Below are 57,671 nucleotides of genomic sequence, written 5' to 3'. Positions count from 1 at the left end.
GAAAATGGTCGCGGCCCGTATTCTGGTTGATCTTGGGCGTACGGCCAAATTCTCCCATCCAGATAACGAGCGTCGAATCTAACAGTCCCCGCTGTTCGAGGTCAGTCATCAACGTTCCCCAGGCAGGATCGAGGACTTCACTCAAACTCTGGACCGCTTCGAAGTTTTGTTGATGGGTATCCCAGCCAAACGAGTTCGAACCTTGAACGCCGTTCAAAGAGACTTCCACGAAGGGCACGCCCTGCTCGATCAAACGTCGTGCGAGTAAACAACCTTGCCCGAATCGATTGCGGCCGTAAGCATCGCGCAGAGTGTCCGGCTCCTGATCGAGTTGAAAGGCTTCAATGGCTTTCGAACGCATCATCCGCACTGCGGCTTCGTAGGCTGTGCGATGACTGTTGGTGGGAACGCCCGGATGCGTGGCGGAAAAGTCGTTCTCAAGATCTTTCAAGATCGACAGCCGGTTATCTGCCTGCTTGCGGGTGATGCCTTGCGGCAGTTCCAGGTTTTTGACCTTCAAGGCGGCGTCGACATTTTGATCGTCCATCTGGACAAAGCCGGCTCCTTCACCCACCACCAGGGGTGCAAATTGCGGCCCCAGAAAACCGGGACCGTAGGCGTTCGGGCTAAGCGTGCGGTTCGGCGAGATACTGACAAAATTGGGAAGTTCCGAATCTGTGTTTCCCAGTTCTTTGCTGAATAACGACCCCATCGTGGGATAGGTCAGCGGCCCGGTTGGCAGATATCCGGTGCGGAGTAAATACGTGGCCCGTGTATGGTCGCCTTCTTTCGTACTCATCGAACGAATGGGAGCCAGATGCTTCATCACGCTGGCCAGCTTGGGCAGATGCTCTGAAATCTGAATGCCGGCGACATCGGTATCGATCGGTTTGAAGGGGCCGCCGTTTTCGTGCTCGGGTTTCAAGTCGAACGTATCACACTGACTGGGACCGCCCGACATCCAGAGCAGAATGCAGGTGCGTTTGCGCTCTGGATTATTCGCGGTCTCGGCAGCCAGACGACGTAACCAGCCGGACATTCCCGTACCCAGTACTCCCATCGCGGAGAGCCGCATAAAATCGCGGCGGGAAAGTCCCCGGTTTCGAATCTGGTTTGCGTTCCTCATGACGAACATCCTCTGGAAAATGTGGTTTTCACTCTATTTTAGACGGATTTTTGAAACAATTGCGAGCCTTTTCTGGTAAGAATCTCTGGTCAGAGTCCGTTCCGCTGCGTGTCTTTCGCCACTTTTTGTTTCGATTGAGAAGGCTCTTTTGTTAAGATACGGGCAACGAGACTGTTTTATTTAACGAATTCTCAATTCGATTGATTTCATTCATTATTTCACTGCATTCAGGTCTGATTTTATGTTGATGGCTGCTCTTTCCCGATGTACCCCACTGTCTTGCTGCTTTTGTTTACTCCTGTTCCTGCAACCGGTTACAGCCGCAGAAAAACCGACGCTCCCCTATCATCAGCAAAAAAACGTGGTCTATGCGGAAGTGCATGGCGTCGGGCTCTTGCTGGATATTTTCACGCCTGCGGGTCAGCCGAACGGACTCGGCATCGTTGATGTCGCTTCAGGTGCCTACCACTCGGATCGGGGAAAAATCCGGGATCACAAGCGGGCCCAAATGTTCGATATCTTCTGCAGTCGCGGCTATACCGTATTCGCGATTCGTCCGGGTTCAATTGCCAAATTTAACGGCCCCGAAATGCTGGAAAATGTAAATCGGGGTATCCTCTGGGTTAAGCAGCACGCGAAAGAATACCAGATCGACCCCGATCGGCTGGCGCTGTTGGGCGCGTCTGCGGGCGGGCACCTGGCCTGTATGGCGGCGGTGTCTGCAGCCGACCCGCAATCGAAAACGCGCATGAAAGCAGTGGCCGTCTTTTTTCCGCCCACCGATCTGATGAATTACGGTGGTTTCAAAATCGACATCAGCGGCGAAGATCGACTGGCCCAGTCGATTCGCAGGCTGATCACCCCCCAAGGTGCCGAAACAATCGACGCAGAAAAACTGGATGAATTACGAACCGCCTTCTCCCCCGCACGACTGGTGAAGCCGGGCCTGCCCCCGTTTCTAATCATCCATGGAACGGCCGATTTCATGGTGCCGATTCAACAGTCGCGCACGATGGTCGCTGCCCTGCAGAAAGCTGACGTCCCCGTGAAGTTCATCATCAAAGAAGGGGGCGGACATCCCTGGCCGACCATTCATGAAGAAGTCGAAAAGATGGCGGACTGGATTGACGGGCAGTTGAAAACAGGAAGCGAATCTCAACAGGAATGAACACATGCGACTACAATCGCTAAACATGGGAAAAATAATTATGTTGGTTGCCGTGACTACATTTGTGGGCTGTGACCAACCGTATGAAATTCAACCCACACTTGCCACACGTGACTCTTATAAGGATCAGATCGACGTCGATGCCCTGCCGGCAAAAACGCGCCAATTATACGATCACCTTCTGGACGGCTCGCTGACGGGTTCCAAAGCCACTGACTATCAAGGGTTGCTCGATGCAGCACAGCAAATCATCTATCGTCCCAAATCCATTACATACCTGTTTCAGCTATGTGGCTTTCCACGACCGTATAAGGAAGTGGAAGAAGAAGGTGTTCCAATTATGTTTGTAAAAGTACAGAAGTCAGATAAAATCATTTATTGGGCTGATGTTGCCGCACCGCAATATTGAACAGGTAGACCCGAATTGCACTCGGGGTTGTTGGAAACAACAGGAAACAGACAGTTCATTCATCCAAATCAGCATGAGATGACCTGGCAGATCGAAACGAGATGTGTATCTACGGTTTTTCTTGTTCGATTGGTGACACCGTCAGTTTCCTGCTCGCTGCGCTCGGCCCGAATTACATTCGGGCTTACCCATTCTCTTCTCTGGTCAGAGGTGTTACTCATGTGTCCGAATGCTGGGTTCGGGTTGCTTCTGTGTTAGTCGTGCGAATAATTTTACGTGTTCCGTTTGCACGGTATTAACAAATGGTCTCTCTCCAGGCGGGTCGGCACATAGACCGACCCCTACAACACACATTGGGTTCCCGTGTGATACTCTGAATACATAAAAAACAGGACGGTTATCGGATAACCGTCCTGTAAAATTGAGACATTTATCTCGTCGCAATTTAGTATCGAATTGTGGTTTGCACATAGAACTGTGTCGCTGTGTTGCGAGGCGGAATATTCGTGCCGACGAATGAACCATACCAGAACCAGGAATAGCCGGCCTGAATATTGAAGTTCGGGTTGAAGGTGTAAGTGCCGATCAGGTCGAGTTCCTGACCAATGTCCCGGCTGCCGCCCGTGGTGCCGATCGGAGCACCGGCGACGTTATACAGATAGTCGTTGGCGGTGGCTTTTTCGAACCAGTGGAACGCACCCACCAGACCGACTTTTTTCGATGGTTTCGCGTTCAACTGCAGGCTGTAATCGTATAGGTTCTGCCCCGTCAGGTTATCGATAATCCCCCAGTAAGCGTGCCCCAAAGGATAGAGTGTGTTGAACGTATTGTTGGTGCTGCCGTTCGGATCATGGTTACCCGAACCGTAATAAAACAGACCGCTTAAACGAGGACTCCAGGGCAGCTTGGTCCAGGTATGTCCTAAGACAGAAGTAAAGAAGCCGGCAGAAACCCGCTGTCCGTTATCGTTACCAAACTGATAGGCGCCTTCGGTTTCGAAGTCCCAGATTCCCGTGACTTCACAGCAGGCATCCTGTACTTCCGACGTGGTTTTGAAGCGGCTACCGATCGTATGGCGTGAACCATCGGGACGATTTGGCGTGACGGTTTCATCCCGCAACCAGAGGTAATACAGGTCCAGGACATGCGGCTCGTCTGACAGAAACGTCATATAGATCCCGCTGAACGTCACAGAGGTATCCGGTTTATCGGCTCCATTATCATAATAACTGAGCGGTGTATTCCCCGCGGCTGCATTCACCGGGTTCGTAATGAAGGCATCAATGTGGACCGAATCGGAATGATGGAAATATTTGAAGCCTTCAAAGTTCCGTCGGGTATTCGACCAGTCTAAAGGTGATACCAGACGCTGTGCCCCGTAGAGCATTTCCTGTCGACCATATCGGAACCAGCCGGGAGCACCGTCCCACTCGTGCAGTTTGACATCCACAAATGCGTTTTGAACATTCCAGCGGTTGATATCGATTGCCAGGGGTGCCAGTTCATTATCAAAAATCGAGCCATCCAGCATTTCGAAATAGACGCGTGCCACATCGCTGATCTGCAAATCAAAGTACTGACGCCAGCGCCACAAATTATAATCGGTATTGATCGGACCACCAGGGCGGAGCCGGTTTTGTTCGTGCATATAACGATGACGCAACTCACCACCGGCGGACAATGTATAAGGAGAGCATTCATCTCCCAGAGGCATCATCTTGAAACGCTCGCCCAGCAACCAGGGGCTGTTGGGATTACTCAGATAAGCGCCGAAGGTATTATCAAAAAAGAGCCCTTTGTATGGGTTAGGAGCTGGTTTTGCCGGTGTGGGATCATCAAAGATAATCTCGTCTTCTGTTTCTTCTCCGTCAATTCCGGGAACCTGATCCGTCATCGGCTGATCGGCAGACTGCTCTGTCGACTGCTCAGGGGCTGGCTGGAAGACCTCGTTGACTTCCGTGAGTTCGGAACCGGTTCCGTCGTAGTCAGCTTGAGCGGCAGGTGCTGGAGGAATGGCTGTCAGTTCTGTTTCCGCACTGACATGCGCCGCTGTCATTGACGAAGTAACAAGCCCTAGAGAAAAGAGAACGAGCAGACGCATTTGACATTCCTTGCTGATACGTACCTGGATGAGGAACTTCGAACCTCTCGCATCGTTCGCTTGAACAATCTGAGAAATCATGAGACAAGCGCGCCTCACTCCTCTATATGATGATCACAATCGATCTCCTTTAAGCTGGATCGGATCGTAACGCTCAAGCCAATCATAGCGTTCAGCCGGATTTGCAGTAATAAACAGAACTTAGAAATGATCCGGGGCTAATTCAGTCAAAACCCAAACCAGCACTACAACCAGACAGCCCTCGCCAGGTCGCATAACCAGCAAAGCTTAACATATGTAAGATCGTTGATCCGGGAATATGTTAACTAGGGTATGAAAGAGAACTGAAAGAAACTATTCCGGGTACGCCAACAAATTTGTGTCAGCCAACGCCGATGTGTGGCACCATTACCATTGGACACCCAGCATGAGAGAATTGAGACCGCTGCCGATCCCCAATAATGCCACGCGATCGTCTGCTTTGAGTGCCTGATTCTGAATGCCCAGTGCCCAGGCCATCGGCAAGGCGGCGGCTCCGGTATTACCGAGCGTTTCTACCGTCGGATAATCCAGGCCCGGATCGAGTCCCAGTTTTTCGAGCAGTAACTTGCGGTGTGCTTTTCCTACCTGATGCGTGAAGACACGAGTGACGTCTGCATTCTGCCAGCTGAGTGTGCGTTTTGTCTGTTCCCAAGTGGGGATTGCCAGATTGACGCCTGCCACCAGCAACGATTCGGAATCCGTCTGCATTCGGGGACGGTGATCGCCGTGTTTTTGTGCCTCGACCCCTCCGGCACAGAGTTCATGGCTGGAAGTATCGGTTTGAAAACTCCCCCCCAGTAATCGGTGTCCGGTTCGACTAAGACGACGATCACACAACAGAATTGCAGCCGAGCCGCTACCAATCGTAAGTGAAGCAAAATCGTTTTTAATGGATTTGCGGGTCAGGGTATCATCATTCAGCAGGTCTTCGATCGTGCCTTCAACCAGATCGCGGCCGACTTCCGTTCCTACAACCACGCCTGCACGAATCTGGCCCATTTCAATCATGTTCGCCAGAAAGACCATCCCGTTCAGCAAACCGAGACAGGCATTACTGATATCGAGCACCAGGGCATTTTGTGATAAACCTGCCGCATGATGTACGCCGCTGGCGGTCGCCGGTTCCAGTTGATCGCGGCAGACAGAACCATGAATCAACGCACCGACATACTTGCGATCAAAGCCCGCCTGATCAATCAGCTGATTGACGGTTTGCGCGCTAATCGTACCTGGCAGAGTCCCTCGCTCGAAAAATCGACGCTCCTGGATCCCCGTCATCAGCTCCAGCCTGCCTGCAGGCAGGCCTAACCGTTCATAAACGGGCGCCAGTTGTGCTTCGATTTCATCGGAAGTCACAACGTGGGGAGGTAGAGTACAACTAACGGCTTCGACGCAAACATGCTCATAACGCATAAGCGGTTTAGAATTCCCATTTCAACAGGCAGATCAAATAGACAACATCACTGCGCAAAGACATCAGGTGGCCTGCGCGCAAGAAGGACGTCCTATTGAATTGAATCTGGGAAGTAAACTCAACCTAAGCGCTGATAAATCTCAAATCTGAGCAGCACTTTGATTGCGGGGTGAAGAGTTCAGAGTGTTCTCCAGAGTTTTAATCTCTTCCAGCTTCTCTGAACGAGACCGAACGTATTCGGGAGTCGGCTCTTCCACACGCAGCTTTTCCGCACTTTTTACGTAGCGTAAACCTGACAACAGGAGGTCCAGTTGTTTTTCCGTAATATTTATTGTTGCTAAATCAGTCATAGGTAAACGAAGTCTCTCGAGGTGATCCGGAGAATTCAGTCCACAACAACCTCCTGCTGCTGTTACTGACATAATATTAGTCAATCACCAAACAAAATTTCAACCAGTTTTTCCAAAAACACATCCTGTCTGGCCTTTTTTATCTATCGACTCATCAGTGAAGTTTGCTTTGAAACCATTTCCCGTGCTGTTGAATCCCTCACAGACGGACTGATTGAATCGATCGACATTTTTTCCAACAAGCATCTATATGTACACTGTTTAAACTGCTCTCAGGTTACCTTCCGAGAAGGCTTCTGCCATCGCCAGAGGAATCTCGGCTTCCGCCAGAACCACTTTGGCCTGGTTTTCCTGAGTCCGCGCTAACATTTCCTGTTCGGAAGCGACCGCTTCGGCACGACGCTCTTCTGCGCGGGCCTGGGCCACGCGCACGTCGGCGTCTGCCTGATCTGCTCTCAAACGAGCACCGATGTTGTCACCAACATCAATATCAGCGATATCGATTGAGACTATCGAAAACGCCGTCTGGGAGTCCAATCCACGAGCCAATACGTTTCGGGCAATCACTGATGGATTGGCCAGCACTTCCTTATGACTTTCACACGAACCGATGGCTGACACAATTCCTTCACCCACGCGGGCAATGACAGTGTCCTCAGTTGCTCCCCCGACCAACTGTTTCAAGTTGGTACGCACGGTGACGCGAGCACGGGCTTTCAATTGAATGCCATCTTTGGCCACGCCATCCAGAGTCGGTCGGCCGCTTTTCTTGGGATCAGGACAATCAATGACTTTCGGGTCTACACTGGTTTCTACAGCGGAAATGATGTTTCGGCCAGCCAGATCAATCGCTGCGGCCGTATCCCAGTCCAGATCAATTCGAGCACGATGGGCCACAATCAAGGCATGCACCACTCGATGCACGTTGCCGCCTGCCAGATAATGTGCGACATAGGCATAGGTTGGAATATCGGTTAATCCCGCCTGTACGGCCATGATCTTGGTATCAACAATTACCGAGGGCTTTACTTTTTGGAGAGACATAATGACCAGAGCAAGTGGGCCGATTTTCGCTCGGGAACTAAACGCCTGAATCCACAATTTGAAGTAACGGGCAAATAATGCCACGAAGACGATACCAATGAGGACACCAATGCCGACAACCACAACTACCAAAATAGGCCATAGATCGTCCATAGTCTGCTTAACTCCCTGATAAGTAATTGGTTTTGAGACCAGCGTCTCTCAAACATCATAACTGTCTCAGAGTAAAAACAAAAAGTATTTTTTACCCCGTTTTTGTAAATTTCATTGTAGATCATTCAGTAAAACGCAAATTTCATCGTTTTGGATCATTCTGTTTTTCAAAAGAGTGCCCTTCCTACGATTGGAAATCTGTTTTCGGGTATTTATTCTGGGAAGTAACAAACTTAAGAAATAGGCCAGACCAAGACCATCCCACATTGAGGGGGGCATGAATCACTAAGAATGGGGCTTTTTTCGGCGAGGACATCGCGCAAGGTCACCTCCCAGGCGATTGACATCAACCACGAATCAAAACAGGAACCCACCATGAGTATTGAAGCAAAAATTCAGGAACTGAAACTGGAGCTCCCCGAAGCTCCGAAACCGGGCGGAATTTATAATCCTGTGGTTCAGGTGGATGATCTGCTGTATGTCTCCGGTCATGGCCCCGTCAAGCTGGATGGCAGCATGCACACCGGTCGCGTTGGTGACGATTTAACCGAAGAACAAGGGGTTGAAGCCGCTCGCGCCGTTGGCCTGACCATGCTGGCAACGCTCAAACAATATCTGGGCGATCTCGATCGGATCGAACGTTTCGTGAAAGTGCTGGGCATGGTGAATGCGGCCCCCGATTTTAAACGTCACCCCCAGGTCATTAATGGCTTCAGCGAACTGCTCGTGCAAATCTTTGGAGAAAATGGACGGGCCGCCCGCAGTGCCGTTGGCATGGGCTCTCTCCCCGGCAATATCACCGTCGAAGTCGAAGCCATTGTGCAAATCAAAGAATGATCGCTCTGAACGTAATTTCTTACGCAACAGACTGGATTGGCAGACTTCCGCTGCTTTTTCCATAAAACTGACTGTTTGGTCAGTGCATTCACGCTGATTTGTCTTTTCGAATCCAGGCAGACCTGTAAAAATAGAGGCGGTTTGAAACCGCCTCTATTGTGTTAATAGAAGGCCACTCTGGTATTAAACGGAGAAAGGATTCTCGGTGTGCCAAGCGCTGATTTGATCATTTTTGGAGGAGGCATCGCTGGTCTCTGGACACTCAGCGAAGCCAGCCGGCTGGGATATCGCGCTGTCCTGCTCGAAGCATTCACGCTGGGCAGCGGTCAGACGATCGCTTCACAAGGCATTATCCACGGCGGTTTGAAGTACACACTGCAGGGTATGATGACCGGCTCCGCACGCCGCATCCGCGAAATGCCGCTGATCTGGAGAAAGTCGCTGGCCGGCGAACAACGTCCCGATCTGTCACAGACCGAAATCCGTTCTCACCACTGTTATCTCTGGCGCACAGAATCGCTGTCCTCACGGCTGGGTATGTTCGGCGCCAAAATGGGTCTGCAAGTCGTGCCCCAGAACCTCGCGCCGGAAGACGCACCCGAAGTACTGGCAAATTGCCCCGGCTCGATCGGCGTGATGGAAGAACAGGTGATCTCTCCATATAGCCTGATCTCCAATTTTGCCGATTCAATTCGGAACCAGATTTTCAAATACGATCCGGAGCAGTTGAAATTTCAACTCGATTCCAACGGAAACATCACAGCGGTCCAGATACAAAATGCATCCGGAGAACCACTCAGCATCGAAACCGAGGCGGTCCTGCTGACCGCAGGACGCGGCAACGAAAGGCTACGAATACAGGCGCGACGACAAGCGGATTCTAACAGCAGTCCCTGCATGCAAACCCGGCCGTTGCACATGGCACTGGTTCGAGGCGACCTACCTGCGTTCAGCGGGCATTGTGTGGATGGCGCCAAAACCAGAGTCACGATCACATCAGACACCGATTCAACAGGGCGCACCGTCTGGCAGCTGGGAGGCCAGGTTGCGGAAGTCGGCGTGAATTTAACGCGACGCGAATTGATCACGCATGCCGCTAGTGAACTCGCCGCCTGTGTTCCCGGCATTGATCTGACGGGACTCGAATGGAATACGTACGCCGTCGATCGCGCTGAAGGCGTCACCAAATCGGGACTCCGACCGGAAACTCCCCAGATCCTCAAAGAAGGCAACCTGCTGACCGCGTGGCCGGCGAAACTGGCATTGGCACCCCGACTGGCCGAAGAGGTCTGCCAGAATTTGTCTCTGATGAACGTCGTGCCGACCGCCGTCGATACATCCTGGTTGGATGTGTTTTCTTCACTTCCCACACCCGAGGTGGCACAGCCGCCGTGGGAAACCGCAGAGAACTGGGTCACGCTCAATGAGATTCAATCGAATGAAGAAGCAGCCTGAACGGCTTTTTGGAAACGGAACTATGCAATACCGCCCTTTAGGAAACACCGGTGCTTCGATTAGCGCGCTGGGATTTGGCGCGTTTAAAATCGGCCGCAACCAGCAGATCAAATACAGCAAGACATATGATCTTCCCGACGATGCGACGACCGAACGTCTGCTGAATGCAGTTGTCGATCTGGGCATCAATCATATTGATACTGCGCCCGCTTATGGCATCAGTGAAGAGCGAATCGGCCAGTTCATTGCGCACCGCCGCTCTGAGTTTCTGCTCTCTACCAAAATCGGCGAGACTTTTGAAAATGGAACATCCACGTACGACTTTTCTCGCGACAGTTTGCAGGCCAGCATCGAGCGCAGTCTACAACGATTGAAAACCGATGTACTCGATATCGTGCTGATTCATTCGAACGGCAACGATGAAGCGATCCTGAACCAGACCGACGCCGTCGAAATTCTGCAGTCCTGTCAACAGGCGGGCCAGATTCGCTGGATCGGACTTTCCGGTAAGACGCCCGCCGGTGCCACGGCGGCACTTGACTGGGCTGATATCCTGATGCTCGAATATCATCTGGAAGATTGTTCGCACGCAGCCGTCATTCAGACTGCCGCGGAACAGGGCATTGGTGTGATCGTGAAAAAAGGGCTCGCCTCGGGTCATCTTCCCGCCGCAGATGCGATTTCATTCGTGCTGCGCAATCCCGGCGTCAGTAATCTCGTGGTCGGCGGATTAAATCTGGATCACATCCGGACCAACTGGGAAACCGCCGCCGCGGTTGCGATCTCACCAGCCGCTTAGTGCGTTGAACGGACTCAAAAACCGCACCGATTCCGCAAGAACGTTACGTAATCTGTGGAATCCCTGCAGCACAGTCTGAACTTTCTTCCCCCTTCGTCGGCTTGGCAATCGGCATGAAGGGGACTATAAAGGAGATGAAGATCAAGATTGTTTTTACCGTTTATTCTCTGGCATCCTGTTTGAGTCCTGCACTATGGCGCCCAAAGTCGGCTTGTTTATTCCCTGTTATATTGATCAGTTGTACCCACAGGTGGGAATTGCGACGCTGAAAACACTGGAACATTTCGGGTGCGACGTCGAATATCCCGAAAGCCAGACCTGTTGCGGCCAGCCCATGGCGAACACCGGCTGCACAAACGACGTTGGCCCACTGGCCAAACGCTTTCTGGATATCTTCAAATCGTACGATGCCGTCGTCTGTCCCTCCGGCAGTTGTGTCTCGATGGTCAAACATCATTACGATGAATATTTCACCGATAACCCGGAATACGAGGCCCTCAAAGCGAAAACCTTTGAGTTCTGCGAGTATCTGACCAACGTACTGGGCATCGATAAACTGGCGGGACGATTTCCCCACAAAGTCGGCCTGCATCAGAGTTGTCACGGCTTACGCGAACTCAGGCTGGCCAGCGCCAGCGAACTCCGAATCGAACCGTTCGGCCCCGCGCGGGCGCTGCTCGAAAGCATCGACGGCGTCGAAGTCACCACGCTCAAACGGCCCGATGAATGCTGCGGTTTTGGGGGCACGTTTGCCGTCGCCGAAGAAGCCGTCTCCTGTATGATGGGCGAAGACCGCGTGAGTGATCATGAGCAAGCGGGCACCGAAGTCCTGACGGCCCTCGACATGTCCTGCCTGATGCACATGAGCGGCATCATTCGCCGCCAGCAGAAGCCGATCCGTGTGATGCATATCTCAGAAATTTTTGCCGAGTCTTTATAACATGCCAGCACATCCAAAATTAGCAACCGAATTCGTCAAGAATAAAGAGCGTGCGCACTGGCACGATCAGTCGCTCTGGTTTGTGCGTTCCAAACGCGACGCCGCGAGCCAACAGATTCCCGAATGGGAACTACTCCGCGAGCAGGCTTCGAAAATCAAATCGTATACCGTCTCGCATCTGCCCGACCTGCTCGAAGATTTCGAAAAGAACGCGACCGCCAAAGGGGTCCACGTTCACTGGGCCCGCGACGCGAAAGAGCACAATGAAATTGTGCATGGCATTCTGAAACAGCACGAAGTCACAAAGGTGGTGAAGAGCAAATCGATGCTCACCGAAGAGTGTCATCTCAATCCCTACCTCGAACGGCACGGTATTGAAGTCATCGACACTGACCTCGGCGAACGCATCGTGCAGCTGCAGAACAAACCGCCGAGCCATCTGGTGATGCCCGCCATTCATATCAAGAAAGAAGAAATCGGCGAACTCTTCCACGAAAAACTGGGCACCGAAAAAGGGGCCACCGATCCGCAATACTTAACGGAAGCCGCCCGACAACACTTACGACAGAAATTCATCGGCGCCGAAGCCGGCATCACGGGCGTGAACTTCGCAATCGCCGAAACGGGTGGCTTTGTCGTCTGCACCAATGAAGGCAACGCTGACCTCGGAACCTCGTTGAACAAACTGCACATCGCCTGCATGGGTATCGAGAAACTGATTCCCCGCGCCAACGACTTGAGCGTCTTCCTGCGACTGTTGGCACGTTCGGCAACCGGGCAACCGATTACCACTTATTCCTCTCACTTTCATGGCCCGGCTCCCAGAGCCGAGATGCACGTGGTGCTGCTGGATAACGGCCGTAGCGAGATTTCGGGCAGCGATGAATTTCGTCGCTCGCTGAACTGCATCCGTTGTGCCGCCTGCATGAATACTTGCCCCGTCTATCGGCGCAGCGGCGGTTACAGTTACGAAGCAACCGTGCCCGGCCCCATCGGGTCAACATTAAGTCCTTCAAAGGATGCGAAAAAGTATTCCAGCCTGCCGTTCGCCTGCAGCCTGTGTGGTTCCTGCACCGATGTCTGTCCAGTCAAGATCGACCTGCATCATCAGTTACTCACCTGGCGGAAAGAGATTCGCGTGCGCGGGCTGTTGCCGTTTTCCAAACGGATCTCGATGAAAATGATGGGCTGGATGATGCAGGCCCCGCGGCTGTATCGCTTCGTCGGCAAGTGCGCCCGGGCCATTGTGCCACGGCTGCCCCGCTTTTTACTTTACAATCGCTTCAATGCCTGGGGCAAACAACGGGAGCTGCCTGACTTCCCCAAACAGAGTTTTCGCGAGTGGATGAAAAAAAATCATGACAACAAGTAGAGATGAGATTTTGAATCGGCTCCGCAGCCAGTCTGTTCCCAAAACAGAGCGCCCCGATCTCTCTGCGCCCGAGTTGACACAGCAGTGGATCAGCTACGATGATCCCGCGGAGCAGTTTGCCACCATGCTGGCATCAGTCGGCGGAGTCTGCGCCCGCGTCAAAAACGTAGACGAGGTCAATCAGAAGTTAAGCGAAATCCCCGCGTATCAGGAAGCGAAAAAAATCTGTTCGCAGGTTACAAACTGTGGTACGCCGAACGTCGAGATCAGCAACATCACCGACCCGCATGATTTCGAAGACATCGACTTCGCAATTCTTCCCGGCGAATTCGCGGTTGCCGAAAACGGCGCCGTCTGGATCACCAACGACGGCGGCCCCGCCCGCACCCTCTATTTCCTCTCACAACACGTGTCACTTTTGGTTCCCGCTAGCGAAATCGTGACACACATGCATGCCGCCTACGAACGTCTCTCGTTCGAAACCCCCAGCTTCGGCACCTTCATGTCCGGCCCCTCCAAAACCGCCGACATCGAACAATCCCTGGTCATCGGCGCCCACGGCGCCCGCTCACTGACGGTCTTTCTGGTTGACGAACCATTTTGAGGCTCGCGTGTCGAAGCCGATTGAACCTGATTTATTTTGATTCGGACTTCAATCGTTTAGTATCATGGCCTTATGTCTGACCAGCAACTTCTCCAGCAATTTGTAGCATCATTTCAGCGGCTCGATGATCTGATCGCGCCTGACGGAGCACCTCCGGAACTCCTCGTCGAACAGGATGTGGATGAGTGGGATCATTGGCAGGCTGATCTGAAACCATGGCGGCCCCAACAGTTTGAGACAAGCCTCGAAACATTGACACCCCTCTATTCGCGAATGGGAGGTGTCTTTCCGCTTTTGTATGAGCGGCTTGTCCTCTCATTTCGCTGGCTGGAAGTGGACTTAAAACTCATCCGATTATTCGCCAATCCCCCTGGCCCTGATTTCACTGGCCTGACTATGGAAATCTTTCCGGATCAAATCATGGCAGACACTCTGATTCCGGCCGGCTTTATTCCCTTTGCCCGTTCGTCAATCAACTATGATCCGATCTGCTTTGATTTGAACGCCATGACGGCACAACGCGACTGCCCGATTCTTCAGTTTGAACATGAAGCCATATTGTGTCAGTCCAAAATCGGAGAGCACTGGCAACGCTGGAACTCAGTTCGAGACCTGATGAGCGAAATCATCTTTCTGGATTGCGAATAAATCTTGCTTACGGGCAATTTCATCCGGATTACTCACCACGAACCTCACGAATTCCACGAAATACCTTGTTCGCAACCTGCTTTACAAGGTAGCATGATGAGTGCAGGCCTGCCGAACTTCTTGCCCAATTTGGTTTCGAGATCCTGGGAGCCGTTACAAGCGAACCTGGCTTTAAAAGTACTGACTGTGGATCGTGGTCTGACCTCTAAGACGCTCATCAAGAAAGTGAAATTTATGCGTATGCGAAACTGGGTTCAAACCCTGACGGCACTGGTCTGCTGCGTGTTCTCGGTTCAGGCGGAAGCGAAACAGCCTAACTTTGTGTTTATCATGGCAGACGACTGTACCTTCCGCGACATCGGCTGTTACGGCGGACAGGCACATACGCCGCATATCGATCGACTGGCGACAGAGGGAATGCGTTTTACGCGTTGCTTTCAGGCGGCGCCGATGTGCTCACCCACGCGGCATAATATTTATACCGGCCAATATCCGGTCAAAATCGGGGCGTATCCCAATCACACCAGTGCCAACCCCGGCGTCAAAAGTATCGTGCACTATCTGAAGCCGCTCGGCTATCGGGTGGCGCTCAGCGGAAAGAAACATATCGGCCCCCGGTCGGTCTTTCCTTTCGAAAATCCAAAGGGTGCGGACCTTGTGGAAGCAGCCGGAAACTTTTTTTCAGACTGCGAACAGGGCAACGATTCGTTCTGTATCTTCTTTTGTTCCAAAGAACCGCACACGCCCTGGGACAAAGGCGATCCGTCGCGCTACGAGGCCAGCAAACTGAAGCTACCGCCCTACTTCGTCGATACTCCCGAAACGCGCGAAGCCATGACGCGCTATCTGGCGGAAATTACCTATTTCGACGGTGAGGTAGGAGGCATCCTCGGGGAACTCGACAAACACGGGCTTCGCGACAACACGCTGGTGATCGTCGTCAGCGAACAGGGCAGCAGCATGCCGTTTGCCAAATGGACCTGTTACGATTCCGGCCTGCAATCCGCGTTGATTGCCCGTTGGCCCGGCAAGATCCAACCCGGAAGCATCAACCACGCGATGGTCGAATATGTTGATCTGGTTCCCACGTATGTCACAGCCGCGGGAGGTACACCCGACCCGGCACTGGACGGCAAGAGCCTGCTGCCCGTTTTTGCCGGGAAACAGGAGCATAAGAAATATGTGTTCGGTGAAATGACGACACGGGGCATTCTCAACGGCTCCGAGACGTTCGGCATCCGTTCCGTGCGGTCGGACAAATTCAAATACATCTGGAATTTCACGCCGGAAATCGAATTTCGCAACATCTGTATGAAATCGCCTGAATTCGAGAGCTGGGAAAGGAAAGCCGCCGCCGGTGATGCGGACGCCGCCGAAAAAGTCCGTCGCTATAAAAATCGTCCCGCGATTGAACTCTACGATATCACCAAAGATCCAACCGAGTGGCATAATCTGGCCGGCAAACCGGAATACGCGTCGGTGCAGGCCACGCTGAAAGCAGAACTGGACGCCTGGATGAAACACTGCGGCGATAAAGGCCAACAGACCGAACTCGAAGCCGACCAACACACCAGAGGTGGCGGTAAGAAAAACAAAAGAAAGCAGAAATGAAACTGAATCCCAAGTATCTGTTATTATTATTCCCAGTCGCTCTCATACTCTGTCCAGTCATCATTTACCAGAGTTACATGAAAAACTGGCGTTATAGTACTTTAGGAGTCGCTATCTCTCCTGTAGGGACTCACTTACTTATGACGCATCAGAAGGGTATCAACTTTGGGGCCCGTTTCTGCAACAAAGTATCGTTATATGATCTCAGGCAACAGCGAACACTCTGGACTTCCAGTGACTTGGCTAAACCAGGCAAACTACCTTTGTTTTTTTCGGAAGATTCACCTGGCATTGTTCTCGTTGAAGGAACTTATATTGGATTCGATTTGAAGGGAAATGTGTCTCGAAAAATAGATACCATTGCTGATGGTGTCATTGCCGATGCCAAAATGGTCAATGGTGAAGTCTTTGCTGTAGACACAAAAGGGGAATGGAGTCATGGAAAAGCGACGGGGGCTCTGGAAGCGACTCCTGAAGTTCATCTGCCAGGGTCCCGTTATTCCATTGCCCCTGACGGTAAAATCATCGCTGTTGCGAACATGTATGCGATTGAAGATGATTTCTTTCGTATTTATAGTATGGCAGACAATAGTAGTCAGGCTGTTTCCGTTCAAAAGGGGGTTGCCTGCCTCTGTGCTCTGAAAAATGAACAAGTGCTCGTAGTGGATCAGGCAGGTTCCTGTTTTCTCGTGATGTTCTCGGCTGACAAGGCAGAACCAGTACGAAAACATCTGATTGATCTTCCCAACATCCAACCGTTCAGCATGGTAGAAATGGCCAGAATTCACAGCACAGACGATGGCTCATTCTTTGTGGTTTACATGACAGACCAGCAGACTCTGAATCTCGTCGAAAAAGCAGACGCCGGATTCCAAGTATCCTTAGTCGACTGCAGCTCCTTTTTAAATCGAGGTTCAAAGGCTAACATGACTCAGGTGCGTTGTTCAGAAACGAACGATTTTTGTATCTGGGTCACTTATGATGGTATCTCAGGAATCGTTCGAAAAGAACAAGGAACATGGATTGCTGACACTGATTTCTGATTCAGACCGCTCTTCATAAGTGGCAGAAAAAAACCAAGGGGAAAATAATGAAGCAGCTCGCATTCATCCTGATATTCGTTTTCTCGGCAGGTCTGCTTGAAGCGGACGCCGCATCAAAGGAAATGCGCAAACCCAATATCATTCTGATCATGGCCGATGATGTGAGTTGGGAGTGTTTCGGCTCGTACGGCGCGGAGGATTACAAAACGCCGCACATCGATGCGCTGGCGAAACAGGGCATTCGATTTTCCAACTGTTATTCCACGCCCCTCTGCACGCCGTCGCGGGTCAAGCTGATGACGGGGAAATATAATTTCCGTAACTACACGCATTTTGGTTATCTCAATCCCAAAGAAAAGACGTTCGGACAGATGCTGCAGGCCGCCGGTTATAAAACCGCCATCGCCGGCAAGTGGCAGCTCAACGGACTCTATCACGGTGCGGAAGGCCACGCCGACAACACGCGGCCCTTCAAAGCGGGCTTTGATGAATATTGTCTGTGGCAGGTGACCCGGACGGTACACGATCGCAAATCAGGAGGCGGCGAGCGTTTCTGGAGCCCGCCGCTGGAACAGAACGGCAAGTATCTGTCGGTCAAAGACAATCAGGGGAAATACGGCCCCGACATCATGTCGGACTTTCTGTGTGACTTTATCCAGCGCAATAAAGATGAACCGTTCTTTGTCTATTATCCCTCGGTGCTGGTTCACAATCCGTTTGTGCCGACGCCCGATACGATTGGCGACGCACCGCGCACACAAGCCGCGAACAAACAGCCCAAAGGCAAAAAGGCCCGCAAAGCGAACTTCGTGGCGATGGTCAACTACCTCGATAAAATCGTGGGCAAGCTGGTCGACAAAGTGGAAGAGGTCGGACAACTGGAGAACACGCTCATTCTCTTCACGGCTGACAACGGGACGAACGTGCAAATTACCTCCCAGTGGAACGGCCAGACCATCCACGGCGGCAAAGGTTCCACCACCGACATGGGCACACATGTGCCTCTGGTCGCCTACTGGAAAGGGCACACGCCGAAGGGCAAGGTGCTGGATGACCTGATCGACTTCACCGATTTCTATACCACATTCGCCGCCATGGCGGGCGTGCAACTTGGGAAGAACGACCCCATCGACGGTCGCAGTTTCCTACCGCAATTGAACGGGCAACCGGGCCAGCCCCGCGACTGGGTGCTGTGTCACTATCAACCCTACTGGGGCCGCTTCCAGGGGAGCCAATATGTTCGTGACGGGCAATTCAAACTCTATCGCGATGGCCGCTTCTTCAACGTGCCTCAGGATCTCAAAGAGAGTCAGAATCTGACCACCGGTCAGGCGAGCGACCAGGGAGAACAGATTCGGCGGATGTTGCAGCAGACACTTTCTACCGTTCCCCCTGCTCCGCCGATACAAGGGGGGAAAGATTCCAATACGCGCCCCGTTTATCCCAACTGGAAAAATATCGTGAATCCCAATGACTAAGCTGTGCTTCGCACACACAATCCGAAAGTAGCCACCGTGAAACTGAAGTCGCTCAAACTCTCAATACTCCTGCTGGTCCTGACACTGAATCTGTCCGCTCGAAGCGCAGCAGCAGAGACACCCGCAAACGCAGAGCGACCGAACATTGTCTGGATTCTGGTCGACGATATGTCGTGTCACTTCGGCTATCAGGGAGAGCCCCTGGTCAAAACGCCTCACGTCGATCAACTTGCACGGGAAGGCACCGTATTCAATCACGCGTACGCGACGGCGCCGGTCTGCTCCACGTTTCGCTCGGCTCTGATCACGGGCATGTATCAGACCACCATCGGCGCCCACCATCATCGCAGCGGGCGCGGTGCGTTGAAGATTCACTTGCCCAAAGGAGTACAGACCGTTCCCGAACTCTTTCGGAACGCCGGCTATTATACGACGAACGCAAACCCCGAAGAGACACGGCCCGGTAAAGAAGATTACAACTTCGTCTATCAAAAGTCCGATCTCTATGACGGCGTGGACTGGACAAAGCGCGCGAAAGGCCAACCCTTCTTTGCGCAATATCAACTGCAGGGCGGAAAACTGCGCAACGTCGGTCGCTGGTATGATGAAGTGAAAACCGGTTTGGAGACTTTGATCACCGCGGAGGAAGTAACGCTGCCCCCGTATTACCCGGATCATCCGGTCATACGCGAAGACTGGGCCGCCTATTTGAATTCCGTCTCTTATACCGATCTGCAGGTCGGTCGTATCCTCGACAAACTGAAAAAAGAAAACGTGCTAGACAATACCATCGTTTTTTTTCTGACCGATCACGGCATCAGTCACGCACGCGGTAAACAGTTTCTCTATGAAGAGGGGTTGAAGATTCCGTTCGTCGTCTGGGGACCCAGGTTCATCGGATCAAAATCGGTACGCGATGAACTGATTGCCCACATCGACCTCGCCGCAACCAGCCTGGCTCTCGCAGGCATTGAGATTCCGAAGACGATGCAGGGACGTCCCCTGTTCGGGCCTGCAGCCAAGCCGCGCACCTATGTGGTGTCGGCCCGCGATCGCTGTGATGAAACCGTCGATCATATTCGCAGCGTCCGCAAGGGTAATTTCAAATACATTCGCAATTACCTGCCCCAGCGCCCCTATCTGCAGCCCTGCAAGTACAAGGATGGTAAACCGTTCATGCCTGTATTGCGCGAATTATACGCCGCCGGTAAATTGAACGCCGCCCAGTCACTGCATCTCGCCGAGACGCGGCCTGAAGAGGAACTGTATGACTTAACCAGCGATCCCTGGGAGATTCACAACCTGGCTGACGACCCTGCCCGCCAGAAGCAACTCAGAGAATTTCGAGGATTGCTTACCAACTGGGAGCTCGAAACAGACGACCGCGGCCGCTTCCCCGAATCGGAGGCGATGTACGACAGCGATATGAAACCGTACCTGGACAAGTCCCGTAAGCGAGATCCCACAGCCGCCGCGATTCTGGAAGCGAATATTAAGCAGATGAAACGCTGGCACGCTGCAGGGAAGTAAATAGAAGGGAGCCTGCCTGAATGGTACCGCCAGAGAAAATGAACGAGGGAGAAATCGATTGGACGGAGATTGCCCGAACTCTTGGAGCACTGGATGACGACGGACGCGAACACGGTAGTAGTATTGATGCACGTGAAGCCGTTGCGATGATTATAGGACCAACGCATTTGCGTGCTGCCGTTGACCATTACGTTACTCAAAAGAAAGGGGCCGAACTGGTTCGCCATGTTCTCTGGCTGCTCCGTCCGTGGTCTGCGATGGAGCGGTGCTATGAGATCTACCAGAACGAAGAAGATCCTGACGTGCGACGCGAGGCAATCGAACTTCTGCGAGTTGTAGCTGACAGAAGGGTCTTGCCATGGATCAGAGGTTTCTTAGAAGATCCTGATGAAGGAGTACAAAGCTGGGCTGCGGGTATTGTAGATCAACTCTTATGGTCAAGTCTGGTTGATCCGGAAGATTGCGATGAACTTCTTCATCTCATGGCGAATCATTCAAATAGACTGGTCCTCGACAGGTATTCGTTTATTATGGAATTTTTAAATGAGCGAAATACTTCAGCATAACAAACCGAGTAAACAATAACAGACCTGATACCACTCTCAACAACTCCACAGGAGTAGACCATGTCCGACCACTGGCTGCATCGACGCGATTTTTTATATCAGACCATGTTCACGGGAGCCTGCGCTCTGGGAGCCGGTCAACTGATGGCGAGTGAAGAGAAGCTGCCTGTTTTAGGTCAGGGGAAGTTTCGGTATCGGCCCGTTGCCGGCTGGGGTGTGCTCGATGAAAAAACGCCGGTGAAGAACTGCAGTGCGATGGTCGTTGATTCGAAAGGGCGCATCTTTCTGCTGACGGATGAGACGACGAACAATGTCATCATCTACAACAAAGAGGGGCAACTGCTGAAGAAGTGGGGCACGCGTTTTCCCGGCGCGCATGGTCTGGAGATTGTGAACGAAGGCCATCGGGAGGTGTTGTTTATTACCGATCTCAATTTGAATCGGGTCTTCAAAACGACGCTGGACGGCGAAATTCTGATGGAGTTGACTTATCCCGAATCGACGGGCAAGTACGCCAGCGAGAAAGAGTATCGTCCCGCCTGGACACTGCACCTGCCCAACGGCGATTTCTTTGTGCTGGACGGCTACGGCAAAGATTACATCATGCGCTATAACAGGGAAGGCAAGCTGCTGCACTACTTCGGCGGCCCGGAAGGGGGCATCGCACACTGGGGGCCGCATGGAGGAATCATTGATACACGCGGTCCCGGCGAACCCGAACTGGTCATCGCGATGAGCGACCAGCAGACGATCAAACGCCTGACTTTGGACGGCAAACTGATTCAGGAAATTTCGCTGCCTGGCTCAAATCCACGCATGATTCAGATTGTCGGCGAGTATATGTTCGTGCCGCATCTGGCGGATAACTGGCCCAAAGACCGACAGAGTAAAGGCTATATCTCGGTCCTCGATCGCGATTACCGAATCGTCTCGAACATTGGCGGCACCGCGCCTCAATATGTCGACGGAAAGCTGCAACCGATGCACCAGCAGGGGGGCTTCTTCCGCCATCCGCACGATCTGGTCGTGGCTGCCGACGGCGCGATTTATGTGCCGCAGTTTGCTTCGGGAAATACGTACCCGGTCAAGCTGGTTCCCGTGTCTTCCACCTGAGATTTCTGTTTCAACCTGATTCACAGACAACGAAAAATAGAAAGCGCACCATGAAATTTCACAACTCCCTCTGGATCACCTTACTGGCCTGCGTCCTGCTGCAAGGGGGCACGGTCGCCGGCGCAGAGACACCAAACCAAACAGCCGGGCATCGCCTGTTGATCGGCTATGGTGAAGGAGTGATGGAGCTGGATGAAAAGAACGACATCGTCTGGCACTATCAGCAGCCGGACATTGAAACGGTTTATGATGCCTGGAAATTGGAGAACGGGAACGTGCTGTTTTGTCACCGGTTTGGCGTGCGGGAAGTGAACCCGGCGAAAGAAACCGTCTGGGATTTCAACGTGCCTCACGAAAAGGGAAAGCAGGAAATCAACTCCTGCCAACCACTGGCGGACGGCAAGGTGCTGATTCTGGATTGCGGCAACCAAAAGCTGCTGGAGGTCAACCGCGACAAGCAGGTGACACTGTCGATTGATCTGCCCGATGGCGGCAAGAACCCGCACAACCGCTATATGCAGGCCCGCAAAACGCCGCAGGGGACGTATCTGATTTCGTATCGCGATAACAAAGTCATTCTCGAACTGAATGCCGACGGCAAGGAAGTCTGGCGGTTTAAACTGAACGAAAACGACCGCCCCTTCACCGCGATTCGCCTGGCGAACGGCCGCACGCTGATCCCCTGCATCACATCGTACCGCATCATTGAAGTCGACCCGGACGGCAAGATTACCTGGGAACTCGACAAGAGCGACGACCTGGGTTTCGAACTCCTCTACCCCGTTGGCGTGCAGGTCCGCAAAAACGGAAATCTGGTCGTGATCAATTCCGACTATCACCATCGGAAAGGCATGAACAACGACGTACAGGCGTTCGAAATCACCCGCGACAAAAAAATACTCTGGACGTTAACCAAAGCCGACCTTGAGAAAAACGGCAAAACCTCCGTCGTCGAACGCGGCACCAAAATGCCCTCGCATCACCTGCTGAGTATTCAAGTCCTGGGCGAGCCGGAGGGGTTGAAGTAGCGACACAATTATTTCAAAAAAGGTTTTATCACCATGCAACTTCCACGTCGCTCGTTTTTAAAGTCCTCACTGGCACTCTCGCTGAGTGGGATGTCCCCAGCTTCATTACTGCTGGCCAAAGGGGAATCCATTGGCGGAAAGCGTCCTTTGTTGAAACCGGTGCATGATCAGATCGTCTGTCCCTGGTCTCCGCAGCATCCGCGCCATGATCATCAATTGATTCTTCCGCTGGACGAGAATCGGCTGATGCTGGTCTGGTCGGAATATTACAGTCAGTCAAAGCAGCCGGCTCAGAAGAAAGGACACTCGGGTATCGGCGATCATGTCGCCTGCCAGATCACGTCGATGATTTCCAGCGATCGGGGACGAACGTGGGGCAACCGGCGGGTACTTCAGCCGAATGAATGGAAGCAGAATGTGAAGCATCCCAATCTGGTGCGGCTTTCCGACAAAGAAATTCTGTTCTTTTACGTCGGCTGGGACGATCAGAGGCAGCGAAACGTCTACCTCAGGCGTTCGACGGATAACGGCCTGACGTGGGGGGAACAGCGGCAGGTTTCCGAGCCGGGCTGGTATTGCTGCAACGCCGATCGGGCGCTGCGACTGAGCACGGGCCGCATCATCCTGCCGGCACACGGACCGTATGCGAAACAGTATATTGGGGGCACCGCGTACAAGGGGGGCGCGTTGCATTCCTTCGTTTTTTATTCAGACGACGGCTTCCGCACCTGGAAACGGAGTGCGAACAGCATGACGGCCAAAGGGCGCGGCTGTCATGAACCAACGATTGTTGAATTGAAAGATGGTCGGCTGCTCTGCCTGTTGCGGAACACGAACGAGCGGATTTATCAAAGTATTTCCCAAGACGGCGGCGCACATTGGAGTACGCCCGAACCGACCAAGCTGCCGGCACCCGAATCCCCGGCCATCGTCAAGCGCATTCCGCAAACGGGCGATCTACTCCTGTTGTGGAATAACGTGGCCTCTCCCACCAACTGGCCGCGCACGCCTTTGACGGCGGCGATCTCAAAAGACGAAGGAGCGACCTGGACCCATTTCAAAGATATCGAAAACCGTACAACAGTGGATGCCGCCTATCCGTCGCTAACCTTCGTCGGCGATGAAGCATTGATCGCGTATTACTCGCGTTCCACGAAATGGAAACGGGATTCCGAAGTCACGCTAAGGATTTATCAGGTCGATCAGTTTTATGCCTGACTCTGTTCACCTGCTGATTATCAGCGTCTTATAGATTGTCGAATTCTTATTCGGATTATTGTAGTACTCGTTCCTCATCCCAGCATCAGACGGAGTAAAAATGGAGAATCATCGTCGGGTAATCAACGTGTTCAGTGATGTTAAAATAACGAACTATTCAGGCCTGTAGCGGTTTCTGGCTCAATTTAGACAGGCAATCCCGCCTTAGATATATTAACAAGTGTTGATATGAAGTCCCGATTTCGATATATTGATAAACATAGATCTATAATTCTCCCACCGACAGGCACTGATTGCTGACCCCGAATCAATCCCGCCACACTCCCCAGGGAAAGGAGCAGGAATGTCTCGACACACTGCAGAATTTTGTGATGGCATCTCCCGACGGTCCGTTGTGAAAGCGGGTCTGACCGGCTTAATGGGCCTCTCTCTCCCCGAGATTCTCCGCCTGAAGGCACACGCTGCGGAAGGGGGACGTTCCAAGCAGGACACGGCCATTATCTTTCTGGAACTGGCGGGTGGGCCGGCACAGCATGAAACTTATGATCCGAAACCGCACGCGCCTTCCGAATACCGGGGGCCGCTCAGTCCGATCAGCACCGCCGTCCCGGGAGTGCAGTTTAGCGAGTTCATGAAAGAGCAGGCGCGGGTGCTCGATAAAATGGCGATCATTCGTTCGATTCATCACGATTCCGGCAGCCATGGCACCAGCAGCCACTTGACCCAAACCGGATATTACCTGCGCGATCGCCAGAACAGAGAAAACGAGATGCCGAGCATCGGCTGTATTACATCCAAAGTCCGTGGGAGTAATGCAGACGGCATTCCCGCGTATGTCTCTTTGCCACGCGATATGCGTTATGGTCGAGCCGCCTGGCTGGGTAAGGGGTATAATCCCTTCATCACCGCCCGCGATGCGGATGCCAAAAACTTTACGGTTCCCAACCTTACTCTGTTACGCGGACTGACAGCAGAGCGTCTGCAGGACCGCAAGGCTCTGCTGAAGGGCTTTGATGCGACTCGCGAAATTATAGACAACAACGGCATCGGCGACGCCATCGATCAATACACGAAAGAAGCGTTCGAGATGGTGTCGGGTGATTCTGCCCGCAATGCCTTTGATCTCTCCCAGGAAGATCCGAAAACGCGCGATCGCTATGGAAGGACTGCCTTTGGCCAGAATATCCTGCTCGCACGCAGGCTGGTGGAACATGGTGTGACTGTGGCTTCCGTGCGCGTGACCGGACCCAGTTGGGACGATCATCGCGATCTGGTCAAACGCATGCGGGACAAGGGCATCCCTTATGACCGTGCGTTTGCGGCGCTCGTGGAAGACCTGCATGAACGTGGTCTCGACAAACAAGTGATGGTCGTAGCGATGGGCGAATTTGGCCGGACACCGAAATTCAATCGGACTGCCGGTCGCGACCATTGGGGACGCGTGATGAGCGTCGCCCTGGCGGGGGGCGGAATCAAAACCGGTCAGGTGATTGGGGCTTCCGATGACCAGGGTGGCACGCCGGCAGACGCCCCCTATCGTCCCGAAAATGTGCTGGCAATGCTGTATCGCCATCTGGGCATCGACCCTGCCACAACGTTCCCGGATCATAGCGGCAGACCCCGTTATATTCTGGAACGCCGGGAATTGATTACCGAATTGATCTGAAACGTGGTCATTGATTAAGGCCGCTTCTGCTTTGTCGTACGTGTACCAGATTTCTTTTAACAGAGGTACGGCGTTTTTTCTACTTTTTTGAACTGGTTATAGAGGTGATGGATTTCCATCATCCATCTGGATGGCATTTTTGAGTATTTGCGGGGAAATTCCCACGGAGATTTTTTTAAGCGAACCATCTGCCATCGTACAGAGAAAGGCGCCTCTAGGAGCTTGTCCTAATGCACTGATTGGGTTGGAAGCATTCAAGGGAATATCAATCGGTTGAGTCCAGGGAACCGCTTTGTCGGGACCTGCTAAAACAACGAGAATCGTGTTGGATGAGCCGTCTGTGAATTTCCGCAATCGGGGACCTTGGCCGCCTTTAAAAGGAGTCCCATCACCGGAAAAGGTCATGATCGAAGTAGAGCCAGGCTGACTGACTCCTTCACACTTGAAAACAGCAGGCATCTTCTCGAGTAGTGCTTTGTTCTGCGGGCTGTCCCAGGGTTCTTGCAAGTTGAATTCTTTGTAAAGTTCCGCCTGACCAAGAAAGGGCAGCATATGGACGCGCCAGCTTAAGAGCGGTTTTCCATCTACAAGATGCGCGTCTGCAGGAGGAAAACGCGTGAAGGAATCATGAAAATCATGAAAGGCCCGGCCTATCTTTTTCATATTCTCGACATCCGAAACCGTCTCAGCCTGACCAGTAGAATTTGTCACAGAGTCTACTTTGTCGGCGATGGACTTTGCCAACCCTCCTCCCGGTTTACCAGAAGAGAACAGAAAATAACCTACTCCTCCCATAATCATGACACCAACAACGCAACCCACAATCAATAAACCCTGATTCGAACCAGATGATGATTTTTTCCTGGCTTTCGATTTAGACTTCTTTTTACTCACACTCTTGGCACGACGCCGTGGCGGTGGCGGAGTATCTTCGTCCTCTTCCTCCCAATCTTCGTTAAAGTCATCTACCTCTAACTCTGGTATCTTCACGGGCGCAGCGCATTCACGACACTTGATTTTTTTACCCGCTTTGTCATCGCTGACTTTATAATTTTTGCCGCATTTTTTGCATTGGAATTTGATAGACATTGCTGTTTCCAGAAAGGTTTTTTATTAAGTGAAGACCTTGAATTGAGGTCGCTATTCGGATCCTTCACTATTCTCCGACGGTTTGCCCGAACGCAGATTCAAACACAACGCAAACGCCGTGGCTGCCGAAATTACGACGATCATTTCCATAATCATTCGGGTCACGTCGATCCGACAAGAAGAGATGGAAAAAGTCGTGACATGATGGCCCTTACCGTTTGATCGATATCCACTCGGAATCTTGGTGTGGTATACATCACCCAATAAAAATCCGCGCGAAACGGATCTTATCATTGTCGTACCGATAATTCGCGGCGGAAATAGCACAACGAGACAGAGCAGAGCAGAAGTCAAAATTGCAATAATTTTTATTTTCGTTGTCATGTAACAGCTCTCTATTTGCGACATCGCGAAAATAAAATTCTGATGCCAGGAGATCATTTTGCTTTTTGAAAACCGGCATCAAGCAGTTCATCGTATCCTTGTTTGACGGGTTGAATTTTGTCGTTGTGTTTTTTTAGCAGATCTGCGGCGACTTTTGCCCGAAAGCCGGCAGCACAGTGAAGATAAATAATTTTCCCTTTAGGCAACTGCTTTTGTTCTGCTTTCGAGACACCATCCCGCAAGCTGCTTAACGGCAGAAAAATGGCCCCTTTGATATGTCCATTATTCCATTCGCTTTGTTCTCTGACATCCACAAGAACGGCCTTTTTGCTTTCGATATTCATTTTAATCATCGCAGGAGAATCTTTAGTATGATCCACAGCAAAACTGATGGATGTCATCAGCGCAAGCAAAGCAACGGTGCAAGTCCACTTCATGGTTCGACTCCTGGTTGATTCTGTGAAAGAAAAACCCTTTGGGAAATTTGAATATGACTCAATGTTAACGATTTTTGTGGCGATGTGCTAATTCAAATTATCGATTCGATGAGCGTTTCTTTTTCTGTTCGCAACAGTGCCTTTATCGCCAATTCAAGTTTTAATGCTGAACTGCGGGTAGTCTGCATTTCGTGATACACAATGCTAACAAGAAGCCGACTGCGCGTATAGCGTGCTCCTGTTCCCGCGTTGTGCTGCTCACATCTTCGGACCAAGTCTGTTGTGATACCTGTGTAGAACGAACCATCGACACATCGAAGGATGTAGACAAACCAGTTAGTGGATTCTCCTGCTGATTCATACAACCCGTCACGGAACGATTCAAGGTTTTCGCAAACTGAACCGAGTTTCTTTCAGGGGCGATGAATTTTCGAAACGCTAGTTGCCGGGCATCACACAGGAGTAAAGCGATTTTGAGTTACAAAGAAGAATGTACGGACTACGATTGCCATAAAAAAGATGGCAAGACCAATCACCAAAAGGGCTCTGATGCAACGGCAATGCCGTAAGCTTGCCGGTTTTAATTTTCTGGTTCAATGTATGTGAGAGTCGGAAGATCATCTGAAATCCTGCATACTGTGATTGCAATCAAGAGAGTGATTGCGCTTTTTATTTTGTCAGTTCCTTTACCAGCAGCACACTATCCGTCTGAGCTGAGGCGTCTTTTTGGAATTTCCGCTTTCGGAACATGTCCAGCATGATATGGTTATCCGGTGCCGTTTCTGCAACGACGCGCTGGATGCCCCACTCGCGGCAGACCTCCAGACAGTGATCCGTCAGGAACGTGCCCAGCCCGAAGCCATGCCATTGATCTGCCACCAGAACCGCATACTCGGCTTCGCGATGGTCGACGTCGGCAACGAGTCTTCCCACGCCGATCAGCTGACGCTGATCCTGTTTTGTGATTTCTGCGACAATCGCAATCTCGCGGTCATAATCGACAAAACAGAACCGCGTTGCCATGTCGTGGGTGGTTGCCTGAAATGAGTAACGAAACCGCGCGTGAATGGATGCCGACGAACATTTTCCCAACAGATCATGCCACATCAATTCGTCTTCGGGTTTGATCGGGCGCAGCAGTACCGCGGTCCCGTCTTTGAGCGTCACGCTTTTAATAAATTCTTCCGGATACGGGCGAATCGCCAGATGCGAATACGGACGCAGCGGTTGTTTCGAATTTGCCTGATCGATCACAATCCGGGCATCCAGGGCAATCACCTTCTCAGGCGTGGCGAGCAGCGGATTGACATCCAGTTCGACAATCTCGGGAAAATCAGAAACAAAATACGAGAGCCGAATCAGGAATTCGATCAGTTGCTCAATTTTGACAGCAGGATGGCCTCGGTATCCCTCTAAGAGGGGCCAGGAACGCAGCGACTCCAGAGCCCCGCGTGCCTGCCGTTCATTGAGGGGTGGCAACACCAGTGCACGGTCCTGATATAATTCCGCAGCAGTCCCCCCTGCCCCCACCAGCAGGACCATCCCAAACACGGGATCCCGTTTCGCCCCGACGATCAGCTCGTGGCCTTCTGAGTCTGATACCATCGGTTGTACGGTCACGCCTTCGACCTGCGCATCAGGACGTTTTTCTTTAACACGACTCAAAATCCGCTCGAAGGCAGCGCGAATTTCTGTTTCATTCGTAAGGTCCAGCTCGACGCCACCCACGTCTGTCTTGTGCGTGATCTGCTCTGAATAGACTTTGAGCACAACGGGTTGCCCCATCTCCTGCGCGAAAGCCACCGCTGCGTCGGCGGTGCGTGCGACCTCTGTTTTTGTGATGGGAATTCCATACGCTGCCAGCATTTTTTTGGATGTGCTCTCAGGCAGGATCTCCTGCCCCTCTGTGAGCGCCGCATCAAACAGGGCGCGTATCCCGGCACGATCAATGGAATCATCAACGGGCATGGGGTGCGGGGTTTCATAAAGGAACTCCCGATTCCGCGCGTAGGAAACCAGATACATAAACGCGCGGACGGCTTGCTCTGGTGAGGTATAAGTGGGGATGCCGGCGTTGTTAAAACGTTCAATTCCCGCACGGACTTTCTCGCCTCCCATCCAGGCTGTGAGCACGGGCTTTTGTGTCGAACGAGCCGCTTCGATCACCGCCGTGGCGGCCCCAGGTGGATCGGTCATTGCCTGCGGCGACAGGATCACAAGCAGGCCATCCACTTGCGGATCGGCGAGCACAATCTCAACCGCTTTGCCAAACCGCTCTGGTGGGGCATCTCCCAGAAGATCCAGCGGATTTCCATGCGACCACGCACTGGGCAGTACGGCGTTCAGTTTCTCAATCGTCTCCTCAGAAAACGCGGCCAGCACACCCTGCCGGGCCAGCAACGCATCGGTGGCCATCACGCCCGGACCGCCGGCGTTGGTTACAATCGCCAGACGATCACCTTTGGGACATTTCTGCCGCGCGAGCAACTCGGCACATTCAAATAAATCATCAAGCTCAAAGACGCGTACCACACCCGCCCGTGCAAACGCCGCTTCATACACGGCGTCGACTCCCGCCATGGCCCCTGTATGTGAAGCAGCCGCTTTGGCAGATTCCGTAAAGCGACCCGCCTTGTACGCGATGATTGGTTTCTTTTTTGTGAAGGCCCGCGCTGCCGACATGAATTGCCGTGCTTCCGTGATCGACTCGACATACAGAATGATGGCCGTCGTGTGATGATCCAGCGCGAAGTAGTCGATCAGGTCGGCAATGCCCACATCGAGCATATTCCCCACCGAAACAAAGTGCGAAAAGCCAATCTTTTCCTGCAGCGACCAATCCAGCACCGAAGTGCACAGCGCACCCGACTGAGAGATAAAGGCAATATTCCCTGACAACGGCATATCCGAGGCAAAGCTGGCGTTCAATTTAGCATACGGGGCCATCACCCCCAGACAGTTTGGCCCGACAATCCGCAGACCGGGGAACGTTCTGGCGATCTTCAGTACCTGCTGTTCCAACTCTTTGCCTGCCGAACCAGATTCACGAAAACCGGCCGACAAGATCACAATTCCCCGGATGCCTGCTGCGCCGCATTGTTGCATGATTTCGGGAATCGTGCGCGCGGGGGTACAAATCACCGCCAGGTCGACGGTTTCCGGCACGTCCGTCACACGGGGATAACAGACGTGTTCGTCCAGCCTGTCATACTTGGGATTCACGGGATAGACGGCACCCTCAAACCCGCCTAAGAGCAGATTCTGAAAAACGGTCTGTCCCACACTCAGCGGACGCGAACTGGCACCGATGACTGCGATCTTCCGGGGGTGAAATATTTTTTCGAGGTTTCGAATGGGCATGTTGATTCGCCTCTGATCGGAGTTCCAGCTCCGGCCCTCTCGGCCGATTCAAGCCGCCGTCAGCTCCAGTAAATGATGTTCGATACTCTCAGCCAGCGCAAGAGGATTATATCCCCCTTCCAGCGCGCTGACCACACGACCGCCGGCATGCACGGCTGCGACATCCAGCACAATCCGGGTCAGACACCCGAAATCTTCGCTCTCCAACCCGAGCGAACCGATCGGGTCATCTTTATGACTGTCAAAGCCGGCACTGATCAAAACCAGTTGTGGCCTGATCTTCTCTGCCAATCCTTCCACGGCAGATTTGAACATCGCAAGATAGTCTTCCCGGGACGTACCGAATTCCACCGGTACATTGACGGTCGTTCCCAGCCCCGCGCCCGCCCCCGTTTCGGCGGCGGTTCCCGTTTCATCACAAAACGACGCACGATGAATCGACAAGAAACCAACCTGCCCGTCTTCCCAGAAGATCTCCTGCGTCCCGTCTCCATGATGGACATCCCAGTCGACAATCATAACGCGCTCCAGCCCCAGCTCTTCAATCGCCAGTCGCGCGCCCACGGCCACGTTATTAAACAGGCAGAATCCCAGCGCCGCATCGGCGGTCGCATGATGGCCGGGCGGCCGCACCAGACAGAAGGCCCGCTCATCAATGCCTTGAATCACCTGCTCTACCGCATCACAGACAGCACCCACAGCCATGCGGGCAACGTGATACGATTGGGGACCAACCACCGTATCATCGGCAATGAAGCCGCCCCCTTTGAGAGAAAACGTTTTAACGAAGTCGATGTACTCACGCGCATGAACGCGCTCCAGACGCGAATCTGTCACCTCGTTCCACGATCTCCGAGGACAACCGGCATGCATGGCGATCTGATTCACCCGATGCACGGCGGGAAGAATCCGCGCCGGATTCTCAGGCTGGTGACCCGTTTCATATTTCAGAAAAATGGGATCAGAATAGAGGAGCGTCATTGTCTTTCATTTCTGGTTAAAAAGCGCACTAATTACGTTACCAGAAACAGAGCTCTAAATCGACACGGAAAGTACACCAAGCTCGTTCCGATCTTTGAGGACAATGTAACAAAGACGGAAAAGTGGTTTTACATCATCGTATCTTCTTCTCAAACGGAAGCTAATTCAATCTTCCGGAAGCGGGCCACCAAAGGGCAGGTTGAGTGCCGCCGGTCGCTCTGGTTGTTGTGCTGACTTTGGAAAGACGCCTCGTTTGACGATCAGGCCGGTATCCCGTGTTCCTATTACCAGATCAAAACCTTGTTCGGCAACACATGAACTTATCTGATTCAACCGCGCGTCATACAGTTGCAGCGAGCCGGTTTTCAAATAAGTATCTGTATTCCAGGCTTTAACGGCCCCTCGATACGAGGCGACTAAAAGCGTTTTCTGGTCAGGGTGAAAGTCGACGTCGACAATTTCGCGATTGCCGGTCTGGATGATGGACTCGAGGATTCCTGTTTGTGAGTCGACAATCGTTACTTGCCCTGTATTAAACACAAATAAAGCGAAGCGACCGCTTGTTGAGTTTTTAATCTGTATCAATACCGACTTCGTATGGACCGCAGGCGTCAGTATGGTTTGCTTTTTTGCGTTTTCTGTCGCAATCACTTCTCCAAATTTCTGTTCATTCTGTAGCTTTACAACTAAAGCGATACCTGGAACTGGGAGTAAATTCTCTCCATCTTGGGAAAATAGTGGGGAAGCCATTTTTTCCTCTATTGGTTGAAAGCACAAAGAACATAAACCATCGGGAGAGAGTGCACAAAGCGAGTTCGTTAATTTTTCTTTTGATCGTTTTTCCGGAAAATGTGATTTCGTTTGTTTCCCATTTCGTTCTGCGATGAGCCGTTGAACTTTTTCAGGAGTTGCCTTTAATGGAGTGGGGTAATTCCATCGCCAGAAGACTCCATTACTATCACCAGCAACGATTCGATTTTGAGACGTGTCTGCCGCAATACACAGCAGTTCGTTTGACACACCTGTCAGTGTGAAGAGTTTTTTGTGATTGGAAAGGTTCCATACTGTCGCTTTTCCAGAAGTTTCGCCTACGACTATTCGTTTTGCATCCGCAGAAATCGCTACACAAGAATTCTCAGGCACTTCCGTATTAAAAGTACGACGAATCTGATCACGCGCTTTCAATTGAAACACGGATGCGTCGTGATAGTCGAAAGAGCCAGAAAATTTATTTGCCGAAATTGGTGAGAGGTCATTCACCATGCCAGTTTCTGGTGTGACTCGTTTCCCGGTTTGTGAGTCGTAGAGAAAGATTTCTTCCAACACACCTCCAATGATACAAACACGATTGGCCGACTGGCTGTATGCGATTTTTTGATTAATGTCTCTGGAATCATCCCGGTTTAAATGCCAATCATCATACGTTAATTGGTATCGTGATCTGGTAGCAAAATCGTCTATGATCCAAGGGATTCTCAGTAGAGTCTGGTTCTTGAGCAGATTGATGGCTTTAATAGAATAATGACGGTCGTCATAAAGCCAGTGAATGAGTTCTTCTTTATTATTTTTCAGCTGCTTGTTGATCGGTTTTAAATGGGTGTTAACGACCCCACTTTTAATTAACTTACCTGAAAGAGAATCGATTAATGCCCATTGCGGTAATGTCGATTTTTCTCGACCTTGAAGATTCTCTTCTCGACTGGGATCAAATGTCACAAGGATCGTACTAGTAGGTTGATTCTTTCCAGGTAAGCCTGTATTGCCATGAAATGGCTGATCGATAACGAACAGTTCATCAATGGATTTCTTTTGATTCATAAAATCTTTAAGAACGATCGTTCTTAAGATTGTCTTGGATACTGGATCAAAACACGATATATGGTACTCTCCGAAGATGTAAAGCTGTCTGGTGTGGGGATCCCAAGTTAAGGAATCTTTCGGGGATTCTAATCTGATCTGAAAGTCTTCTAATTCAAGCTGGCATGAGGGAATCAGGCTTGGGCCCTGAAAGCCCAGTAATTGACAGCGAGTCCAGCCCCACTGCCGGCCTTCATCGGACTTAGAGCGCTCCAAATGAGTTTCTAACAAGAGGTAAGTCGTCTGAGACTGCTCTGCGGTTTCTATCGTTGAAATTGATAATGTCTTGGCATCCCCTGGAAATTCTAGTTTACGGACTCCCAGACAGGCTCCAGTGATCACGTCCCAGATTCTTAGTCTGGGGAGATATTGAGGAATTCCAGAATACAAACCGCGTTCCCAAACATTTTCTGAATCATCAAGTGTGACAATCCAGCGAGAATTGTTGAGTTGCGCAAAATCATCGAATCGGACAGGGCCAGCGATACTTCCTAAATACGCTCCTGTATCACTTCGCCAAAGCCGTACCGTTTCTGCTAAGGAAAACAGAACAGAACCATCAGCAGAAAACTGGACATCAATTGGATAAGGCGCATGCAGTAATTTGACATCGCCGTAAAACTCTTCACGGTGAATTTTGTTTTCCTGTTGGATTCGGTCAGCCAGACTGATTTCCGGTTTCTGCGCTTCGATCGCGGGAGCTGGTTTTGTCAGGCAAAACAACAACAGACAGACGATGACTTTGCTGAAAACCTCGGGACCGAAATTCATGTGCATGATTTTTGCGAACATGGATTGCCTCACTGACCGGACGATGTAAGCGTTATATTTTTCAGATGTGCCATCACTTGAATTCTACCATGTTTGATTTTCGATTTCCGTGATCATTCTTCGATTTTCTCACCACCTCGCGGATTTCTCGTTAGGAGGCAAGTCGGAGCGTTCATGTTCTATTGTTGTTTTCTTTGAGTGTGTGGTTTCTGTTGTGATTCGAATTCGGGCTGGATAGCATGGAAAGTGCACTCTGTTTTTACTGATGCCTTCCTGGGAGACTCGTTATGGTTCGTTTATCTGGAATCGTTTTTCTCTGCTTGCTGGTGATGGTTCAGGCTGCTGTTGCCGAGGAGCTGATTCCGCCTCAGGTGGGAGATCTGTATCTGACTGATGTGGCGCTGGAGCCGATCACGCTTGATGAGGGCAAAAGTGTCGTTTACGTGCGACAGCGCGTCGATCCCAAAACGCGTTCGCTGAAGCGGTCTCTCTGGCGTGTGGATCAGGGACAGGAGCCGCGGGCGCTGGAAGCGGGGGAGCCGGATGCGTTTGGGCTGCAGCTTTCTCCCGATGGAAAATGGATTCTGTTTCTTTCGACCCGGCCGTTTCCTGATGGGACGCCTGCATTCGCGCCAGTTCCGCCTTATACTGATACGGCCGCAGACATCTGGTTGATTCCGACTGCAGGGGGCACGGCTGTTCCACTGGCTGGTCCCGGGAAACCGTATGGGCGGGTGATTACGGATCGGTTTTATGGCCGCGTCTGTTTTTCGCCAGACGGGAAACGGCTGATGTTCGTCGCCGATGAAGGCAAAGATCCCCGCACCGAACAGGAACGCCGCAACAACGTGCTGATCGTGCGGGAAGATCAGGGCGAAGGTTATGAAGGCTATGGTCCCACACAGGTCTGGGTAGCGGATTTGCTTGCTGAACCAGGGAACGTGGCCGCGAAATCTATCACCCGTATCACACCCGGCGATTTCTGGTACGGCGATCCGCAGTGGTCGCCCGATGGTTCGTTCGTCGTCGTGCACGCCAATCGAACGCCCGAGCAGGAGTCGGTCCGTTACAGCATCAATCACAATTACGATCTCTGGAAAATCACTCTGAACGATAACAGGCTGACACAGTTGACGAAGGGGCCGGGGCCCGAGTTTTCGCCGCGGATTTCGCCCGACGGGAAACGGCTGGTCTGTCTGAGTTCGCCCCGTTATAAGGGACCGCACCGGGATGTGTATAATCTGACGGTCGTGGAACTCAACGAGAACGGAGCAACGTCGCGGGTGCTGTTTGATTTTCATCAGCCTTATAACGGCAAGCCGCCGCACGGTTCGCCGGAATATACGCTCTCTGAAACGTGCTGGCTCGATAATTCGCGTGTGACATTCAACTCCCTGCAAGGTCTGAAAACGGTGCGGCAGGCGGTGAATCTGGATGCCGGTCCCGAAGCAATCGAGGTCGAGTACCCGCCGGCTCCCAGACGGAGTCCTCTACTGCCGGCCAGCAACCCGCAGATCGGCAAGCGGCTGCGCGGGGACGTGGCTGTGATTCACTGGAAGAGTTTCGATGGTCTGGAAATCGAAGGCGTCGTGACCACACCACCCGCTTCGGTCGCGAAGCCACCGTATAAGCTGCTGGTGATGCCTCACGGCGGGCCGCATCATCGCGCGGGGAGCGGCTACGGTTTTACGACGCAGTTTTTCGCCACCCGGGGTTATGCCGTCTTCCAGCCGAACTTTCGCGGTTCGACCGGTTACGGCTTGAATTTTCTCAATGCCGACCGGAATGACTTCGGTGGCGGCGATATGCAAGACATTCTCACAGGAGTCGACTACCTGGTAAAACAGGGCATCGCTGATCCGAAACGGCAGTTTGTATATGGCGTCAGTTACGGCGGTTACATGACGAGTTGGCTCGTGGGGCAGACACATCAGTTCCGGGCCGCGGTCGCGCAAAACGCGGTAACCGATCTCAACGTGATGTGGCACTTAAGCGATCTGCAGAGCTGGACGGAATACGATATGAGCGGCTATCCCTGGGAAGTCCCCGAGCGGATGCGCAAGCACAGCCCGCTGACCTACGCCCACAAAGTCAAGACACCGACGCTGATTCTGCACTCTACCAACGACCGCCGTTGCACGGTGGCGATGGGTAAGATGTTTTATCGCGCGTTGAAAGAAACGGACGTCGATACGCAGATGGTGCTCTACCCCGATGAAGGCCATCCGATCAGACAGCTGCCGCATCGCGAAGACGTCTTACTACGAACTCTCGACTGGTTTGAGAAACATGATGTTCAAGGAGACTCTCAATCTGAGTAGTTCAGACACCGATTTATTTTTCCGTAGGCATCTCCAGAAATCGAAGTGCCCGCGTCGCTGCTTTGCGGATTCGTTCACTGTCGCTGCTGCAATGTTGTTCTATGAAAGCAGCTAACGATTGCGTTGGTGCGACGCCAAAGTTGTAACCGGACTCCATTTTTGTTAAAAACACCGGACTCGTTGCAAGGGCTTTGGCGAGAAGTCGATCACCACGCTGATTAAGAAACTGATAGATTCTTGCTTCTTGTGCGCATTTGATTCCAATAACGAAGTAAGCGCCGAGAACATAGTCTAAACTATGAAACGGGATGATGCTCACGTTTTCCACATCGACTTTCAGTTGCTTTGCCAAGTCAATGGCTTGTTGATCGGTGAGATTTTTTAATTCAGGTTCGACGACTTCACATAAAATGGATTCAATCACAGGCAGCGCGCTTTGATCGCATTTGAGTAATTCTATGCCCGCTTCGTTAGTAACGAAACAGCCCTGGCGCTTACATCTTCGAGCATGCAATGTGTCCAGTACCAGCTTGTCGAGTTGATTCATTTTTAGTATTTCTGCTCTATCCAAGAGATCCAAGGAAAGGAACGTAGTAATGACTGGAGGGAATACGGGGATCAACCAACGAACGGAAAATATCTGTTTCGTTGCTTATATAAAGCAAACCTGACTCAAAGCATTTGCTTCAAATCAGCTTAAACGACAGGACATCGCGCTGGGGGCGTTTGACGAGTAGAAAGATCATGAACGAAAATATGGCTAGGGCGATGGCGCCGACGAAGACCGATGTCCAGACAGGGCCGATGGTGTAGCCCAGCCAGTTGATCAGTCGCTTCATCCCGCTACGACGGCCCGTGGGTTCATAATTGGGATCGGCGTCGGCTGCGAGGAAAATGAAGAGCCCACCAATGGCCGCGGTAACCGCCAGAGCGAAGAGCGGGCCCTGCATTACAGACCAGGCGTCGGCGTCTTCCTGGCTGTACGTCCCACCCAGGTGTTGTTGCACCGCTTCATAGACCTGTTTCTGCTCGCCTTCCTTGCCATCGGGGATCTTCTGCTTCTTTCCCTCCGCATCGAAAAGGGAGAGCTGGTTCAAATCCGGAGCAAAGGTGACACGTGTCAGACGTTCGCGCGGCAGACAGGCCGCTTTGGGCTCGGCCCGGATAATCGCGGCGGCTTCGTCGGGTTGTTGGCTGACTTTCGTCAGGAGTTGGTGAAATGTTTCCGGCTTTTTGATATTCAGAGACCAGGAAATTCCCGTTGAGTCGATATGCACCACATGCGATTTGACGCTGTCGCCCGTATTGGCAGTCCATGCCACCAGGGTGCCGTTTTCATTCGACGAATCAAAAGAAACAGAATCGGAGGGAGAGAGTTCATCGGAATCGTGAGCGTCATTCATGGAAGTTCCAGCTCTTGTTAGAGTAAACTAAATCATCAATTCGGTACATTCACTCAGCTGCAGTTTCGATTTTGAAGTTCATTTTTGATAACATCAAATTGGGAGTCAAGAAAATTATTGAGCGAGGCGGCGGAAATGTTCCATTGTGCTGAATGTGCGACATGGTGGCAGCAGCATGCCCTGTGAATGAATCAGAGAAGTCATTCCGTTTAGCGCAAGACTCTTTTAAATTCTCCTCTCCCGGATATTGTATTTCCTTGCATCGTCTGCTGAAGTTATGGATCATTTTAATTAGAATGGTGACCCTCTCCACGCTTATCCTGCAACCCGACCAAATTTTTGATAACGAATCGAAACGATGATGAAATTAAAAACGATCTCACTGCTCGCTGTGACCTGTTTTATTCTGTTCTCTGTGACCACCCGAAGTCAGGCGGATGTGCGTCTGCCTCACATTTTCGGGGATCATATGGTCTTACAGCGGGAGATGCCCATTCCAGTCTGGGGCTGGGCGGATCCGGGGGAAAAGGTGACTGTGGAACTCGGGGGCTCCCGTGTTTCGACGGTCGCCGATGATGCGGGCAAGTGGACCGTGAAACTTCCCGCACAGCAGGCCGGCGATCCCGTCAGCTTGATCGTTAAAGGGAAGAACACGGTCACGCTGACCGATGTTCTGCTGGGTGAGGTCTGGCTTTGTTCGGGACAGTCAAACATGGAATGGACCGTGGCCCGCAGTAATGACTTCGAAAAGGAAAAAGCAGCCGCCAACTATCCGAAAATTCGTCATATCAAAATTCCGAAACGACCGAGCGGTTTTCCGCAGGAGGATGTCGAAGCCACCTGGGCTGTCTGTTCGCCTGAGACGGTAGGCAACTTCACCGCGGCGGGCTACTTTTTCGGTCGCAAATTGCACAAGGACCTCGACGTTCCCGTCGGCCTGGTCAATTCATCCTGGGGCGGAACCCGCATTGAACCCTGGACGCCTCCTTGCGGTTTTGCGCAGGAACCGGCGTTAGAGGCCATCTTCAAACAGGTGGAACTGACCAACCCGGCGAACGCCGCTTACAAGAAAACATTGAGTGCGTATCTTGACAATCTGGAAGCCTGGGCCGCGAAAGCCAAAGCCGGTTTGAAAGCAGAGACACCATTGACGCCGCCCCCCGCGTATCCGACTTCCATTCAACCGCTGACGAGCCACGGTTCGCCGACCACACTGTATAACGGCATGATTCATCCCCTGGTTCCGTATGCGATGCGGGGGGCCATCTGGTATCAAGGGGAGTCCAATCATCGTGAGGGGATGCTGTATTACGACAAAATGAAAGCGCTGATCGGCGGCTGGCGAGACGTCTGGAAACAGGGCGAATTTCCGTTCCTGTACGTGCAGATTGCCCCGTATCATTATGGCAGCGAATCGCCCAGCATCCTGCCGGTCTTCTGGGAAGCGCAAAACAAGTCGCTGGAGATTCCGAACACGGGGCAAGTGGTCATTCACGATATCGGCAACCTGAACGACATCCATCCCAAAAACAAGCAGGATGTGGGCGCCCGCCTGGCATTGATCGCGCTCGCGAAGACCTACGGAAAAAAGGATCTGGTTCATTCGGGGCCGGTCTTTAAATCGTTGAAGAAAGAGGGCGCCAAACTGCGTGTGACATTCGATCATGTGGGCAGCGGTCTGGTCTCGCGCGACGGCAAGCCGCTCAGCTGGTTCGAAATCATCGGCGAAGAAACCGACTTCGTGCCCGCGACAGCGGTGATTGAAGGAGACTCGGTCGTGCTTTCCTCACCCAAAGTCAAACAGGCGGCTGCGATGCGATTTGGCTGGCACAAACTGGCCGAACCGAATCTGGCGAACAAAGAAGGACTGCCAGCGACACCCTTCCGCGCGGGCAAAGTTCCCGATCGAGACTGGCTGTCTTTGAAGGTCGATGAATCGAAAGACTTTAAATTGATTTACGATCTCGATTTGAACAATTTGGGTTCAAAGATCAATTACAGCGTCGATCTGAGCAAAGATGTTTCGACGCCGTTCGACCGGATCGCTTACTTTCTGGAGCTGCAAAAAATTGGCGAGGAAACGCAGTTCGTGTATGTTTCGATGGATGCCTTTACCGACGATCTCACAAAGATCGGCGTGCCCACCTTCGGCAGCAAAGCCGTGTTTCAAACGCAGGTGGGCAATCTGAACGTCGTCTCGAACGTCGTCGGCATCGCAACGGGCACCGGTCTAACAGGAGGCAACATCGAATTCTGGTCGAGTAATTACGGCCCGGCGAATTCGAACAAGATCCCCAATGCCAGCGCCACGCTATGGGACTTCGGCGACGAGCCCGGCCCGCCCGCCGACGGTTATGGCAGCATGCAGGTGCATAACTTTGAAGCCAAGCAGACCATCTTCGCGGTCAACCAGTGGAAAAGCGGCCCCGGAGCAGACATCGGCATCGGCAACAGCACCGGCCGCACCCGCGACTGGACGTTTACATCGAACGCATCGCAATACGAAGTCAAACGGTTACGCGTACTGGTGCGGGCGAAGTAGGCTGGTAGTTTTATTTTTTTGTTAAAGGGATACAAATTGACCAGGTCTATTGGGGTGGACTTACTGGAGTAGAAACGGTGAGCGAACAAGACTGGAAGGCTCTTTTAGCCAATCTCAATATCATCACGAATGGCGACAAAGTCACCCCCGTCAGTACAGAGACTCTGGTTACCTTCGAGAGGAAACAGGGGATCAAGCTGCCTTCAAGCTACCGATCATACTGTCGTGTGTTTGGTGCTGGGCAATTTGCAAATCTTTTTAACATCGCAATACCTGGATACTCTGGTCGATCTCCAACTTACTCTGTAGAGTACCTATCGAATTCGCAGATTGAACTAGCAGACCAGTTGGCGGAACTGGGAACCGATGCCTCACAAATCAAACGGAGTATTTTCTTTAGCTTTGACTTAATTGGGTCGAATCATTTCTTCGACCCCGAAGATATCACTGACAAGCATAAGACAGAATATGCTGTATATACACTTTTCAGGAACTGTGATGTTCAAAGATCGGCAATTTATTTCTGGGAATTTATAACTTTAAGCTGCCTGGGAAATAAATGAAATATACTAATCTTTGACGTCGATTCTCCAGATCAGGTTTTCCGGCCTATGAGTCATTAATTATGTGGTATGACTGTGATCGATAGGATTACTTGTCAATTATTCCGTTTAAAACCTAAATTAAGTGACTCAGTTCTTTTTCTCATCTCATGAATCACTTTAGATCAATTCACTGCACAGAAGCAGGCAATAGGCATGGCAGACAGTCCTCCGAACTTACAAGGATGGGAATGTGTGAAGGAGGAGGGGCCGCCTCCTTTCATTACGCACCGGCTGTTTCGCCACGCCGATGGCTCGATCCGGGAATGGCTCGCGCGCAAGCATCGTAAAAATTTAATCGCGCGTGAAATCGGCTTGGCCGAGGCGGTTGGCAAGCTGCTGATTCGCTGTCTGTGGATGCCGCGCGAGTTGAACTGGTGGATTGGTTCTGTATTCGCGCTCGGTGCATCGCTGTTTGCGATTGCCAGCATTCTAAGTCTCGCGCCCGATCTGGCGGCGTCACTCTCCCTGACTGGTTCGCAGGTCAATGCGATTTACTTTGCCGGGTCGATCCCCTTCACAACGGCGGCTTACCTGCAACTGTTTCAGGCAGCAAATTCAGGAGCGCTCCCCGATGAAGATCAGACAGAGCAGAAACATTTGAACGTGTTCGGCTGGAAACCGGCGAGCGTGGGCTGGCTGAGTTGTGCGCTGCAGTTTGCGGGAACGATTTTGTTCAATTTCAACACTTTCGATGCCATGCTGCCCTCCCTTTCCTGGTTCCAGATAGATTTGCTGGTCTGGATTCCCAACTTCCTGGGCTCGATTCTGTTTCTGGCGTCGGGTTATCTGGCCTTTATCGAAACCGGCCATCGCTACTGGGCCTGGCGGCCGGGAAATCTCTCCTGGTGGATTGTATTGATCAACCTCTTGGGATGCATGGGCTTTATGATTTCGGCGATGTTGGCATTAACGCTGCCCCATTCCACAGCCCCCTGGCGGGAGACCTTGTCGGTGGTGTTTACGCTACAAGGTGCGATCTGTTTCTTTCTGGGAGCCATGTTGATGTTACCCGAGACTGTTCGGGAGGAAAGCATTCGTCAGGAGCCGGGGCTAACGCCCTTCGGCTAATTTTGTCTCAAGGCGCTGAATGTTCCCGCTGTTGTGCGGCCCTTCGGATCGCTGCCCGGTTCTCTTTCGTCATGGGGACGTCTTTTCGAATTTGCTTCTCGGAAGAGTCCAGTGATTGTACCTCGAGCGTCACTTTGTCTTTCGGCGGATGCCCCATGCGGGTGAGCAGCTCGACGAGGTCTTCTTCGAATCGTTTTTGCCATTTGTCGCCATAGGTTTGTTTGCTGAATTCTACGATTTCGGAGGCGAGGAGTCCGTCCAGCGCGATGAGCTTAAACCATTCCTCACCCAGTTTGACTTCCGGCTGAGACTCCTGCCAGCGCACAGCCGCGAAGGGAGATATTTTGGGATATTCATCGCCCCGCTGGATTTTGAAGATCATGAATCCCAGAAACAATATCACGATCGTAAGCACGATGATCAATCTGGCCGGAGAAGCACTGGATGACTGGAGCCTCTTTTCTGCAAAGGGCAGCCCCGGCAAAGGAATTTGTTTCCCGGTACCATCGTCGGTTGTTTCATCTCCCAGGCTTGAAAGCAGCGTCAATAGCTCCTGGCGTCGCGGTTCCAGCTGTAAACGCACAGCACGTTGATTCAGAAAATAAATGAGACCATAGAGCGCCAACAAAAAGCCGGCGAGTCCCGCGAAGGAGATGAGAGCAGGCAACCAGCCCCCAGATCGTGACAACCAGGACACATGCGCAAAGAATACCAGGATGGATATACTGGGCGGCAATAAATACCACCAGAAAATATTACGCAACAACCAGATTTGATCCTCCACCTCGGTCAATGAACGCTGCACACAATGCAGCAGCGGTTCATCCGGCTCATTGGGTTTCTGCCTGTGACGCATGCGATACACGAGCATGAACCCGGCCATCCAGATGAGCACCGGCACGGTCAGATACCAGGTCCAGGGCGAAGATGTCCTGGCTCCCAGAATGAACCAGACGGGAATTAACAGCAGCGCGATCAGAACTTCGCCAAAATCGCGATAGAAAATCGTCGCGCGAAAATTGAGCTGGTTGCGCTGGACTTCCTGGCGCAATAAGTCAGCATCAATGGTGACCCTCGTCTGAGCTGATTGTGCTTGCCAAGCTTGCTGAAATTCGTCAGGAGCCATCTGTTTCTCCTTTCATCAATTCATTCAGCGTTTTTTTTGCCCGATTCAATTTCACACCCACGTTGCTTTCAGAGATACCCAGCACGTCGGCCATCTCCCGATAACTGAGTTCATCCAGGTAGAGCAGGACCAGTGCCGCATCGGCTTTTGGTAACTGGTGAATGGCCTGGTAAAGCCGCTCAACAATGTCTCGTTGCTGCGCCTGCTCGGCAGTGTCGCATCCCTCTGTGACGAGGGTTTGGACTTCCAACAACGGTTTTTGTCTTGCCCGCCGCGGCTTATCCTTTCTTTTCCAGTTCATCGCGGTCTGTAACGCCACGCGATAAAACCACGTCGCTACGCTCGATTTATGCTCGAACTTTGGCAAGGACTGCCAGGCCTGGAGTAGAATCTCCTGCGCGAGGTCTTGACACTCCTCACTGGTGAGCGTGTAAGCGCGCGCCACTTTCATGACGGACGAGCCATGCTCATCCAGCCAGTTCATGAACAGTGACTTTTGCTCTTCGTCCTGCAACACAAAACCTCATCGGTCTAATCTATCAGGCTCACAGCCGGCGTATTGATCGCTCACTTAATTCGGTAAGCAGTCTGCTTAACACCATTTTGATGTAAAATCAAACTTTTTGCAGGACCCGTCTTATTCAATTTGAATTCCAGCGTCGCGTCAACGCCGCGGTATGACCAGCGCGTCGCTGAATCGGGAAAGACCTCCTGTGTGGGTTGGTTGGTAATACTGACCATCAAATGCCCATCACGATCACGAACCGTGAAGATAAAATTCGGCGTCAATTGATATCGGCCTTCCAACCGGCGACGATGTTTCGCATCAATAACGATGTCATCGGCTTTAGGGTCTGGCGTTCTTTTTGGTTCCGGTTTGATTTCCCGACCTGCGGCTTTGAGTACCATCTGCATCGCCAATTGATCGATTTGGTTTTTCACGGCTGTATTAGATAATATAACAACCGCGCAGTTTAACTTGCGATTTATGAAGAGTGATGAATGTGATCCGCCGGTCTGACCGTTGTGCCAACGCGTCTGACCATCGCCGGCAATCACCCAGCCCAGCCCCATTGCCGGACCTGATGCATCTTTATCACGGTGTTGTTTCCAGGCTAATTCGATGGCTTCGCCAATTTTGCCCGTTGGCGGATTCAATTGTGCCTGGGCAAAACGCAGCATGTCCTGCATTGTGGCGCGAATTCCGCCAGCACCCGGCAGATTTGAAAACGTCCAGGGCTTTGTGACGGTACCGAATTTCGCATGCGGAGTGGCAAGCCGCTGCCTTTGATCTGTGCTTAATGAAACGGTGCAATCGGTCATGCCCAGTGGCTTCGCGATGCGTTTCTGCAACAGTTGTTGATAGGACCTGCCAGCCTGCTGCGCAACCAGATATCCCAGAACCGACGCCCCGAAGTTTGAATATTCCTGCGAAGCACCGGGCTGACGTGGCAGTTTGTATTGGTTCAGGAATGCCGCTGCTTTTTTTGAATCGTAATTTTGATACGGATTCTTCAAATCGGTCGGCGCTAAATTGCCGGGAAGTCGTGGCAGTCCTGACCGGTGGGTACTCAAATCAATCCACTTGATCGACCGCCCCTCGTGCGACGGTAACCGAATCCCGGCAGTATTGGCAACGTCCGCTGTCGCATTGAGATCAATCTCGCCCCGGACAACCGCATCGGCCAGCATTAACCCTGTGAAAACTTTGCTGATGGATCCGAGTTCATACACAGTCAAGTCATCAGGTTTTTTCCCGGCTCGGTTTGAGCTTCCCAAGTGTACCATGCCTGAGTGTTTGCCTGCGATGTAACCAATGGATAGTCCATCAACGACTCGCTTTTGAACCAACGGCTCAGCCGCTTTCTTGATCCATTCCTCCGTCAGGTTCTGCGCCGATGAAAACGAAACGCCGATCGAAAAGTACAAAACCATTGAAAGCAGGGATAACATCCAGCGCTGACCATTCATATTTGAATCCTCGCAAAAGCTAAAACAAACGCTTCCTTGCTGATGAGGGTATAGACGGACCACCTTCGCAACTGACGAGCCATGTTCGCCCAACCAGTTTATGAACAGTGTCTTAGGATTTTCTTTTCGTATCAATAAAAAAACTCTTTCCAGAAGTATTAGTAACTTGAGTAAGAAATTTCTTACAAAAAACAGGCAAAAAAGTTATCTTGTCGCGAAAATAAACTGCAGTCGTATTCTATTCGTTTCTGTACCCGTTGTGATGCACGCGGGAGGGATTCAGAGATTGCTCTCCATTTTGAACCGAGCTGCGAACCTTCTCACTGCATGCATTTCTGCGAAGACCGCAAGAACGATCAAGCGGCTGTTTCGCAATTCGAGTAGCATCACAACAGATTTGTTGGACTTGAGATGATGGAAGACTGTGATGAATCCTGTGCAAAAAGCGCTCTGGTATGTGGAAAATCATTCTCGCAAGGGAATCAGCCTTGAGCAGGTGGCTCGTGCTAGCTGTGTCTCTCCCTACCACCTGACGCGAACGTTTGCAGAAGTCTTTGGTACTTCCTTAATGCGATATGTGCGACTGCGTCGCCTGTCAGAAGCAGCAAAACAACTGTCTGAGGGTGCATCCGACATTCTTTCCCTCGCCCTTGATTACGGATACGGATCTCATGAAGCATTCTCTCGTGCCTTCAAAAAAGAATTTGGAGTCACACCTGAGAGTGTACGCACTCTGGCTGACCTCTCCCTACTTCCGTTAATGGAGCCCATTACCATGACCTCAACACAACTTCCGAAACTGGACCCGCCGCGCGTAGAGACATTACCTGAAATGAGTTTTGCAGGTCTGGTCGAACGCTATCAAAGTAAATCGCCGGCAGGAATCCCAAACCAGTGGCAACGGTTTTCGGCATTGCTTCAGCACATGCCCCTCCTCATTGATCAAAACGCTTATGGTATCTGCTTCAACTTCGATGAAGAAAAAGGAGAATTCTACTACATGGCCGGAGTGCCTGTCAGCAAAAGTGCAGAGATACCACTGGGACTGGTCCGGTTCGACTTACCGCTTCAGAAGTATGCCGTCTTCCATCATGGGGGACATATTTCCGAGATTCGATCAGTCATCTCAGCCATTTGGTCTGAGGCGTTATCCAAGTCTGGATACGAGCCAGTAGAAAAGCCCGCTTTCGAAAAATATGGCCCCGAATTCGATGGACAAACAGGACGCGGTGGTTTCGAAATCTGGGTCGCAATCAAATAACATTGGTTTCAATATACGAGCGACCCGCTATTACAAGCACTATCGGATTTTCATCTGCGGCGGTTTGGGTTGCATCAAAAGGATGTTTAAGATTTTAAAATTTATCGACCCATGTTCGGAGGCCCTGCATGATCATGTCAATCGAAACTGTTCCGACGTAAAGTGCTGTTATGCGACCCGTAATCTCGATATACCTGTTAATTAACGCTTCCCGAGTTTGATTCACCATATCGTGGATCAATTTCAGCAATATGATTGTCGCAAGACAGATGAAAACAGACGTCACAACAATCGTGCACGCTACTAGAGGATCATGTCTTTTACCAATCAGTACACAGGCACTGATTGTCCCCGGTCCAATCAGCACTGGCATAGCAATCGAACCGGAAAGGTTCTCGGATTCTCCTCTTAATGCTTCAATCACAACGGGGCCTTGAAATACAAACTGAATTCCAATCAGGAGAAACACAATGCCTCCGAAGATCTGGAATGATGCAAATTCGACTTGCATTACACCTGTAAAAATCTTGTCTCCCAGAATCACAAAGCTACAGAAAATAACGCAGGTAATCAGACCAGCCCTGATCAATACAAGACGAAACTGTTTCTGATTGAGCTTTCGAACCACATCAACAAGGTAAATAATCACCAGAAATGGGTTTAGAAGAGTTAACAAAAGTGCTGCCGAATTGAAAACATCAGTCATAAGTTTTTGCACCGAACGATTTGAAAACTATGCGTGTAAACATCGATCGAATACTGCAACGTTCCCTGGTTTGAAAGTACATCGATCGGGGTAAAAAGCTTCCATTCTAGCTAGTGTTTGGATTGATTGAAAGAACACACGTTTTCGTCGGCTACAAAACGCGTATCGGAGCACATAAGCCGTGGGAAACTGATTGTTCATCGACCAGATTAATTTGCTTACCCAAGTCTTTTCAAACATTCATCGCCTGTAACCACTGCCCGATTTTCATCTGCAGCGGTTTGGGTGACATCGGGTAGAATCCTCATGGACGTGATTTGCTGCGTCTGCTTTTTTTCGGGACGTTGCGCCTGGTAGAAACAGCGGCCAGGTCGTGTTTCTTAAACCGAATTGTTTTTATAAAGGCAGAGGAACCGGGGCTAACGCCCTTCGGCTAATAGGGAATACAGTTGGTAAGTTCCGAACAACTAGATCAGCTGCGCGGCTAACGCCGTACCGCACATTTTTGTTATGGATTGAGGAAAGTTCTGACATGGATCGTTTATCTGGATTGTTGTGTTTTTGGATTTCTGGTTGTCGAATATTTTGTTGTTTTGTAGAGCAGATTGTCTACAGAGGTATGGATGTGTCGAGTGGAATTTGTTTCAAACGGTGCGGAATGGGGGTTGATTTGTGTCCCTGGTGTGTTGAGAGTGTGTCGATATGCGGTTTATTGTGTTCGAAGTGTGTCGACCCGCATAAAAAAGAGGTGCTCATTATGAATCAGACGTGTGATGTGAAAAAAAATTGGTCTGAAACAAGCGACTTTTACGGGGAGCAGATTCACAGGAGCGCTGATAACCAGTGCATAAAGTGTTTGACCCGCGCGCGACGCATAACCAGGGATCATCGCCAGTGCCGCGTTGCTGTCAAGGGGCGTTTTTTCACTGGGGATACTAAACAGAAGTCGCTTTTTTATGCTGATTTTAATAATTTTTTGCAACCGGATTAGGAGAGATCAGGTAAACTATTTAGCCGAAGGGAGTTTCTCTACGGAGAGAGTGCCTTTGAAGATTTTGACTTCACATTTTCTGACAACCGTCTTTCTTTTCAAGGGGATCTCCCGTGTATCGTGTCTCTCCAAGTTCTTATATCAAACGATTTACGTTCACGGTCTGTTTTCTGGCTGTGGGCGTCCTTGCTTTTGCTCAGTCCGATACGAATCGGGAACCACGCAAGGACAAAATGGACTGGAACCAGCCGATCGCGGTGGCTGCGATCGCCGGCATTGACCGGGTTCTGGAAGACATTGATTACCTGTTTGAGACCGTTCAGAAGCCCGAATACCCGGCGATGATCAAGGGATTTCTGGCACAATATCGGAATCTGGAAGGCCTGGATAAAACGAAGCCGCTGGGTGTGTTTGTGTTTTTGAACGAGGGAATCTCTCCCCAGCCAACGGTGGTGGGATTCGTACCTGTGAAGGATCTGGATGCGTTAACACAAACACTGGACGAAGTCGGTTTTGTGTTAGCACCCGTGGAAGGAAAAGAGAACCGGTATACGCTGGCACTGCCCAGTTTTTCGATACACATCAAGATGGCCCATGGTTATGCATTCCTTCAAATTACAAGTGAAGCGCTGGACCGCTATTTTTATAACCCGGACGACTACACCAGTGCTCTGGCGAAAAAATACGATATCGCAGGATCTCTGTTGTTGAAGAATGTTCCCGAACCGATGCGAATGATGGCCGTCGATCTGGCCAGTGCGAAGCTGGACGAACAGCTGGCCCGCAAACCGGGCGAAGACGACATTCAATACATGAGCCGCAAAGAGACGCTGTTATTTGTGAATAAACAATTCGCAATCATCGCCAAAGACGGCGACAACCTGACGTTTGGCTATGCGCTTTCGAAAAAAGACAAACAGATTCGGCTCAACCTCGGTGTCAAAGCAAATCCAGGATCTGAACTGGAGAAAGAATTAAAACTGCTTTCATCAAAGTCGAGCCAGTATTCTTATCTCAACGCTGAATCAGCTGATTTTCTGGGATACACGGTGGTTCCGTTGCGAAAAGACATCGAACAGAAAAAACTCCTTGAATTGCTTGAACAATCAGAGGCAAAAGTTCCGCCGATCCTGTTGGGCGACGATTCGAATCCGGGACCCGTCGCCAAAATGCTGGAGTCGGCCAAAGCAACTGTCCAAGCCGGGAAGTTGGATGGTCATATTCAAATGCAGCAGACTTCGAAAGGCAAAGCGACATTGATTGCTGCTTTGAAACTGAATGAAGGAGAAGAATTCCAACAGGGTCTGAAGGATTTGTTTGAATTAATGAAGCAGGCGGAAAATACTCAGGGAATCGAATCTCACGTTGCCGAAGTGGAAGGTGTTACAATCCATAAAATTGCTCCCGACGATCTGAAGAAAAATACTAAAGAATTCTTTGGTGAAGATCCCATGATTTTCATCGGTTGTGATGCAAATGAGTGCTGGCTGGCAATGGGAGAAGATGAAGCGTTAGAACTGTTGAAAAAAACAATTTCTGCTCGGAAAAGTAATGGAAACCAGAACAAAGCAGGTGCTTCATTTCTGGTTTCTATGAAGCTGGGTTCATTGCTTCCTCTGGCGAAAGAGAATGCGAAGAACCAGGAATTTATGGATTCTGCTAAAGTTGCATTTGCTTCGGGTGGCGACTTGATGACCTTTTACCCTAAAATCACAGCCGATGAAGCCAGCCTGAACCTGGAACTGGGGGAAGGGTTTATTCGGCTGATCTCTTTAGCCATTGCCAACCGAAAATAGAACCTGATGCCCGATCCCGAACAATCATTTCTGCCTTACCTGACTGAAGATTTACCGGGAATCGGCGGCGTTTTAAAAACGACGATGGAAGATTTCGTCGTAGAAGAAATTCCCGTGTATGCTCCCTCGGGGGAAGGAGATCATCTTTTCCTCTGGGTGGAGAAGCGGGATGTCTCGGCGCAGTTTCTGGTTAAAATCCTGTCTCAACTGCTGCGACTCAATCCCCGTGATATCGGGGTCGCCGGGTTGAAGGATCGGCGGGCGGTAACACGACAGTTCGTTTCGGTACCAGCGGATTGTGAACCCTTGTTAGCCGATTTTTCTTTCGACGGCATCAAGATTCTGGAAAGCACGCGGCACGAACGGAAACTGAAAACCGGACATCTCAGAGGCAATCGATTTTCGATTTTGATCCGAGATTCGGCAGAGGATGCGTTTCAGAAAGCAACGTCGATCCAGCAGAAAATTGAGCAGGTAGGTTTTCCCAATTATTACGGTACACAACGGATGGGCCGGGATAATGAAACGCTTGTGATGGGTCTGAAGCTGCTCAAAGACGAGCGGGTTCCGAGCAAGTATTTCCGCAATAAATCGCTCAAACGCCTGGCATTATCGGCGGCACAATCGAGTCTGTTCAATCGTGTCCTCTCGGAACGGGTTTCGAATCAGAGCTTGCATACCGTTCAACTGGGAGATGTGATGCAGGTCTGTGAAACAGGCGGCATTTTTGTGGTGGAAGATGTAGCACGCGAACAAGAGCGGTTTGACAATCGAGAAACGGTCATCACCGGACCGATCTTTGGACCGAAAATGAAGTCGCCTACGGATACAGTGCTGGAACAGGAGCAGCATGTTCTGAGTGAATTTGAGCTGGAGATGTCTCATTTTTCTCGCTTCAAAAAACTGACTCCAGGTGCCCGACGCCCTTTTCTTATCTGGCCCGATCAACTTAGAATAGAAGAGACGGGTGAGGGGGTTTTATTTCATTTCACTTTGCCTTCTGGCGTGTATGCGACAATGCTGCTCAGAGAATTTATGAAAAACGAATCGGCCGCTCAAACAGCCGACGACGTTTAAAGAAAGGATTTCTTCTGTGAAAGTTCTGATTGATCAACAACAGATCAACTCGCGTGTGATTTCTCTGGGCCGCGAACTGGCCAATGAATATCAGGATCGGCCGCTGACAATTATCGGGATTCTCGCTGGCAGCCTGGTCCTGCTGGCAGATTTGATTCGCGCGATCGATGTGCCGCATCAGGTTGGTCTGCTCCAGGCATCCAGTTACCGGGGAAAAACGACCACCGCGGGAACGCTGAGCGTGAATCTGGATTACCTGCCCGATATTGCCGATCGCGATGTCTTATTGATTGATGATATTTTCGATACCGGCAAAACAATGCAGACGGTACTGGCACAAATCAACGAGCTTCAACCACGATCATTGAAATCGGCCGTATTACTCTGGAAAGAAGAAGCAACCGAAGTCGACTTTGGGCCGGACTATCATTGTTTCAAAATCCCGAACCATTTTGTTGTCGGATACGGCCTGGACTTCAACAACGAGTACCGTCACCTTCCCTTTATTGCGTCTCTGGAAGGTACGGATCTCGCTTAAATACGGGTTATATTAAACGTCCAGATTTTTGACGTCCAAGGCGTGTTTCTCGATGAATTCACGACGCGGTTCGACGACATCCCCCATCAGAACACGGAAGATTTCATCGGCGGCGGCGGCGTCTTGCATGCCGACTTGCAGCAGAACTCGATTCTCCGGATCCATACTGGTGTCCCAGAGTTCTTCGGAATTCATCTCACCTAATCCTTTGAAGCGAGTCAGTTTGAGGCCCTTTTCGCCGATATCGCGAAGCGAAGGCAGCAATTGTCTGAGACTGCTCAAGCGGACCACGCTGTTGCCACTGTTGATCTGGAACGGAAAGATGGGTTCACCGTTTCGGTTGCCGGGAGAGTAGAAGTCTTTGAGTTTGATTCCATAGCCGCGTAACTGTTTCAGCAGTTCATTGATGGTGCGAATTTCATGGAGATCGGTCACCTGCAAGGCACCTGCTTTTTCGAACTCGTCTTCGTCTTCTTCGGAATCCTGGGCTGCTTCATGCTGACCATTTTCATCGGCAATTTGAAGTTCCTCGCCTCGTTTCGCTTCCTCTTCTTTGAGGAATTGGCTCATCGCTTCCTGAGTCTCAAACCAGTACTGTTCTTTACCCAGGAAGATTCGAAATTGGGGAAGCAGCCCATCTTCTGTAGCGAAATTTAGTGCAAGGAACTTGAGGTCAATGCCGCGACGATCCAGGGTTCCCAATGGTTCTTCTAAATCAGAAACCAGGTTCACCAGTTTTTCGAGCATTTCAGCTTCAAAAATGGTTCCATCCTCGTGCTGCAGATTGGAATCGCCCAGAGCGAGTTCAACCAGCTCGTTCATCATCTCTTCCTGAGTCTGAACATAGCGAACTTTTTTGCCTTGAGTCACCCGGTACAATGGAGGCTGAGCGACATACACACAACCGTGATTTACCAGTTCTCGCATGTGCCGAAAGAAGAAAGTTAACAACAAAGTCCGAATGTGGCTTCCATCGACGTCGGCATCGGTCATCAGAATGATTTTTCCATACCGGCGTTTGGTGACATCTTCGAGAGCGGCTCCCGGAGGAACGCCGACTGCTTTGAAGATGTTGGAAATTTCCGCGTTGTCCAGAATTTTCACCAACTGTGCTTTTTCAACATTCAGAATCTTACCACGGAGCGGCAAAATGGCCTGGATATTTGAATCGCGACCTGTGTCTGCCGATCCGCCGGCAGAATCCCCTTCGACCAGGTACAGCTCGGTAATGTCCAGTTCACGGCTGCGACAATCGCGGAGTTTTTCAGGTAAGCCACCAGTTGTGAGTGCCCCTTTGCGGCGGACCATCTCGCGTGCTTTTTTGGCTGCTTCACGGGCTTCTGCGGCTAACAGACCTTTGAGCGAGATCTTTTTGGCGACACCGGGATTTTCCTCGAAAAATTTGGTCAGCTTTTCATTCACAACGGTCTGGACGATGCCTTCGACTTCGCTGTTCCCCAACTTGGTTTTGGTCTGACCTTCAAATTGAGGATCTGGTACGCGGACTGTGATGACGGCCGTCAAACCTTCACGAAAGTCATCACCACTGGGAGTGAAATCTTTAAACAGATTGGCTTTCTTACCGTAGGCATTGATCGTACGCGTAAGAGCGCCACGGAAACCGGAAAAATGAGTCCCGCCTTCAATATTGAAAATGTTGTTCGCAAAGCAGCGGACATTTTCCAGAGAACCATCATTGTGTTGAACGGCGATGTCGACTTGAACGCCGTCCTGCTCTCCCTCGATATGAATAATTTCCTCATACAGCACATTTTCGGTCCGATTCAAATGGCGAACAAATTCCACCAGACCTTCTTCATAGTGGAACTCATCCGACTGACCGGACCGCTCATCGGTGATACGAATCTTCACGCCGGCATTCAAAAACGCGAGTTCTTGAAGTCGTTTGGTCAATGTGTCGTAGATAAATTTGGTATCGGGGAAAATGGTACCATCGGGTTTAAAAGTGATTTTGGTTCCGCTCTTGGAAGTTTTTCCCAGTTTCTGAAGAGGCGTTTTCACGACTCCCTGGGCAAAATTAATCGTCCAGACATGGCCCTCGCGGCGCACTTCGGCTTCCAGCCATTCGCTGAGTGCATTCACGGCGGTAATACCGACGCCGTGCAAACCACCGGTTCCCGTTTTATAACCCCCTTCCCGGTCGAATTTTCCGCCGGCATGAATCTCGGTCAAAACAACTTCCAGTGCCGGCCGGTTATTCATATCGGGCATCGCACCAACGGGAATCCCGCGACCATCATCGCTGCAAGTGACGCTGCCGTCGGCATTGATTTTGACGTTGATCACGGACGCATATTGATTCACACACTCATCGATCGAGTTATCGACGACTTCGTAGACGAGGTGATGCAGACCTCGCAAGGTGGTATCACCAATATACATGGCTGGGCGTGTACGAATCCCTTCGACGCCTTCCAGGGCTCGAATATTCGATTCATCATAGCCTGCTTTTTTAAGGTCTGCCTGATTCTGTTCTTGATCACTCACGCTTTATCACTCCCGTGAATTAATAGATTGCTTCTAAGAAATAGAAAGCTGTTCTGTCTCTTAGATTGACTCCCAACAGTAATTTCACATTCCATTACCAGAACTGCCGGAGTTACTTTTTTGTCTTTGACTTCAACCGAAATCGAATATCGCGGACATCCTGTTTTCCATACTCTTTTTGTAATTTCTGAAGTAGCGAACCCTTATGAAACGAATTCAGTTCGTTCAACAGTGCCGAGTTTTCCACCCCGATTTGCACGATTCGATTTTTAATTCCCTGAACCGTCGTCTGACCGGCGATTTTCTCTCCTGCTGCCTGTTTCCATGCGTCTAACAAGCGTCGATCTCCCTGAACCCGCCCCAGTCCCTTTAACGCAATCAGCTCTGAGAGTGCTTGAGAAATGGGAACGGCTGAAGGTATCGCACGGCTCGTTTTGAATTCGTACTTTTGTGACATAAATTACCGTGCTTGCGAAAGAGGCATGATAACGTATGTGTAGCCGTCATCGGTTTTCAGAACCGCGGCACTGTCGGAATCGATCAGCTGGAGCTGAATATGAGCTGCCGAATCCAGAGCTTTGAGGAAATCTGCCAGATATCGCACATCGAAAGTGATCACGATATCTTCGCCTTCAAAGGGAATTGGAATTTCCACTTTCGATTCACCAACCGAGGCTGCAACACTTTTCAAAGTCAACAAACCGCTGGAAAAGATAAAATCGACGCCCCGTGTTTCGACATCGGTCACAATCTGTGCCTGACGTACTGCGGCGAAGAAAGTCCCGACTTCCAAATCGATACTATGAGTTGGCTCTGGGGGAATAACATCCCGATATTTTGGGAAACGCCCTTCGACTAATCTGCCGAAGATTGTCGAACGACCGCTTTTCACGATGACATCGTTGGCACGAATTGCGATCTGAATGTTGCCTTCATCTCCCGTCAGACTCTTTTCAATCAACGACATGGCCTTCGCGGGAATCACCGGACGGTTGTTCTGGTATGCTTCCTCTCCCTGGTAAGAACAGGCCGATTCTACCATCGCCAGTCGGCGACCATCGGTGGCTGCAAGAGTCAGTTTATCGTCTTCTACATCAAACAGAACCCCGCCCAGAGCGTACCTTGTACTTTCCGGATCGGTCGCAAAAACGGTGCGACGGATCATTTCACGAAACGACTGGATCGGGACTTCGAAGTAGTTTGATTCGTTAAACGTTTCCACTGCCGGAAATTCCGAAGGATCGTGGACAGACAAGCGGAACTCACTTTTCCCTGCCTGGATCAGAATATAATCCTGTTCAGACTCTTCGTCTTTTTTCAGTTCGATCTCAATCGAATCGGTCTTGGCTTCCCGCAAGATGGAAACCAGCTCGTGGACGGAGAGCAGGATCTGACCGGGAATCATCACTTCGACTTCTTCGAAATCGTAGCGGATACTGACTTCGAGATCGGTCCCACTCAAAGTTGCTTTGCCGTCTGCCGCCTCGAGCTTGGCACACTTCAGGACTTCTTTCGGTGTACGAGAGCTGATAACGCTGCCAATAATCTGGAAGCCGGACAACAGAGTGGATCGTGAACAACTGAGCTTCATGTTTGAATCAATTTCTCTAAGATTTCGTTGAAAATCGGGACTGCCCTGTTCCTGATATGATGGGCTTTCTGGCAGTCAATAAGTGCGTCCTTTTTGGTAATCTTATTTTATTGAGTTTCACCGGTTTTCACAACGATTGGAAGGCTCTGAATCTGCACATCAAGGTTGATTTTCAAAGTCATTTTTCTATTAAATATTTAAATTTAGTAGTAGTAGTATCAGGGGAAGACTTTGATTGTGGATTACCTGGATGGATATGTTGTAAACTGCTTTGGGTTAATAGTTTATGGTATCGGTGACCGCAGAGTTAGCTGTCGATAACCTGTGAATTTAATATTGATGATGGGAGTAGTTGATGGTGAATAGAAATGACACTCTGAATTGCGCGCGCCGGCGCTGTTCAAAAACGCGAGAGAAGTTGACATTCCTCATCTCGAATTAAACAAATTATGCACAAAAAGAGGCATGCGGACTGGAATAAATCGTAGCTGAAAATGTCACCTGACTGGATTTCTCTGCCACGTTCTCCTGACTGCTATAAGAGATATACTCCAAGCTGTTGCTTAATGCGAGAAATCTGTTGGCGTAAACCGGGTGATTTTTCGAGACCGTGTTGAATATGACGACAAGCATGAATAACCGTGCTATGGTTCTTGCGATTAAAATAATTTGCAATTTTCGCTAAAGATTCGTCGGTCAGTTCGCGCGAAAGAAACATGGCACATTGTCGGGGAAGCACAATTTGCTGAGAACGGTTGGCAGAGCGGATCTCTGCCAGGCTGGTTTTGAACTCTCGACAAACGGCTTTCGTTATTTTCGCGACGCTGGTTTTTGGTCCTTCAATATTTCCTTCGAGGTACTGTTTGACAAACGAAGTATCAATCCGTTGCTGATTGATCCGACTGACGGTCTGCAGTTGCATCAGCATCGCATATAACTCGCGTGGCGAAAGTTCTTTTTTGTGAGCAATTAGCGAGAGTTCTTTTTTCTGGATCGGGATTTGTTCGAGGTTAGCCCAGAAGGTCAAGAGTTCAAGACGGCTCTGATATTTCAAGGGGCTGATCGCGACACAGATCCCACCATGAAATCGGTTCACCAGTTTTTTATCGAAGCGTGCCAGTTCTCCGGGTGGTTTTGTTGAAGAAATGACGACCCTGCCTTCCGACTTGAGAATCTCGTCCAGGACCGATAATAATTCTCGTTGTGTCTGGGTCCGATTCTCCAGACTTTGAATGTCTTCCAGAATCAACAGGTCCAGTTCTCGAAAGGTTCGCTGGAATTCGGGAATGCGGTTGCGATTCGAGGCGGCTGCGAATTTGGCAGCGAATTCACTCGCAGTGACGATTTTCAACGCCGCTTCGGCATGAATTTCAACAAAATCCGTGAGTAAATCGGAAATCAGAGCGGTTTTTCCACAGCCTGAGGGGCCATACAAATAGACCAGTTGCGGATCGGGGGACTCGATTGCGTGGAATAATTCAGAGACGGCAGTATACGCGTATTGATGCTCTTTTAAGATCAGAAACGGCTTATCAGAGGTGTGCTGTTGATGTTTCCCAGAGTTCGACATCAT

At 51.0% G+C, this 57,671-nt stretch carries 48 protein-coding genes (1 of these 48 running past the window's edge); 26 read left to right on the top strand and 22 right to left on the bottom strand.

Translation table 11 applies throughout. The annotated features are described in order from the left end of the window. Positions 1-1,126 carry the 5' portion of a DUF1501 domain-containing protein gene (locus Pan241w_RS00235; RefSeq protein ID WP_145209201.1) on the bottom strand. The gene continues 239 nt to the left of window position 1, outside the view, so only the first 1,126 of its 1,365 coding nucleotides appear in the window; its start codon is at positions 1,124-1,126; its stop codon lies off the left edge, out of view. A 247-nt stretch (positions 1,127-1,373) separates the two neighbouring features. Here Pan241w_RS00235 and Pan241w_RS00230 point away from each other — a divergent pair, with 247 nt between their 5' ends. Continuing rightward, entirely contained in the window at positions 1,374-2,294 is a 921-nt protein-coding gene (locus tag Pan241w_RS00230; protein ID WP_232107312.1) for a prolyl oligopeptidase family serine peptidase, read from the top strand. Between the two features lie 4 nt (positions 2,295-2,298). Continuing rightward, a complete protein-coding gene (locus Pan241w_RS00225) occupies positions 2,299-2,703 on the top strand; it encodes a hypothetical protein (protein WP_145209198.1) in 405 nt (134 codons plus the stop codon). Positions 2,704-3,148: 445 nt separating this feature from the next. On the opposite strand, the gene Pan241w_RS00220 is transcribed toward Pan241w_RS00225, so the two are convergent. The 4 genes from Pan241w_RS00220 to floA all read right to left on the bottom strand — a co-directional run bounded on the left by Pan241w_RS00220 (position 3,149) and on the right by floA (position 7,807). Continuing rightward, a complete protein-coding gene (locus Pan241w_RS00220) occupies positions 3,149-4,804 on the bottom strand; it encodes an alginate export family protein (protein ID WP_198000232.1) in 1,656 nt (551 codons plus the stop codon). Between the two features lie 408 nt (positions 4,805-5,212). Next, positions 5,213-6,259: a 3-oxoacyl-ACP synthase III gene (locus Pan241w_RS00215; protein ID WP_145209192.1), complete on the bottom strand. Its 1,047-nt coding sequence runs from the start codon at positions 6,257-6,259 to the stop codon at positions 5,213-5,215. A gap of 141 nt (positions 6,260-6,400) precedes the next feature. Next, a complete protein-coding gene (locus tag Pan241w_RS00210; RefSeq protein ID WP_145209189.1) occupies positions 6,401-6,610 on the bottom strand; it encodes a hypothetical protein in 210 nt (69 codons plus the stop codon). Positions 6,611-6,871: 261 nt separating this feature from the next. Next, positions 6,872-7,807 carry a flotillin-like protein FloA gene (gene floA / locus Pan241w_RS00205; RefSeq protein WP_145209186.1) on the bottom strand — a complete coding sequence of 312 codons (936 nt, stop codon included), beginning with the start codon at positions 7,805-7,807 and terminating at the stop codon, positions 6,872-6,874. A 375-nt stretch (positions 7,808-8,182) separates the two neighbouring features. On the opposite strand from floA, the gene Pan241w_RS00200 reads away from it, so the two are divergent. The 16 genes from Pan241w_RS00200 to Pan241w_RS00125 all read left to right on the top strand — a co-directional run bounded on the left by Pan241w_RS00200 (position 8,183) and on the right by Pan241w_RS00125 (position 25,715). Beyond that, positions 8,183-8,644: a RidA family protein gene (locus tag Pan241w_RS00200; protein ID WP_145209183.1), complete on the top strand. Its 462-nt coding sequence runs from the start codon at positions 8,183-8,185 to the stop codon at positions 8,642-8,644. Positions 8,645-8,851: 207 nt separating this feature from the next. Further along, positions 8,852-10,099, top strand: coding sequence for an FAD-dependent oxidoreductase (locus tag Pan241w_RS00195; protein ID WP_145209180.1), 1,248 nt, complete (start codon positions 8,852-8,854; stop codon positions 10,097-10,099). Continuing rightward, the gene (locus Pan241w_RS00190; protein ID WP_232107311.1) at positions 10,083-10,898 is read left to right on the top strand and encodes an aldo/keto reductase; all 816 of its coding nucleotides are present in this window, start codon (positions 10,083-10,085) and stop codon (positions 10,896-10,898) included. The genes Pan241w_RS00195 and Pan241w_RS00190 overlap by 17 nt, the downstream gene beginning before the upstream one ends. A 193-nt stretch (positions 10,899-11,091) precedes the next feature. After that, entirely contained in the window at positions 11,092-11,838 is a 747-nt protein-coding gene (locus Pan241w_RS00185) for a (Fe-S)-binding protein (protein WP_145209177.1), read from the top strand. A gap of 1 nt (position 11,839) precedes the next feature. After that, a complete protein-coding gene (locus Pan241w_RS00180) occupies positions 11,840-13,210 on the top strand; it encodes a lactate utilization protein B (protein ID WP_145209174.1) in 1,371 nt (456 codons plus the stop codon). After that, positions 13,197-13,814, top strand: a complete 618-nt coding sequence (locus Pan241w_RS00175) for a LutC/YkgG family protein (RefSeq protein WP_145209171.1) — start codon at positions 13,197-13,199, stop codon at positions 13,812-13,814. Before Pan241w_RS00180 ends, Pan241w_RS00175 begins: the two co-directional genes overlap by 14 nt. 72 nt (positions 13,815-13,886) lie before the next feature. Then, the gene (locus tag Pan241w_RS00170) at positions 13,887-14,462 is read left to right on the top strand and encodes a hypothetical protein (RefSeq protein WP_145209168.1); all 576 of its coding nucleotides are present in this window, start codon (positions 13,887-13,889) and stop codon (positions 14,460-14,462) included. Between the two features lie 240 nt (positions 14,463-14,702). Then, positions 14,703-16,073 carry a sulfatase family protein gene (locus Pan241w_RS00165; protein ID WP_390621031.1) on the top strand — a complete coding sequence of 457 codons (1,371 nt, stop codon included), beginning with the start codon at positions 14,703-14,705 and terminating at the stop codon, positions 16,071-16,073. Further along, a complete protein-coding gene (locus Pan241w_RS00160; RefSeq protein ID WP_145209163.1) occupies positions 16,070-17,116 on the top strand; it encodes a hypothetical protein in 1,047 nt (348 codons plus the stop codon). Before Pan241w_RS00165 ends, Pan241w_RS00160 begins: the two co-directional genes overlap by 4 nt. A gap of 47 nt (positions 17,117-17,163) precedes the next feature. Next, positions 17,164-18,594, top strand: coding sequence for a sulfatase-like hydrolase/transferase (locus Pan241w_RS00155; RefSeq protein ID WP_145209160.1), 1,431 nt, complete (start codon positions 17,164-17,166; stop codon positions 18,592-18,594). Positions 18,595-18,597: 3 nt separating this feature from the next. After that, positions 18,598-20,124, top strand: coding sequence for a sulfatase family protein (locus Pan241w_RS00150; protein ID WP_232107310.1), 1,527 nt, complete (start codon positions 18,598-18,600; stop codon positions 20,122-20,124). A 20-nt stretch (positions 20,125-20,144) separates the two neighbouring features. Further along, positions 20,145-20,690 carry a HEAT repeat domain-containing protein gene (locus Pan241w_RS00145; protein ID WP_145209157.1) on the top strand — a complete coding sequence of 182 codons (546 nt, stop codon included), beginning with the start codon at positions 20,145-20,147 and terminating at the stop codon, positions 20,688-20,690. Between the two features lie 60 nt (positions 20,691-20,750). Then, complete coding sequence (locus Pan241w_RS00140) at positions 20,751-21,803, top strand: NHL repeat-containing protein (protein ID WP_145209154.1); 1,053 nt, start codon at positions 20,751-20,753, stop codon at positions 21,801-21,803. A 50-nt stretch (positions 21,804-21,853) separates the two neighbouring features. Beyond that, positions 21,854-22,831 carry a beta-propeller domain-containing protein gene (locus tag Pan241w_RS00135; protein ID WP_145209151.1) on the top strand — a complete coding sequence of 326 codons (978 nt, stop codon included), beginning with the start codon at positions 21,854-21,856 and terminating at the stop codon, positions 22,829-22,831. Positions 22,832-22,864: 33 nt separating this feature from the next. Further along, on the top strand, positions 22,865-24,049 hold the full coding sequence (locus Pan241w_RS00130) for a sialidase family protein (protein ID WP_145209148.1): 1,185 nt from the start codon (positions 22,865-22,867) through the stop codon (positions 24,047-24,049). A gap of 343 nt (positions 24,050-24,392) precedes the next feature. Continuing rightward, positions 24,393-25,715, top strand: a complete 1,323-nt coding sequence (locus tag Pan241w_RS00125) for a DUF1501 domain-containing protein (protein ID WP_145209145.1) — start codon at positions 24,393-24,395, stop codon at positions 25,713-25,715. Between the two features lie 96 nt (positions 25,716-25,811). On the opposite strand, the gene Pan241w_RS00120 is transcribed toward Pan241w_RS00125, so the two are convergent. The 7 genes from Pan241w_RS00120 to Pan241w_RS00095 form a co-directional block, all read right to left on the bottom strand. Continuing rightward, positions 25,812-26,804, bottom strand: coding sequence for a DUF1559 family PulG-like putative transporter (locus Pan241w_RS00120; RefSeq protein ID WP_145209142.1), 993 nt, complete (start codon positions 26,802-26,804; stop codon positions 25,812-25,814). Positions 26,805-27,241: 437 nt separating this feature from the next. Beyond that, a complete protein-coding gene (locus Pan241w_RS00115; RefSeq protein ID WP_145209140.1) occupies positions 27,242-27,625 on the bottom strand; it encodes a rhodanese-like domain-containing protein in 384 nt (127 codons plus the stop codon). A 92-nt stretch (positions 27,626-27,717) separates the two neighbouring features. Further along, positions 27,718-27,990 carry a GIY-YIG nuclease family protein gene (locus tag Pan241w_RS00110; protein WP_145209137.1) on the bottom strand — a complete coding sequence of 91 codons (273 nt, stop codon included), beginning with the start codon at positions 27,988-27,990 and terminating at the stop codon, positions 27,718-27,720. Positions 27,991-28,063: 73 nt separating this feature from the next. After that, positions 28,064-28,246 carry a DUF6933 domain-containing protein gene (locus Pan241w_RS29990; RefSeq protein WP_390620968.1) on the bottom strand — a complete coding sequence of 61 codons (183 nt, stop codon included), beginning with the start codon at positions 28,244-28,246 and terminating at the stop codon, positions 28,064-28,066. 48 nt (positions 28,247-28,294) lie between these two features. Then, positions 28,295-30,985, bottom strand: coding sequence for a bifunctional acetate--CoA ligase family protein/GNAT family N-acetyltransferase (locus Pan241w_RS00105; RefSeq protein ID WP_145209134.1), 2,691 nt, complete (start codon positions 30,983-30,985; stop codon positions 28,295-28,297). Positions 30,986-31,033: 48 nt separating this feature from the next. Further along, the gene (locus Pan241w_RS00100; protein WP_145209131.1) at positions 31,034-31,966 is read right to left on the bottom strand and encodes a histone deacetylase family protein; all 933 of its coding nucleotides are present in this window, start codon (positions 31,964-31,966) and stop codon (positions 31,034-31,036) included. A gap of 165 nt (positions 31,967-32,131) precedes the next feature. Further along, a complete protein-coding gene (locus Pan241w_RS00095) occupies positions 32,132-34,165 on the bottom strand; it encodes a WD40 repeat domain-containing protein (protein WP_145209128.1) in 2,034 nt (677 codons plus the stop codon). A gap of 716 nt (positions 34,166-34,881) precedes the next feature. On the opposite strand from Pan241w_RS00095, the gene Pan241w_RS00090 reads away from it, so the two are divergent. Further along, on the top strand, positions 34,882-36,915 hold the full coding sequence (locus tag Pan241w_RS00090; RefSeq protein WP_145209125.1) for a S9 family peptidase: 2,034 nt from the start codon (positions 34,882-34,884) through the stop codon (positions 36,913-36,915). A 13-nt stretch (positions 36,916-36,928) separates the two neighbouring features. Here the strand turns inward: Pan241w_RS00090 and Pan241w_RS00085 are convergent, their stop codons facing one another. Next, positions 36,929-37,462 (bottom strand): hypothetical protein, encoded by a 534-nt coding sequence (locus Pan241w_RS00085; RefSeq protein WP_145209122.1) that lies wholly within the window; start codon positions 37,460-37,462, stop codon positions 36,929-36,931. A 139-nt stretch (positions 37,463-37,601) separates the two neighbouring features. Next, complete coding sequence (locus Pan241w_RS00080; RefSeq protein WP_145209118.1) at positions 37,602-38,318, bottom strand: hypothetical protein; 717 nt, start codon at positions 38,316-38,318, stop codon at positions 37,602-37,604. 358 nt (positions 38,319-38,676) lie between these two features. Between Pan241w_RS00080 and Pan241w_RS00075 the strand changes: the two genes are divergently transcribed. The 3 genes from Pan241w_RS00075 (at position 38,677) to Pan241w_RS00065 (ending at position 42,533) form a co-directional block, all read left to right on the top strand. Then, positions 38,677-40,860, top strand: coding sequence for a sialate O-acetylesterase (locus tag Pan241w_RS00075; RefSeq protein WP_232107309.1), 2,184 nt, complete (start codon positions 38,677-38,679; stop codon positions 40,858-40,860). Between the two features lie 77 nt (positions 40,861-40,937). Continuing rightward, positions 40,938-41,423 (top strand): SMI1/KNR4 family protein, encoded by a 486-nt coding sequence (locus Pan241w_RS00070; protein WP_145209115.1) that lies wholly within the window; start codon positions 40,938-40,940, stop codon positions 41,421-41,423. A 195-nt stretch (positions 41,424-41,618) separates the two neighbouring features. Further along, entirely contained in the window at positions 41,619-42,533 is a 915-nt protein-coding gene (locus Pan241w_RS00065) for a hypothetical protein (RefSeq protein WP_145209112.1), read from the top strand. Positions 42,534-42,540: 7 nt separating this feature from the next. Here Pan241w_RS00065 and Pan241w_RS00060 read toward each other — a convergent pair whose 3' ends face one another. The 3 genes from Pan241w_RS00060 to Pan241w_RS00050 all read right to left on the bottom strand — a co-directional run bounded on the left by Pan241w_RS00060 (position 42,541) and on the right by Pan241w_RS00050 (position 45,630). Then, positions 42,541-43,659, bottom strand: coding sequence for a hypothetical protein (locus Pan241w_RS00060; RefSeq protein WP_145209109.1), 1,119 nt, complete (start codon positions 43,657-43,659; stop codon positions 42,541-42,543). Next, complete coding sequence (locus Pan241w_RS00055) at positions 43,649-44,143, bottom strand: RNA polymerase sigma factor (protein ID WP_232107308.1); 495 nt, start codon at positions 44,141-44,143, stop codon at positions 43,649-43,651. The genes Pan241w_RS00060 and Pan241w_RS00055 overlap by 11 nt, the downstream gene beginning before the upstream one ends. Positions 44,144-44,226: 83 nt before the next feature. Then, entirely contained in the window at positions 44,227-45,630 is a 1,404-nt protein-coding gene (locus Pan241w_RS00050; protein ID WP_145209104.1) for a serine hydrolase, read from the bottom strand. A gap of 427 nt (positions 45,631-46,057) precedes the next feature. Between Pan241w_RS00050 and Pan241w_RS00045 the strand changes: the two genes are divergently transcribed. Beyond that, positions 46,058-46,891: an AraC family transcriptional regulator gene (locus tag Pan241w_RS00045; protein ID WP_145209101.1), complete on the top strand. Its 834-nt coding sequence runs from the start codon at positions 46,058-46,060 to the stop codon at positions 46,889-46,891. A gap of 94 nt (positions 46,892-46,985) precedes the next feature. Here Pan241w_RS00045 and Pan241w_RS00040 read toward each other — a convergent pair whose 3' ends face one another. Beyond that, on the bottom strand, positions 46,986-47,597 hold the full coding sequence (locus tag Pan241w_RS00040) for a MarC family protein (protein WP_145209097.1): 612 nt from the start codon (positions 47,595-47,597) through the stop codon (positions 46,986-46,988). 1,104 nt (positions 47,598-48,701) lie between these two features. On the opposite strand from Pan241w_RS00040, the gene Pan241w_RS00035 reads away from it, so the two are divergent. From Pan241w_RS00035 to hpt, 3 genes are read left to right on the top strand one after another with little or no spacing between them, the layout of a single operon-like run. Continuing rightward, positions 48,702-50,384: a hypothetical protein gene (locus Pan241w_RS00035; RefSeq protein WP_145209094.1), complete on the top strand. Its 1,683-nt coding sequence runs from the start codon at positions 48,702-48,704 to the stop codon at positions 50,382-50,384. A gap of 6 nt (positions 50,385-50,390) precedes the next feature. Further along, complete coding sequence (gene truD, locus Pan241w_RS00030) at positions 50,391-51,461, top strand: tRNA pseudouridine(13) synthase TruD (RefSeq protein ID WP_145209091.1); 1,071 nt, start codon at positions 50,391-50,393, stop codon at positions 51,459-51,461. Positions 51,462-51,477: 16 nt separating this feature from the next. Then, positions 51,478-51,999 carry a hypoxanthine phosphoribosyltransferase gene (gene hpt, locus Pan241w_RS00025; RefSeq protein ID WP_145209088.1) on the top strand — a complete coding sequence of 174 codons (522 nt, stop codon included), beginning with the start codon at positions 51,478-51,480 and terminating at the stop codon, positions 51,997-51,999. Between the two features lie 12 nt (positions 52,000-52,011). Here the strand turns inward: hpt and Pan241w_RS00020 are convergent, their stop codons facing one another. From Pan241w_RS00020 to Pan241w_RS00005, 4 genes are all read right to left on the bottom strand, one after another. Further along, positions 52,012-54,507, bottom strand: a complete 2,496-nt coding sequence (locus Pan241w_RS00020; protein ID WP_145209085.1) for a DNA gyrase subunit B — start codon at positions 54,505-54,507, stop codon at positions 52,012-52,014. 112 nt (positions 54,508-54,619) lie between these two features. Then, positions 54,620-54,964: a DUF721 domain-containing protein gene (locus Pan241w_RS00015; protein ID WP_145209082.1), complete on the bottom strand. Its 345-nt coding sequence runs from the start codon at positions 54,962-54,964 to the stop codon at positions 54,620-54,622. Between the two features lie 3 nt (positions 54,965-54,967). Further along, a complete protein-coding gene (gene dnaN, locus Pan241w_RS00010) occupies positions 54,968-56,098 on the bottom strand; it encodes a DNA polymerase III subunit beta (protein ID WP_145209078.1) in 1,131 nt (376 codons plus the stop codon). Between the two features lie 535 nt (positions 56,099-56,633). Continuing rightward, positions 56,634-57,671, bottom strand: coding sequence for a DnaA ATPase domain-containing protein (locus Pan241w_RS00005; protein WP_145223098.1), 1,038 nt, complete (start codon positions 57,669-57,671; stop codon positions 56,634-56,636).

Source organism: Gimesia alba (genome assembly GCF_007744675.1).
GTDB classification, from domain to species: Bacteria; Planctomycetota; Planctomycetia; order Planctomycetales; family Planctomycetaceae; genus Gimesia; species Gimesia alba.
The sequence above is the reverse complement of the archived record's forward strand: the minus strand, read 5'-3'. Positions and strand labels throughout refer to the sequence as shown.

Bases quoted from the DNA above. Each gene is read 5' to 3' on its own strand.
- Pan241w_RS00230 (WP_232107312.1), top strand. From the start codon at position 1,374: ATGGCTGCTCTTTCCCGATGTACCCCACTGTCTTGCTGCTTTTGTTTA.
- Pan241w_RS00225 (WP_145209198.1), top strand. From the start codon at position 2,299: ATGCGACTACAATCGCTAAACATGGGAAAAATAATTATGTTGGTTGCC.
- Pan241w_RS00220 (WP_198000232.1), bottom strand. From the start codon at position 4,804: ATGCGTCTGCTCGTTCTCTTTTCTCTAGGGCTTGTTACTTCGTCAATG.
- Pan241w_RS00215 (WP_145209192.1), bottom strand. From the start codon at position 6,259: ATGCGTTATGAGCATGTTTGCGTCGAAGCCGTTAGTTGTACTCTACCT.
- Pan241w_RS00210 (WP_145209189.1), bottom strand. From the start codon at position 6,610: ATGACTGATTTAGCAACAATAAATATTACGGAAAAACAACTGGACCTC.
- floA (WP_145209186.1), bottom strand. From the start codon at position 7,807: ATGGACGATCTATGGCCTATTTTGGTAGTTGTGGTTGTCGGCATTGGT.
- Pan241w_RS00200 (WP_145209183.1), top strand. From the start codon at position 8,183: ATGAGTATTGAAGCAAAAATTCAGGAACTGAAACTGGAGCTCCCCGAA.
- Pan241w_RS00190 (WP_232107311.1), top strand. From the start codon at position 10,083: ATGAAGAAGCAGCCTGAACGGCTTTTTGGAAACGGAACTATGCAATAC.
- Pan241w_RS00185 (WP_145209177.1), top strand. From the start codon at position 11,092: ATGGCGCCCAAAGTCGGCTTGTTTATTCCCTGTTATATTGATCAGTTG.
- Pan241w_RS00180 (WP_145209174.1), top strand. From the start codon at position 11,840: ATGCCAGCACATCCAAAATTAGCAACCGAATTCGTCAAGAATAAAGAG.
- Pan241w_RS00175 (WP_145209171.1), top strand. From the start codon at position 13,197: ATGACAACAAGTAGAGATGAGATTTTGAATCGGCTCCGCAGCCAGTCT.
- Pan241w_RS00170 (WP_145209168.1), top strand. From the start codon at position 13,887: ATGTCTGACCAGCAACTTCTCCAGCAATTTGTAGCATCATTTCAGCGG.
- Pan241w_RS00165 (WP_390621031.1), top strand. From the start codon at position 14,703: ATGCGAAACTGGGTTCAAACCCTGACGGCACTGGTCTGCTGCGTGTTC.
- Pan241w_RS00160 (WP_145209163.1), top strand. From the start codon at position 16,070: ATGAAACTGAATCCCAAGTATCTGTTATTATTATTCCCAGTCGCTCTC.
- Pan241w_RS00155 (WP_145209160.1), top strand. From the start codon at position 17,164: ATGAAGCAGCTCGCATTCATCCTGATATTCGTTTTCTCGGCAGGTCTG.
- Pan241w_RS00145 (WP_145209157.1), top strand. From the start codon at position 20,145: ATGGTACCGCCAGAGAAAATGAACGAGGGAGAAATCGATTGGACGGAG.
- Pan241w_RS00140 (WP_145209154.1), top strand. From the start codon at position 20,751: ATGTCCGACCACTGGCTGCATCGACGCGATTTTTTATATCAGACCATG.
- Pan241w_RS00135 (WP_145209151.1), top strand. From the start codon at position 21,854: ATGAAATTTCACAACTCCCTCTGGATCACCTTACTGGCCTGCGTCCTG.
- Pan241w_RS00130 (WP_145209148.1), top strand. From the start codon at position 22,865: ATGCAACTTCCACGTCGCTCGTTTTTAAAGTCCTCACTGGCACTCTCG.
- Pan241w_RS00125 (WP_145209145.1), top strand. From the start codon at position 24,393: ATGTCTCGACACACTGCAGAATTTTGTGATGGCATCTCCCGACGGTCC.
- Pan241w_RS00120 (WP_145209142.1), bottom strand. From the start codon at position 26,804: ATGTCTATCAAATTCCAATGCAAAAAATGCGGCAAAAATTATAAAGTC.
- Pan241w_RS00115 (WP_145209140.1), bottom strand. From the start codon at position 27,625: ATGAAGTGGACTTGCACCGTTGCTTTGCTTGCGCTGATGACATCCATC.
- Pan241w_RS29990 (WP_390620968.1), bottom strand. From the start codon at position 28,246: ATGATCTTCCGACTCTCACATACATTGAACCAGAAAATTAAAACCGGC.
- Pan241w_RS00105 (WP_145209134.1), bottom strand. From the start codon at position 30,985: ATGCCCATTCGAAACCTCGAAAAAATATTTCACCCCCGGAAGATCGCA.
- Pan241w_RS00100 (WP_145209131.1), bottom strand. From the start codon at position 31,966: ATGACGCTCCTCTATTCTGATCCCATTTTTCTGAAATATGAAACGGGT.
- Pan241w_RS00090 (WP_145209125.1), top strand. From the start codon at position 34,882: ATGGTTCGTTTATCTGGAATCGTTTTTCTCTGCTTGCTGGTGATGGTT.
- Pan241w_RS00085 (WP_145209122.1), bottom strand. From the start codon at position 37,462: ATGAATCAACTCGACAAGCTGGTACTGGACACATTGCATGCTCGAAGA.
- Pan241w_RS00080 (WP_145209118.1), bottom strand. From the start codon at position 38,318: ATGAATGACGCTCACGATTCCGATGAACTCTCTCCCTCCGATTCTGTT.
- Pan241w_RS00075 (WP_232107309.1), top strand. From the start codon at position 38,677: ATGATGAAATTAAAAACGATCTCACTGCTCGCTGTGACCTGTTTTATT.
- Pan241w_RS00065 (WP_145209112.1), top strand. From the start codon at position 41,619: ATGGCAGACAGTCCTCCGAACTTACAAGGATGGGAATGTGTGAAGGAG.
- Pan241w_RS00060 (WP_145209109.1), bottom strand. From the start codon at position 43,659: ATGGCTCCTGACGAATTTCAGCAAGCTTGGCAAGCACAATCAGCTCAG.
- Pan241w_RS00055 (WP_232107308.1), bottom strand. From the start codon at position 44,143: ATGAACTGGCTGGATGAGCATGGCTCGTCCGTCATGAAAGTGGCGCGC.
- Pan241w_RS00050 (WP_145209104.1), bottom strand. From the start codon at position 45,630: ATGAATGGTCAGCGCTGGATGTTATCCCTGCTTTCAATGGTTTTGTAC.
- Pan241w_RS00045 (WP_145209101.1), top strand. From the start codon at position 46,058: ATGAATCCTGTGCAAAAAGCGCTCTGGTATGTGGAAAATCATTCTCGC.
- Pan241w_RS00040 (WP_145209097.1), bottom strand. From the start codon at position 47,597: ATGACTGATGTTTTCAATTCGGCAGCACTTTTGTTAACTCTTCTAAAC.
- truD (WP_145209091.1), top strand. From the start codon at position 50,391: ATGCCCGATCCCGAACAATCATTTCTGCCTTACCTGACTGAAGATTTA.
- Pan241w_RS00015 (WP_145209082.1), bottom strand. From the start codon at position 54,964: ATGTCACAAAAGTACGAATTCAAAACGAGCCGTGCGATACCTTCAGCC.
- dnaN (WP_145209078.1), bottom strand. From the start codon at position 56,098: ATGAAGCTCAGTTGTTCACGATCCACTCTGTTGTCCGGCTTCCAGATT.
- Pan241w_RS00005 (WP_145223098.1), bottom strand. From the start codon at position 57,671: ATGATGTCGAACTCTGGGAAACATCAACAGCACACCTCTGATAAGCCG.